The sequence below is a fragment of the Limosilactobacillus reuteri subsp. porcinus genome (assembly GCF_036621895.1).
Classification (GTDB): domain Bacteria; phylum Bacillota; class Bacilli; order Lactobacillales; family Lactobacillaceae; genus Limosilactobacillus; species Limosilactobacillus reuteri_J.
In genome coordinates this window covers 1-47,676 of record NZ_LN887493.1, presented here as the reverse complement: position 1 = coordinate 47,676, position 47,676 = coordinate 1, and the positions used below count along the sequence as shown (strand labels likewise).

Sequence of the window (47,676 nt, the reverse complement as noted above, 5' to 3'; positions counted from 1 at the left end):
CAGCTCCATCAACCAATAATCAATTGGTCAGTATTATTTATTTGAGTCCAGTGGCTAACTTATTCTTGAAATTTAGGGTGGGAGTTCCGAAACGTGGAGCTCCTTTTTATTTTGAAAGGTGGAGATAGGGATGAAACGAATTATGGGCTATATTGTTATTGGAATTGTTGTGATTGGTGGTTATTTTGGACTTTTAAGGCTTCATCAACAGACAACAAAGCCAGTGGTAGGAATTTTAACGATGATGCATCATCCAGCATTAGATCAGATTCAAAAGGGGGTCGTTGCCGGATTAGCAGAAGAAGGATACCGAAACGGCAAGAATATCAAAATTGAATACCAGAATGCAAATGGTGATCAGGGAAACTTAAATACTATGGCGAATAAATTAGTGAATGATCATGCGAAAGTAATCGTTGGTATTACCACCCCAGCTTGCCAAGCACTTGCTAATGCGACAAAGGATATTCCAATTGTAATGGGGGGAATTGGTGATCCGGTTGGTGCCGGCTTAGTAAAGAATGAAAAACACCCAGAAGGAAAAGTTACAGGGGTTCATGATGTAAATCCAAGTGAACAGCAGATTGCCTTAGTAAAGAAATTTATACCAAACATAAAGACCCTGGGAGTAATCTACACATCGAGCGATACCTCGTCTGAAAGTCAGTACCGAACAATGGTAAAAGCAGCGCATAAATTACATGTAAACTTAAAAACTTATACAATTGCGAATGCTAATGAACTTAATCAGACTTCACAAACAATGTTGAGTAAAGTAGACGCGGTTATTGTTCCTAGTGACAATACAATTGCTGGATCAATGGGAGTATTGGTGAAAAATGCAGATGCGGTCAATAAACCTGTTTTCCCGAGTGCTGATACAATGGTAAAAGATGGTGGAGTAGCTTCGATTAGTCTTAGCCAATACGGGCAAGGAAAAGCAGCCGGAAAAATGGCAGCACGTATTTTGAAAGGTGAAAAGCCAGGACAGATGGCAGTTAATAATTACCATCATGGAGAACCGGTTCTTAATTTAAAGCAGGCACGTAAGTTAGGAATAAAAGTTCCAGCAGATTTTCAACGAGAAGCAGAACAACATGGAACAGTTTTTAAGTAAGATAGTGGGAAAATTCCGAATAATAAGAAAAATTGAAGAAGCTAATATTCGCTAGGTAACATTCCGTTGTATATTTGCCACAGATTGTGTTGTAAATCGTTAGAAATACGTTAAAATAATAATGTGAAATTGCTTGTGGATAAGTCGGTGGATAACTAACAGTAAATTTAAAGTAATTTTATAAATGTTGGTATATCAATAAAATTTATTGTTCAAAAATTATCCACAAGTTGAATGTGTGTTTGTGGATAAGTGGAATTCTTTGTGTGATCTCCGTAATATCTCTTACGGGCGCAAGGGATAGCCAAGTTGTTACTGAACGATTGTTCCTGTAGATAACTGTGGATAAGTAATTTTTAAGAAAACGCTTTTTCAACAAAAAATTAACCGAACATTCGGGAAAAGAAAAAAATCAACGCAGGCCTGTGGATAACTTTGTGGATAAACTGTGGAAGGTAGTGGATATCTTGAATATAAAAATTATTGGTGTGGGTAAGTTAAAAGAAAAGTATTTTAAAGCGGGAATTGCTGAATATGCTAAACGACTTGGACGTTATTGTAAATTTGAAATTGTTGAGGTTCCTGATGAAAAAGCACCTGAATCTTTAAGCCAAGCAGAAATGGATGAAGTAATGGCAAAGGAAGGGGAACGGATTCTTGATAAAATCAAAGATCGCGAATATGTATATGCTTTAGCGATTAAAGGTAAAGAACGTTCTTCTGAAGAGTTTGCAAAAGAAATCAATAAATTAACAACTTATGGTCACAGTGATATTACTTTTGTGATCGGGGGTTCGTTAGGCTTAAGTCCAGCAGTATTAAAACGGGCAGATGCCCAAATTTCGTTTGGACGTTTTACCTTGCCTCATCAATTAATGCGTTTAGTCTTAAGCGAACAAATTTATCGAGCTTTTACCATCATCAATGGCCTCCCATATCATAAATAAAGAATTTCTTGAGTTTTGGTTAGATTATTATTTATCGTCGTTAGCGATGTTATAGTGTAGATATGAAGTGTAATGGCATAAGAATTAAAGGATTTGATTTAAAATAGGCATACGAGGTTATCAAGTAATTCTTTTAGGGGTAATGGCAGGAATATGCATTTTAGTGATGCAAGGAAAAGCAAGTGCAATGATAGTGAATGAAGCACGGCTGACATTGCCTAATGAAAAAAGAATTGAGCATGATGAATTTGAACGGTACCAGTTTCGGGCAAAACAGTTACGAACTTGGTGGCAGTTCAAGCGACCGAAATATAAAATTGATTGGTCATTTTATCATAAGAAACGAGGATACTGGGATTAGCTCAGGTCCTCGTTTTTCTTTTAACTTTTCAAAAAAGCCTTAAAATGAAGATATTAAAAGGAGGCAATGATAATGAAAAAAGTTGGGATTATTGTCGGCAGCGTTCGTCCAAATCGGCGGAGTATGCAAGTAGCAAACTGGTTAAAATTTCAATTAAAGAAAAGTACAAAGGTTCAATTTGACATCATCGACCTAAAAGAAGTTAATTTACCGATGATGGATGAACCTAAAATTCCTTATTTGGGTTTATATGTTCACGAAAAAACGCGTAAATGGAGTGAGTTAGTACAAAGCTATGATGGTTTTGTGTTTGTTTTTCCGCAATACAATTGGGGCTATCCGGCAGTTTTGAAGAATGCCATTGACTACTTAGGGAAAGAGTGGCAAGGGAAGCCAGTTAGTTTAGTAACATTCGGTGGACATGGCGGCTCGCAAGCACAAATTGCAATGAAGTTAGTCGTAACGGGCTTAAAGATGGCGGCTCTTCCTGTTGATTTACAAATTAACTTGTTGCCAGATGATTCAACTGCGACCGCTGATCGGAAGTTGAATACTTATAATACGCAAGCAGCGTTATTAATGACTGCTTTTGAAAATGAGTTAAGCTAGTTTGTGATTAAAGTAGCAAATTATTGTAGGACATTAATATAAAATTGGTTCAATTTGTGAATATTATGACAAGCATCGTGATATTGTAGCAGATTAGGCAAGATTATTATTACAAATTGGGCGATAATGAACAAAAAATCAAAATGTTTCTATTGCAAAAATAAAACGCTTGCATGATAATGGAATCGTATTCAAATGCCATGAGGAGGGTATTTTTAATGAATAGACAATTTGATTTCTTAATGCCAAGTGTGAACTTCTTTGGTCCTGGTGTTATTGCCAAGATTGGGAATCGTGCAAAGATGCTCAATATGCACAAACCATTGATTGTTACTACTGAAGGTTTATCCAAGATTGACAATGGTCCTGTAAAGCAAACCATTGCTTCATTGGAAAAGGCTGGCGTTGACTATGCCGTATTTACTGGCGCTGAACCTAACCCTAAGATCCGGAACGTTCAAGCTGGTAAAAAGATGTACCAAGATGAAAACTGTGACTCAATTATCACTGTTGGTGGGGGTTCTGCTCACGACTGTGGTAAGGGTATCGGTATTGTTTTGACTAACGGTGATGACATTTCCAAGCTTGCTGGAATTGAAACATTGAAGAATCCACTTCCACCATTGATGGCTGTTAACACTACTGCCGGAACTGGTTCTGAATTGACTCGTCATGCTGTTATTACTAACGAAAAGACTCATTTGAAGTTTGTTGTTGTTTCATGGCGTAACATTCCATTGGTATCATTCAACGATCCAATGTTGATGCTTGATATTCCAAAAGACATTACTGCTGCTACTGGTTGTGATGCGTTTGTTCAAGCTATTGAACCATACGTTTCTGTTGACCATAACCCAATTACTGATAGTCAATGTAAAGAAGCTATTCAATTAATTCAAACTGCTTTACCAGAAGTAGTTGCTAATGGTCACAATATTGAAGCACGGACTAAGATGGTTGAAGCTGAAATGCTTGCCGGAATGGCCTTCAATAATGCCAACTTAGGTTATGTTCACGCAATGGCTCACCAACTCGGTGGTCAATATGATGCTCCTCATGGTGTTTGCTGTGCCTTGCTCTTGACCACTGTTGAAGAATATAACTTAATCGCATGTCCAGAACGGTTTGCTGAATTGGCTAAGGTAATGGGCTTTGACACTACTGGTCTTACCCTTTACGAAGCAGCACAAAAGTCAATTGACGGTATGCGTGAAATGTGCCGGCTTGTTGGTATTCCATCCTCAATCAAGGAAATCGGTGCTAAGCCAGAAGACTTTGAAATGATGGCTAAGAATGCCCTCAAGGATGGTAATGCCTTCTCTAACCCACGTAAGGGTACTGTTGAAGACATTGTAAAGCTTTACCAAAAGGCTTACGATGGTATTTACTAATAAGTAAATAATTTAAAACGAAAAATCCATGAAAGGATCCAAGTGAATCTTTCCATGGATTTTTAATTTACTCTTTATCGGTTAATTCAAAACGAATTTGTCCAAGTTGGAGTTTTTCAGGTTGCTTTGCGCCGTGAAAGATAAGTTTAAATAATCGATTTTCAACGCCAGCCGTGAAGACAAGTTGCTTATTTCCAATATTGATTGTATAGGTATCACCTTCACTCACTACTTCTGCTTGTAAGAGAGCTGACCATTGCTTAGCCGCTTCTTCTGGGTCACTAACGTTAAAGATAGCTTGTTTAACAAAGAGGTCGCCAGCTGGGTGGAATTTGATTAATCCCTGTTTCTTTAGGTCTTCGCGACGTTTATCATCATCTTCACTCCATTGAATAAAGAATGGGGCAGGCAAATGATTAACAAGTTCGTCATCAACATAGAAAATCTTCCATTGAATGAGTTTGCCAGCAGGATCAACCCGTTTTCCATCAGTAATATCACCGACATTAAGGCCCAGTCCCTTTAATCGCCGGTGGGTTTCTTCGATGTTATCAGTCCGAATGGCAATTGTTGTGATTCGCTGAATGCCAGCAAAATAATCCTCAACAGCATCATGAATTGCTGAGTTGTTTTCATATGGAAATGCCTTAGCTTTTTCCTTATTGGCAACTGTTAAGAGTTCAATATAGTTAAGTCCAAAATAATCTAGTGCGTTTTTGGTTCCCCAATATTCATGATGACCACCAGGGGTAAAGGCTAAACCTTTAGAGTTGAAATAATCAATTGTATCTTGCAGATTAGTTACATCGACCATTGTATGATCCCAATTTAATGTTTCTGTCATTTTAATCACCCTTATTCTGTTTGCCTAATTCCTTTGTTCGTTTAACAGCAGCAAGGACAGCATTTTCGATTCCGGCTGAAAAAGAGCTTTTGTCTAACTCGTGCTGAGCTGTGATACCCACTCCGCCAGCAGAATTATTAATATCAAGTAATTCGGCAGGGTGTTTACCACTTTGTTCTACAAATGCAGCGGCTGCACGTAAATTTTCAAGAGCAAGTTTGTTTGCTTGATGGCGAGGCATTCCGGCAAGCACGCCTGCGTTTGTAAAACTAATTAGAAAGTTATAGATATAGTTTGGCCCGGCCACGCCATATCCAGTAAATACATCTAGCAAGGATTCATCAATGTAATCGACTTTTCCAAAACTATTTAGAAAGTCTTCAATGACAGTTTGATTAGCTCGATCGTTTTTAACGACGCCGCTATAACCCATGGCAACATCAGTCAAGGTATTGGGGATGATCCGCGTAATTGCAAAAAGATCTTCCTGTGATGAAAGTTGCGCAACTGTTACGCCAGCAATAATTGAAAGCACGTCCTTTTGGTAGTGGTGAGCGACAAGTTCTCTCATGATTTCTTGCCAGTTATCTTGTGGACGCACTCCTAGAATAACAAGGTCAGCGTTCTCAACGGCAGTCCAATCGGGGCGTTGACTTGCTTGAATATGATAAGTATCAGTCAAATAATTAACTCGATCGCTCGAAATATCTGTTACGCCGGTTGTTTCAGGAGTGATTATTCCTTTCTTCAGTGCAGCCCGCAGCATTGCTTCCATCATTTGACCACCACCAAATGAGTAAATCTTAAGTGTCATTGAAACATCATCCTTTCTATATGTACCTAACCTAATCGTAGCGTATTTCAAACCAAGACGCTAATTTAAACACTTCTTTCAAAAAAATAAATTCACAAATTGGTCTACTTGAAATTAAATTAACAAGAAAACGTTTCCTGTATAATTAAATTGTTAGTTAGAGGTAGAATAAAATAGCTTTTATTTGTTAAAAAACAAACTTTTCAATCTGAGATAATTGGATTTTGGCGGAGTAATATTAGTTGAATTGGTCTATTAAACAGTTGTAAAATGTAAGCGTTTATTTAAGGAGGAACCATAATGGCATATCAAAGTATCAATCCATTTACGAACCAAGTAGAAAAAACGTTTGAAAATACAACTGATGAAGAATTAGAACAAACATTGACTACGGCGCATCAATTATATTTAGATTGGCGGAAGTACAATGATCTTGAAGAACGGAAACGTCAAATTTTAAAGTTAGGTCAAATATTACGTGAACGACGTGTTGAATATGCGACAGTTATGAGTAAGGAAATGGGAAAATTAATTAGCGAAGCAGAAGGCGAAGTTGACCTTTGTGCTTCTTTCTGTGATTATTATGCAGCCCATGCAGATGAATTTATGCAACCAAAAATTATTGCGACGACAAGTGGACGCGCCAAAGTTTTGAAGCAATCATTAGGAATTTTAGTTGCAGTTGAACCTTGGAATTTCCCATTCTATCAAATTGCCCGGGTATTTATTCCTAACTTTATTGTAGGAAATCCCATGATCTTGAAGGATGCGTCGAATTGTCCAGCATCAGCACAAGCATTTGCCGATGCCGTTAAGGAAGCTGGTGCGCCAGCTGGCAGTTTAACTAATTTATTCCTTTCATATGACCAAGTAAATAAGGCAATTGCTGATAAGCGGGTAGCTGGTGTTTGTCTTACTGGTTCTGAACGCGGCGGTGCAACCGTTGCTAAAGAAGCTGGGGCTAATTTGAAGAAGAGCACTTTGGAACTTGGTGGTAATGATGCCTTTATTATCTTAGACGATGCAGATTGGGATCTTGTCGAAAAAGTTGCCCCGGCAGCCCGCCTATATAATGCTGGACAAGTATGTACATCATCAAAACGTTTTATTGTACTTGAAAAGGATTATGATCGTTTCTTAAAGATGATGAAAGATGCGTTTTCTAAAGTTAAAATGGGTGATCCCCTTGATCCATTAACAACGCTGGCACCACTATCATCTAAGAAGGCAAAAGAAAAGCTCCAACAGCAAGTTACTATAGCTGTAGAAAACGGAGCCAAAGTTTACTATGGTAATAAGCCGGTTGACATGGAAGGACAATTCTTTATGCCAACGATCTTAACTGATATCACCCCAGATAACCCAATATTTGATACGGAAATGTTTGGGCCAGTGGCTTCGGTTTATAAGGTTAGTTCCGAAGAGGAAGCAATCGAATTGGCCAATAATTCAAGCTATGGGTTAGGAAACACTATCTTTAGCAATGATTCCGAACATGCAGAACGAGTAGCAGCGAAGATCGAAACTGGAATGAGTTGGATTAATGCGGGCTGGGCTTCATTACCAGAATTACCATTTGGTGGTGTTAAGAGTTCAGGTTATGGTCGTGAACTCAGCAGTTACGGAATTGATGAATTTACTAACAAACATCTAATTTACGAAGCACGACAATAAAATTTGCCAAAAGTAAATAGCTGGGAAGAATTTTTTCTCCTCAGCCATTTTTTCAACTAATCAACTTTTACAAATCCATCTTGAACAAATTTCGTTCCGTAGGTCAGAGTGTTTTCCACGGGACACTTTGCGGCAACGTCAGCGAGGAACTTCTTGATGTCTTCATCAGACTCGCTGCTGCGAAGATGTGGTTGGTAACGGATCTCAGTAAACTTACGAACATTCTTGCCATCAGCAACATCTTCACGACCAAGATCACCCTCGATTGTTACCCAAAAAGCTCGTAAATCAAAGTTACGTTTTTTAGCTAATGCCTGGGCAGTAATTGCTTGGCAGGCACCAAATGACGCAAGGAGAATTTCTACTGGGTTCATCCCCGTATTAGTACTTTCAGGTTCATCAAAGGTAATTTCAAAACCACGGGTACCGGCTGAAACTTGCATCCCCGTTGTTGTCTTAGTTGCTGTTACTTTATATTTACTCATAACCGTGCCCTCCTTTAATACCCATAGTGTAATCGAGACGATACTTTTGGTCAATGAGGGTGCTCAATTATAAGGTGATTTCATGTGGTGATTTTTCGCCATTAAGGATTGTCATCACATCATCAAGTGAACTATCCACCATATTTTTGACCGCTAAATTAGTAAAGAAGGCAATGTGAGGCGTAAGAATAACATTATCCATTTCGTGTAATTCTTTAACAAGGGGCTGATCATCAAGCCCTTTTTCTTGACGATTTGTGGCCGCCACCGTTTCTTCACCTTCAAAAGTATCAAGGGCGGCAGCTGCAATTGTTCCCTTCTTTAGGGCCACAACCAAATCAGCTGTATTAACGACTGGACCACGGCTAGCATTGACCAAACCGGCAGTTGGTTTCATCATTTCAAAGTCGTTAGCAGTCAATAAACCTTTAGAAGTTGGATTTAAATCGACGTGGAGACTAACAACATCGGCTTGTTTTAGTAATTCTTCTTTAGAAACGAACTGGACAATTCCATCGAGGTCAGTGCGCGGATTCGTATCATATCCTAGAACGGTAGCACCTAATGCATGAAGAAGCTTTGCCAGGGTTCCGCCAATGCGTCCAACACCAATAATCCCAATCGTGGCACTATGAATTTCCGTTGATTGTTCGTCGCTAAACCAGCGGAAGTCATTTTCGGCGACTTGGTGGTCAAAGCGGTAAGTTTTCCGAAGCAACCGGAAAATCTGCATTAATGCAAACTCGGCGACACTCCGCGGCGAATATGCTGGTACATTGGTCACGACTAGGTCATTTTCGTTAGCCTTTTTGATGTCGACCATGTCAAATCCAGCTGTCCGCGTTGCAATTTGTTTGAGCCCATTGGTATGGAGCTTTTCATAAATATCGGCTGGAACTTTACTGCGTTGCTGAATTACGAGTCCATCAACATCGGCAGTTAATTCAACAGCATCATCAATCAATTTCGGCGTTGTGATGATTTCGATATTGTGTTCTTTTGCGTATTCGTTAATGGCGGTTTGTTCATCGTCCCGCACACTAGTCATCAAGATTTTTGTCATGTTAATTCTCCTTATTAATGAAGGATGCAATGTTATCAAGAGCTCCGGTTAGATTTTCCATACTGGTGGCGTAACTAATTCGAACGTATCCTTGGCCGCCAGCTCCAAAGAAGGAACCAGGAATCACAGCAACTTTTCCTTCATTTGCAAGATCTGTCGCAAATTTAAGGTCATCATTACCATATTGTTCAGGAATCTTGGCAAATACGTAGAAGGCTCCTTGGGGATTAATCAGCTCGAACCCTAATTTTTGGAGGTTATTAACAACAAAGTCTCGTCGTTGCTCATAAGCATCTTTCATTTCTTGAGTAGCTGTTTTTCCTTCGTCAGTACCAAATGCGGCTACTGCAGCGGCCATTGCTGGATTAGAAGCAGCAGTTACTAACATTGCGTGAATAGCACTGACTGATTTCATCAATTCTTGCGGCCCAGCGATAAAACCAATTCGGTAACCAGTCATTGCATGTGATTTTGAGGCACCATTTAAAATTAGCGTTTGTTCGGGGATGTAATTAGCGATTGAAGTATGAGTAGCTCCGTAAACAAGTTCAGAGTAAATTTCATCTGCAATTACAATCAGGTTAGTTGATTTAACCGTATCGGCTAGTGCTTTAATTTGATCTTGGGTGTAAGTAACACCAGTTGGGTTGGAAGGGTAGTTAAGAACTAGTCCTTTTGCATTAGGATGTTCTTCTAGGACGCTTTGGAGTCTTGCGGGTGTGAGAATAAAATCATCGCTGCTTGTATCAACTTCAATCGGAATCCCACCAAGAATCTTTGTGACAGCTGTATAGAAGGGGAAAGTTGGGGTTGGAATGATAATTTCGTCGCCAGGATTAATAATAGTAGAAAGAGAAGCGAAAATTCCCTCTGTTGCGCCAACTGTAACAGCAATTTCGTTTTCTGGATCGTATTCCATCTCGTAACGATCTTGCATGAAGTGAGCGATTGCTTGGCGTAGTGCTAAGGTCCCATTTCCCGGAGCATAGTGTGAATCATTGGCATTGATGCTATCGATTGCGGCCCGCTTCATTGCGGCTGGCACATTAAAGTCTGGTTCACCTAATGTTAGTTTAATGATGCCAGGGATTGCGCTGACTTGGTAGTCAAATTCGCGGATCCCGCCGGGAGTGAGTTTAGCGAAATTATTGTTAAGACGATTGAGAATTTCTTTTTTAGTAGTTGGCATGATAAATTCCTCCAATATAAATATGTAGATTTAGAAAAAAGAAGCCCTGAATGCTATAGGAAAAACATCCAGGGCTTCTTGATCAGATTGGAATGAGTATAAAAGAGGCTCTCGGATGTTTGGGGGTCATCCGGGAACATCACAATGATAAAATCACTGCTGGTTAGCGGACGGTAATCGCGCTAAACCAGAAGACATACGCTTGATTCAAGTGAATTGTCGCAGTGCTCATCATTGTGTCCTCCTTTTGATTAACTGATTATTAATAATTCTAATTATTTTTTAATTTTTGTCAAGTGTTGATTGAGAAAAACTATTAATTACAAAAACATTTATTGGTTACAAATGTAAATATAACAAAACTTGAAAATATTTATGATTATTAGTTCGCCTTTAATTTAATGTTAAAATTATATTCTACAATTTTTTTTATTTTTTTCGTGTCTTTTTTGTTGTCTTACTCCACAAATGTGATATAATATTAATCGTAAAGGAAGTGGGTAGCAATGCGGATCGATATCAAACATTATTTGGAAGTTAACCACTTGACCATTTATCAAGTTTCCAAGCGTTCCGGTTACGGCTACACGACTTTACACAAATCGTTTAACAAACCACAGTCTAGTTCGACCTCGCTTAACCTGCGTGATCTTGATGCCTTGGCTCGTGCTCAGGACAAGAGCATGTGGAAGGTCCTTAAAGAACTAGAAGAGCATTACCTCGAATGAGAATGTGGCTTTGCTGTAGCCACAGGAAGTTAAATGCGTTAACGTTTGGCTTTCAGAATACTTAGACTACGAAACTTAGAAAACAAAATATTATATTTAATTGAGGAGGGATTGCATATGGCTCAAAACCCAATGAATCCATTTGACAACGACATGAATGACATCTTCAATCAATTAATGGGTGGCATGAATGGTTTCAATTCTGATAATCGGCGTTACCTAATCAATGGTCGTGAAGTGACACCAGAAGAATTTGCTGAATATCGTAGAACTGGTCAATTGCCAGGCGGTGCAAATCCTCAACAAGGTGGGCAACCTGGCCCTCAACCTAACGCAGGTAAGGACAGTATCTTACACAAGTTAGGTCGAAACTTAACTCAAGAAGCTCGTGAACATGAACTTGACCCCGTTATTGGTCGGAACAAGGAAATCCAAGAAACAGCTGAAATTTTAAGCCGGCGGACAAAGAACAACCCTGTATTAGTTGGGGACGCTGGTGTTGGTAAGACTGCTGTTGTTGAAGGATTAGCACAAGCAATTGTTTCCGGCGATGTACCAGCTGCTATCAAGGACAAGGAAATTATCAGTATCGATATTTCTGGTCTTGAAGCAGGTACCCAATACCGTGGTAGCTTTGAAGAAAACATGCAAAAGTTGGTTGATGAAGTCAAGAAGGCTGGAAACATCATCCTCTTCTTTGATGAAATTCACCAAATTATCGGTGCCGGTTCAACTGGTGATTCTAGTGGTTCTAAGGGTATGTCTGACATTATTAAGCCAGCATTATCCCGTGGTGAACTAACAGTTATCGGTGCAACTACTCAAGATGAATACCGGAACACTATTATGAAGGATGCTGCATTAGCACGGCGGTTCAATGCTGTTACTGTTAATGCTCCAAGCAAGGCTGATACTGTAGCTATTCTTAAAGGTATCCGTGACTTGTACGAACGTCACCACAATGTAAAGTTACCAGATGACGTTCTCCAAGCTGCTGTTGATTACTCTGTTCAATACATGCCACAACGTGCATTACCTGACAAGGCTATCGACTTAATCGATATGACTGCTGCTCACTTAGCAGCAAAGCATCCTGCACGTGATGCTAAGGCAATTGAAAAAGATATCGAAGCAGAAGAAAAGAAGCAAAAAGCTGCTGCTAAGAAAGAAGATTACAAGGCTGCTCAAGATGCCAAGGAAAAGATTGCTGACTTGAAGAAGCAATTGAGCGAAAACTCTAAATCTGAAAAGGTTACTGCTACTCCAGAAGATGTTGCTAAGGCTGTAGAACAAATTACTGGAATTCCAGTTTCAAAGATTGGTGCTAGTGACGTTGAACGTCTAAAGGACATGGACAAGCGGCTTGAAGGCAAGGTTATTGGCCAAGACAAAGCTGTTGAAGCAGTTGCTCGTGCTATTCGTCGTAACCGTGCTGGATTTGACGAAGGCGATTCACCAATTGGTAGTTTCCTCTTTGTTGGACCTACTGGTGTTGGTAAGACTGAACTTGCTAAGCAATTAGCCCTTGATATGTTTGGCAGCAAAGACGATATTATTCGGTTAGATATGTCTGAATACTCTGACCGGACAGCTGTATCTAAGATGATCGGTGCTACTGCTGGTTATGTTGGTTATGAAGACAACGGTAATACCTTGACTGAAAAGGTTCGTCGTCACCCTTATTCAATTATTCTTCTTGATGAAATTGAAAAGGCTAACCCACAAGTTATCACCCTCTTGCTTCAAGTACTTGATGATGGTCGTTTAACTGATGGACAAGGTAACACTATTGACTTTAAGAATACTGTTATCATTGCTACATCAAACGCCGGCTACTCCAACGATGCTCCAGTTAAGATGGGCCGGAACGAAGATGAAGAAGACTTAATTAAGAAGTTGACTACTTACTTCCGTCCTGAATTCTTGAACCGGTTCAACGCCATTGTTGAATTCCACAGTTTGACTAAGGAAGACTTGAAGCAAATCGTTGACTTAATGCTTGCTGAAGTTGACCGGACATTGGCTAAGAAGGGCATGGATGTTAAGGTTACTGATGCTGCAAAGCAATACCTTATTGATGAAGGTTACGATGAAGCCATGGGTGCTCGTCCTCTTCGTCGGGTTATCGAACGTGAAATCCGTGATAAGGTAACTGATTACTACCTTGACCACTTCGATGCAAAGAACCTTGTTGCTGAAATGAAGGATGGCCAACTTGTAATTGTTGACGCTAAGGACGCCGCAAAAGACGATAGTAAAGAATATACCTCACCATCTGAAAAGAAGGATGAAGAAAAAGACGATAAGAAGGAAGAAGACAAGAAGTCTGACGAAGATAAGAAAGACGAAAAGTAATCTTCCTTCATTAAATTAATAAAAAACACATGAATTAACTCAATGAGGTTAGTTCGTGCGTTTTTTACATTTAAAAACTTGTTTCTTCTATAGAGTAACGGTGAATAGTGCTCCAGTTTAATTTATAGCCAATACCAGGGATAGTTGGCACATTGATTTTGCCATCGTTTAATTTAATTTCAGGATTAATAATGTCGTGAGCGAAGTAGCGCTGTGAGGCAGAAATATCATTTGGCAGGGTATAACCTGGAAGTGTAGCTGCCGCAATATCAACTGCACGCGCGACTCCTGATCCGAGCATTCCTCCGCACCAGCAGGCTATTTGATGAGCTTGCGCGAATGATTGAATTTTTTTAGCAATAGTTAGCCCACCAACCTTACTAATTTTGATATTTATTATTCGACCACTTCCTAACTGCTCCATTGCTTCCGCATCAGCAAGACTATTGATGCTCTCATCCAAACAAATAGGAGTAATTAGCTGTTGTTGGAGTTGTGCATGATGGAGGAGATCATCGGCTTCGAGAGGTTGTTCAATCATTAAGAGGTTAAGTTCATCGAGACGTTTTAAGCAGTCAATATCTCTTAAACGATAAGCTGAATTAGCATCAGCCATTAACATTAGATGAGGAAACTCATTACGGACTGATTTCAGATATTGGTAATCGGCACCAGGTTTAATTTTGACTTTTACACGCTGATAACCAGCTTTCACTGCCTGACGTACTTTAGTAACTAAAAGCTCGGGAGAAGGTTGGATTCCGATACTAATGCCTGCCAGTATCTCTTTTTTATTCCCACCAATTGCTTTTGCGAGTGATTGATGGTTTCTTTTGGCGTATAAGTCCCACATAGCAGTATCGATTGTCGCTTTTGCCATATTATTTCTCCTAATACTCGTAAAGAGATCCTTCAATTCGGCAGGAGAAGAGAGTTCCTGATTAAGGATCATTGGAATAAGAGAGTTTTTGAGTAAAAGATAAGCACTATCTCTGAATTCTTCTGTATAAAAAGGAAAACTAAATGCAGAACATTCTCCGTATCCAGAATAACCATCTTCATCATTTAATACTAATAAGGTGAAATCTTTAGTTATCATTTGGCCGAAACTCGTTATAAATGGAGTCTGGAGTGGCAGATTTATCTTATAAAGGTGAGCGGTAGTGATTCTCACTTAGAGTCAGCTCCTTAAATAGTTTTTACTCCCTAGTTTGGAGTAAAGGGTAGGAATTGTAAATAGTAATATGCATAAAATGCTCGTAAAAGTAGGTGGAGGATTTAAAGTAAAAATAGGCAAAAAAACTTCTAAAAAAGGGTTAGTGATAAAGTTGACTTATCATCTTATCTAAACATATGAAAAATGGAGTCGATTAAAGTACGCTCTTGTTAAATGTAAGTATTTTAAGTGTTGTTATATCAAAGGTTTGATAAATTACCACTTGTTAAATAATGGGACGAAAAGGACGCAAAAAGCTTAAAAATAGTTGTTGCATCTTCTTGCGAATGTCTTTTGTTGCAACGTTTGTATCAAAGTGTAAGGCGGAAATTGAAGATATTTAGGTGTTTGGGGTGATAAATAAAAGGTGATTTAATGGTCTATAATTATCACAGGAACGGTTTTAAAATTTTTTAAGTTTTTTTTTGGAACTAAACGGGGTATTTTAAATAACCGCGTAACTAAAAAAGGCTTTGATAAAATTGTTGGTTGGCTGATTGTGTGATTAGTTCATTGTCGTTGATAAATAAGGGTTTCTTCTCGATATATAATTCTATTCGAGTGATTAATGAACAGTTGTTTCGTTGATAAGCAGAGCTACTTAACGGGGGAATAGTTAAAATGTGAAAATAACCGTTTGAAATTTCAAGTCGCTTGTAATCCCTAAAAACCTTGATATAGTAGGAACTGTTAAGTCATTAAGCAATAAACCTTGCATGAATAATTTATTTTCTTTTGAATATTTTTTCATAAACGGGGGTTTATTAAAATGAGAAATTCGAATACAAATAATTGGCGTTCAACTGCTTTGATTGCGGGGGCAATCTTGACAGCAGGTGTCGTTACCACCACTTCAACGACAGATGTACACGCTGATAATAGTCAAAACAATGTACAAGTAAGTAATGACCAAGTTACTTACGACCAAGTTCGAGCAACTGCTGATCAGCAACTTGCACAATTGCAATCAGCTAATGATAGTAAAGAAGCTCAACAAGCTACGGCCAACGAGCAATCAAATGCTGCGGATCTTGCACAAACCAACGCACAAATTGATCAATTAAAAGCTAGTCATGCTGCTCTAGAACAAGAACAAGCCGGTGCTATTGCACAAGCACAAGCTTCTACTGCTGCTTCTATTGAAGCACAAACTTCAGCTGCTAATGCTGAATACCAACAACAAATTAACGCACAACAACAAAACGAAGCCACTCAACGTGCAGCAAATGATCAACAGTACGCACAAGCTGTTAGTCAAGCTGCTGAAAATCAACAAGCTGTCGCTGATATCAATGCACAATATCAACAAGCTTTAAGTGATGCAGCTAATACGCAGACAAGCCAAGCACAGGCTGCTGCCAATAATTACAACTCAGCTGTTGCTAAGGAAAATGATACTTACCAAGGTAAGTTATCTGCTCAACAAGCAACTAATGCAGAAAATGTTAAAAATGCTGAAGCATCTCTTGCAACCGCAACTGCTAATGCTAACAAGCCTTATGAAGTCGCAACTACTAATGAGGTTGCTGTTACTGGCCGAGTTGCTAAACCACAAACAGATGTTAAGGTTCCTGACTATGTAGCAAAATACGGAATTCATCTAGAAGTTCGTGGCTATAATGGTGCTATTCCTGTATCTGATTATACTTATCCTGAATTTGCTAATACTTACTATGGTGAATATCCTGATAGTGCAGTAATTACGAACAAGGCTGCTGACTCAACTCCACATGATATTTCAGAGATGCCATTAGATTTCCAACCAGGTCTATTAAGTTACGATGCTAAAAATGATCATTCAGAAAAAGTTTCTGCTGATGGATTAACAGCTGTCCAAGTTCAAGTATTACGGGCATTAGCTCTTTCATGGGAAAATGGATTCCGTAACAATGTTTTCCAAAACTACCGTGAATTTTACAATGCGGTTAATAAGAATGATGGCTTTGTAAACGTTGCTCCAGTTGATTTAGTAAGTACTGACTTTACTGATAACATTGCTAACCAAGTTGTTGCTAACCGGACAAAGTACAATGTTGATAATAATAGCCATACTGTTAAAGACAGTGGAATGCCTACCGAAGCAACTTATAGTAGCATTATTAATAATGCCACCCAAAACTTGCAAAAGAGTTTAACAAGCGAATTTAATGGTAAGACAGTTTACACTGACGTTAATGAAAACTTGACTACTATGCAAGCTGGAACGCCAACTCTTCTAAATTACGCTATTAATCTCTACAACTCAATGCAGGGTATGTACTATGGTGAATTGGTAAACCCAACACACATCGGTGGACATGCAGTTAATCTTCTTCGTGCTGGTGTTCGCACTGTGGGAATTGGCTTCCAAAAGCTAACTGATGAAATGACTGCTAAGAATGGTTCAGGTGTTTCTGATCGTAAGAATCCATCATATACTGTAACATTTGATCACATTGGATTTAACATTAACCATGATGCTAACTTAACTAAGGAAGTTCAAAATCGTAATGTATGGGGAACTTCAACTGTAGATGCACAATTAAATGCTATTAAGACTGCTCAATATCATGTTAATAAAGTACCAGGGACAAAGACAGTTACGCCAACTGCAACTGATGTGCAAAAAGCTACTGCTAGTGAACAACAAAAATTAGCTGATGTTAAGGCACAAGCACAACAATCTCTTGATGCATTAGCTAGTGCCCACCAAGCTAACTTAAATAACCTTGAACAACAATATAATGATGCAAAAGCTCAAGTAAAAGCTAACTATGATGTTGCGGTTACTAAGGCAGCTAGTGTTCGTGATGCTGCTCTTAAGGCTACTGGAGCTGTTGATCTTCAAGCTTACAAGGCTCAATTAGACAGTGCCTACCAAAACTTATTAAAGGCTGATCAAGTAGCTGCACAAAAGCTTGCTGCTGATCGTGACGCTAAGATCGCTAATATCAAGAAAACTGAAAATGCAAAGCTTGATGCTAAGATTAATGAACTTGTTCCAAGCATTGACCCACAAATCAAGCAATTGCAAGATCAACACCAAGCAGTTATTGCCCATGGTGATGCTGTTCTTGCTGAATTAAAGGCTGAAAACAAGGCTGCTTATGACAAACTTGCTGAACAATTCAATGTTCAATTAGCAGCTATTCAACGGCGTGAAGATGCTAAGAGAGCTAATGAAGTTCGTTTAGCAAATAATACTGTTGTCCTTCCTTCAGCAGTGAAAGTTGCTAATGACGGTAATGTTGATACTGTTGCCTTCCCAACAGCTTCAAACCCTCTACAAGTTGAAACTACTGGACGTGTTCAAACCGTTTCAGCACCATCAATTGTAAAGACAGCTACACAAACACCTATTGCAGTTGCACCAGTTGTCACTACAGAAAATCATGCTGCTGAAAACACTGTTAAGAGTAATGAAAGTTCAGCTCCAGTTGTAACACAAACAGCTGCAGTTGCTGCTACTACAAATAATGGTACACAAATACCGGTTGCTTCTACTGCTGATAATAAAGCCACTAAAGCAGACAACAATGAGAAGTCAGTTGTAAAAGCTGGCACTGTTGCTAAGAAGCAAACACCTGCTAAGAAGAGTGAATCATCACAAAAGGTAGATCAATCTTCTATGTCAATTGTTGCTTTAGCTGCCACTGCATTACTTGGTACACTTGGTATCACTTACAGCTCAAAGAAGCGCCATAACTAATCTAAAACGGTTAATAAATACAAAGAGGCTGGGAATTCCCCAACCTCTTTGTTGTTTTAAAATGTCATTTCTTTGTGCGTCCTATAGCTTATCAATCAATGGTTGCATAAAATTATTATTGATTCGAGTAAGCTTATGATGGCTTCCTAAGTTTAGTTCATAGGCTAATCGCTCGGGATCATTTTGGTCATTAACTTGAATGATTCCTCGCCTTTTAAAGTTGAAATTTTCGACAATGTGTTGCATCGCTTTATTGCTGCGGTGAGTATCAACCCGAAAATTCTTAATCCCTTGCATTTGACCGACTGTTAGCAAGTTAGAAAAGAGCAATTTACTAAGTCCTTGTCCGCGATAATTGCTGCTGATGGCGACCCGGTGAATGGTAGCGTAAAGTTCATCTGGTTGTTGCCACTGTCCCTGTGTAATGTTACGGTAGGTCGGTTCTGGGGTAAGCTGAAGAGTCGCAGTTGCCGCTACTTTATTACCATTAATCAATACCCAGTTTGTTTGCGTTGCAATATCTTGAGCAAAAGTTTCTCGATTTGGATAACCGTTTTGCCATTGCGGACTACCATTTTTCTTTAGAAGCTCTTTTGCATCATCAATTATTTTCATGATCGCCGGTAAATCTTGAAGCTGGGCGCGTCGTAAATATATTTCTGCCATTATTATCCTCCCCCGATTAATAATATTTCTATTGTACGACATTTAGCTTTATTCAGCGGAGAAAATAAGCGAGATTATATTTCAGAAAGAAGTGGTTTGCGTTAGAATGAAAAGCAATGAAATGAATGGAGGATAAGCGATGGCATTAACATGGACAATTATTTGGTGGTGTTTGCTACTGGTTATTCTCGTCAATGAAATTGCGGCCATTTATACTGTTTTCCGTGAAAAGCGGGATATTGCTGCAACTTGGGCATGGTTATTGGTGCTAACGCTGATTCCTGGTTTTGGCTTTATTTTATATGCATTCTTTGGACGAAAATTACCACATAAACAATTAGCCCGAATAAAATCCCAAACGCAACTAAAATTAAAACAAGCACTAGAAAGGCAGAAGCAACAATTCATCAATATGCCGAAGCCTAAAGATCAAACCGTCCAGATTTATCGGCGGACCATCATGCTTTTTCAAAGTATTGATGACTCATTTTTAACGCGGCACAATGCCGTTAATATTTTTACAAATGGTAATGTGCTTTTTAAGAAAATGTTTGATGATATTGCAGCAGCGAAAAAGAGTATCCATATTGAGTTTTATACAATTTATAATGATCAAATTGGTAATGAATTACGGACTCTGCTTGAACAAAAGGCGGCTGAGGGAGTAGAAGTGCGAGTTCTTTACGATTCATGGGGGTCGATGGGAGTCTGGCCAAGTTTCTATGATCATTTACGGGAAGTCGGTGGTTATGCAGCTCCATTCCTGATGTCCCGAAGTAATTTCTTTGATTTTCGGATAAACTACCGGGACCACCGGAAAATTGTTGTTCTTGATGGTGAGATTGGGTATGTTGGTGGTTTTAATATTGGGGACCAATACCTAGGACGCGTTCCTAAATTTGGTCCATGGCGTGATACCCACCTTCGAATTGTCGGCGGTGGCGTTTATGGCCTTCAGCGACGGTTTATCGGCGACTGGAATGCATCAATGAAAAAGGATAAAGATAAGATTGTGCATTACCATCCTTACTTCCAACCAATTAGAGTTCATGGGGATGTTGCATTGCAGACTGTCTCTAGCGGTCCTGAAGCGCCATTGGAAAAAATTAAAATGGGATATTTACGTCTAATTAATGCAGCGCAAGATCATATTTGGATTCAAACTCCCTACCTAATCCCTGACGATAGTATTTTGGATGCGTTAAAAGTGGCAGCTCATTCAGGAATCGATGTACGGATAATGATTCCTTCAATGCCTGACCATGCCTTTGTATATCGGGCAACGCAATATTATGCTCGTGAGCTTGCTAATCATGGTGTAACAATTTATTACTATCAAAAGGGTTTCCTTCACGCTAAGACAATGATGATTGACGGTCGAATGGCTTCTGTCGGCTCTGCTAACCTTGACTTTCGGAGTTTTAAATTAAACTTCGAAATTAATGCCTTTATTTACAATCAAAATACGGTAGACGATCTTGAGCGAATTTTTGTTAATGATATTCGTAACTGTCGGGTGATTACACCAGCAATGTTTACAGAGCAACCACGCTGGTTGAAGTTTAAGCAAACAGTGTCACGTCTACTATCCCCAATTTTATAATGATAGAACGAGGCTGGGAGAAAACATTTGTTTTCTCTCAGCCTCAACTGTTTTCACGAACGATAGCAAGATAACGTGGAAAATAATCACAAGGCTCGAGGCTAAGGATAGAACGCTAATCAGCCCGTGCCGTGCTAATCACCGTTCTATCCTTAGCCCACCGCCTTGTCGAGAAGATTATTTCCCACTCCCTTTTTAGCTAAAGAATATATGTTCGTTTTATGATAAAATTAGAGGAGCAATTTAAGCGATAGAAAGGATTAAAGATTATGGGAACACTGGGATTTGTTTTAGGAACAGCAGCGATGGATCATCAGCAAGTGTTGATTGATCAATTAGTTGACCAGATAAAGAATGCATCTACTGATGAGAGCTTTTATTATTTGGTGCCTAACCATATTAAGTTTGAAACTGAAATTAATGTCCTTGCTGGTCTTCGTGATCGTCAAGGATTTAGCGGAAGTGACAGATTCGCCTCTTCCCGCATACAGGTGCTTTCGTTTAGCCGGCTTGCTTGGTACCTTTTACGAGATACTCCAGCTTTTCAAAAACAACACCTTTCTAAAATTGGGATGGCGATGCTCACTTTTCAAGTTGTTCAAGAACAGGCAAGTGAGCTCCGTTTATATGCAAGCGAAGTAAAACAAGCTGGATTTATTCAAAAGATGACAGCTCAGCTTGAAGAATTAAAAAATGCCAACATAACCGCCGATGACTTAACTGATATTATTTCTCGGGTGAAGTCCGAGAATGACCCAGCAGCTAATCAGGCATGGCTCGCTAAAATGCATGATGTTGAAATTATATATCATGCTTATGAAGACCGGTTACGGGACCGGTACATTGGTAATAGTGAGTTATACCGGCAATTAGTGTCTTACCTTCAAAAATCACCAGAAGTTGCTAAGATGCACTTCTTTATTGACCGTTTTGCTCAGTTTACTGCAAATGAACAACAGGTAGTGGATGCATTAATTACGAATGCCGCATCGACAACTATTTCTTTAACTCTTGATCGTGGCTACCCAGACCAGAATCATCCAAATCCCCAGGAACTTCCTCCTAAAAATAATTTATTCTATTCCTCCGCGATGCAATTTCACCGTTTATGGAAATTTGGCCAAATGCATCAAAAAGAAGTGAAGGTTTTGCAAAATGTAGCGTTTGCGACGACTCCTCGCGTTGATGTGGAATTACAACAAGTTGATTCGTATTTTAAGCGTTATGCAAGCGAACCAATTGGCCCCGGCGAGCGGGAAGAACTTTCTCGTCCCCAAAATCTTCAATTTATGACAACCACCAATCGGATGACTGAATTGAATAATGTGGCTACCCAGATTCGCCAATTAGTTGCTAGCGGTAAATATCGTTATCGTGACTTCCTTATCCTTAGTCGCCACCTTGACGGCTATCAGACAATGATTGAACCGGTTTTTGCGGCACATAATATTCCAGTTTTTAATGACCATGAACGCTTGATGGATAATCATCTGCTAGTAACGCTTCTTACGACATTATTGGAATTGCCGCAACGAGGCTATCGAACAGCAGACATCATCCAATTGCTGAAGACATGGTTACTTGTTCCACGGACAGGCACTGGTGATCTGATGGGGCTAAGTGATTTCCAAGCAGCAGTTTTCGCTACTGAGAATTGGTGCCTTAAGCAGGCAATTGAAGGAAAAAATGCTTGGACAACTAATGATCCAGAAAAGATTAAGCAATTATGGCAGGCGCCAGGAACGAACCTAACAGATCCAAAATATGAACAGTCACGTTTAAAAAAATTAAATGACCAGTTAGCTCTTGTAAAAGATTTTGTTGCAAACCACTTACTGCCAGTTTTCGACCAGTTTAAACAAGCACAAACAGGACAAGAACTTGCGACTGCTTTATACCAATTCTTAGCTGCCATGAGAGTTACAGACCGGTTATACGCTTGGCAGCAATACCAAAGTACCCGGGATTTAGACCTCGCGCGCCAACCACAACAAGTCTGGACTACCTTTTGCCAAATTCTCCAAGAATATGTAGAAATTTTAGGCCAACAAGAACTGTGGAACGGAACTAGTGAGGTTCTTGCAGAGTTTAGTGAGTTACTCCAGGCAGGTTTTGCGGCGGCCCAGTATTCCCAGATCCCGGCAACGTTAGACCAAGTAGTAGTCTCTGAAACTGGAATTGTCCAAAGTGAAAACCGAAAAGTAGTTTTTATGATTGGGTCAACTGATGATGTGATGCCTGAGATGCAAGAAAGTGATAGTTTGCTAACGGACCAAGATAAGGATATTTTGAGTGCTTATCTTGATGAAGATTTCCAATACCTTCCTGGAACGGCAATTGACCAACTGATTGACGAGCCATTTGTTCACTATACTGGTTTTATGAACGCTAAGGAGCAGTTGATATTCTCGGCACCGCAAACTGATAGTGATGATAAGGAACTCAGTATATCGCCATATATGCACGATATGGCTCGCTACTTTGATCAACCGGTTCGTGAATATCCATTAGCTACTAGCAAGGCCGGACAAGAGAATGCTATTGATTTTGTTAGTGCCCCGCTTACAACAATAAACCGGTTAGTTGAAGTTAGCCGGCAAATTCGTGATGAGCAAGGGGTTGGTATTGATCGTCAACCGGTCATGCCCGTTGGATGGCAAACAGTTGCTGAATCGTTGGTTAAGTTAGCTAAGCAATGGCAGCAATCAGCGGATGCTAAGGTTCAAGCAGAAGGAATATCACTAGGTCAGCGTCTATCTTTAGTTGCTGCTGGCTTCCATTATCAAAATAAGATTGATTCCCTGGGAAATAAATTGGCTCAGGCGCTTTATCTCCGGGCAGCTCCAGACGATGAGCGCGGGCGGGTATTATATGCCTCGATTTCGCAGTTACAAGATTTTTATATTAATCAGTACGAATATTTCCTTAAGTATGGCTTGAGGTTGCAAAAACGAGATGAGTTAACCTTATCTAATGACCGTATCGGTACCTTCTTCCATAAAGCAATGGAGACTTTTGTTACAACAATTCGAGAAAATAATTTGTCTTTTGCAGACCTTGCCCACAAAGATAATCAGGTGCAACGTGACCAGCTGATTGACCATGCATTAGTTACAGCTCAAGAGAATCAGCCAACTTTATTGCGTCTCATAAATTCTTCAGCCCAAGCCCAATTTCAATATCAGCAATTAACCGCAATTGTTAAAACAATGTTGATTACATTATGCCGCCAAGCTGAATATACCGGCTCACAGCCAGTAAAAACCGAAGTTCAGTTTGGACGAATTGGTAACCAACAGCCAGGCAACCTTGGTTCTCTTGATTATCCGCTTAAAGATAATCATCATATTTATCTGCGGGGGCGAATTGACCGAATCGATAATCTTAAGCAAGGAAACGATAATTTCTTGACGGTCGTTGACTATAAGTCGAGTAATCATCTTTTTGACCTCACTTCGGCTTATTATGGACTCTCTCTCCAACTTTTAACCTACCTTAACGGGTTACAGGCAAACTTAACTGAATTGGAAACGAATAACCCACGACTGGCAGGGGCATTATATCTTCGTTTGAATAATCCGACAATTAAGGCTGCCGAGTTAAAGAAAAGTTCCCTCGATGATTTGAAATTAAAAGAGCACCAATACAAGGGAATCCTCTTGAATGATCCACAATTATTGCGGGAGTTAGATAAGAGCTTAGATAAACAAGCATTCTTATACCCGCTTAAGGAATATAAGAATGGAAAAATCAAAGCTAATAAAGAGGCGCTTCTCGTTACGCCGCAGCAACTTGATTGGCTGCAAAACATGAATAAGGAACTTGTAATCAATGCGGGTAATCAAATTTTGAGTGGTGACTTGAAACTAAATCCTTACCGGTTATTAACTGGAAGCAACCGCCGCACAGGACTTGATTATAGTGACTTTTTAGACGTATTTCAGTTTGATAATATGCTTGACCAGCAAAACTATCGCGACCTAAATCCTAATTTAGCAAAAGAAGCATTTGATAATGTAGTCCAAGACGATGATGAGGAGGATAAGAAGTAATGGCTGGATTTAAACCAACGCCTGCTCAATCCAAGGCGATTAATGACCGTGGCGAAAATATTCTAGTTTCAGCTTCCGCGGGATCAGGAAAAACGGCTGTGCTAGTAAATCGGACAATTGAATTAATTAAGGAAGGGCAAAGCATTGATCGAATGCTGCTCGTAACATTTACGGACGCAGCAGCAAAGAATATGCGGGATAAAATCAGGACAGCCTTGCAGAAAATAGTACAAGATTCCGCTAATCCCAAAGATTTACGTGACCGGATGAGTAATCAGATTAACCGGCTTGCGGCTGCAGATATCAGTACAATTCATGCTTTTTGTTTAAAGTTAATAAAGCGCTACTACTACTTGATTGACCTTGATCCACAATTTCGGCTCTTAACTGATGAAACGGAGCGATTGTTACTTCAAGAAGATGTCTGGCATGAAGTTAGCGAAGAACTATATAAAAATGCTGAAGAAAAAGTTCCAGGAAGAGCTTCCTTTAGCGAACTAGTCCTCAACTTTTCTAGTGACCGTGATGACCAAGGACTTGACGACTTGATTTTACGGTTATATGAAATTGCTAATGCCCAGCCTGACCCCGAAAAGTGGCTCCAAAAATTACCAGATAATTATAATTTGGGGTCTGGCTCACTATTAGAATCTAATTTTTATCAACAACAGCTAAAGCCCCTGGTCATCGAAAAACTCAATCAGTTCATTCAAGATTATCGTGAATTAGCAACAAGAGCTCGTGATAACGGACTAGACCAAGCAGCCGAGGTTATTAAGAGTGATGAAGAGTTGATGCACCAACTTCTTTCGTCCCTAGGAGGTATTACCGTCAGTGATGTTTGCCAAATGATGGCGCAGCAAAAGTTTGGTAGTTTTCGGGGACGACCAGCGGCAGATGATCCACGGATTGATGTATTTAAAGACATTCAAAAGCAGCGTAATCAATTAAAGAAGCATTGGGAACAAACCGTTAGTACTTACTTGGGAAGACAGGAAGCACAGGAACCAATCGCAAAAGAAGAATTGCTAACTGAGCTAACGACTTTCCGTGATCAATTTACAGCCTTGTTAAGCAAAGCAACTGAAAGTCAATTAGGTGCTAAAACTGTTGATTCATTGCAAAAAGACCAGCAGATGATGCAGGAACTTTTAGACTTATTGCAACCACCTACTTGGAATACTATTCGGGACTTATTTGCTAACGCTAAATTTGCACGAATGGGTGGTAAACCGAAAGATGATGAGCTAGCTGAAGAAGTATATAAATCACTGGGAAGTGCTCGCACGGGGATAAAAAAGCAATTTGATCAGTTAGTCGATCGCTTCTTTAATTACCGTGAAGACCAATTTCGATTAATTTCAACGCATGCTCAGGAACTTTTACGTGAATTGAGTGCGGTAACGATTAATTTCCGTCGGCGGTACCAACAAACTAAGCTGAATCGGCATGTCCTTGAATTTAGTGACTTGGAGCACTACGCGTACGCCATTTTAACGCCACCAGACGACCAGCCGAACTGGCAAACCCTTGTCAAAGATCTGCAAAATCATTATCAGAAAATTATGATCGATGAATATCAGGATACGAACCGCCTTCAGGAAAGTATTTTGATGAAATTGACATCTCCTGAACGCAAGAACCTATTTATGGTGGGGGATGTTAAGCAATCGATTTACCGATTCCGTGAAGCTGATCCAACATTATTTCTCGGGAAATATCAAAACTATCGTCAAGGCAACGACGGGGAGGCAATTGTTTTAGGGGAAAATTTCCGATCGATGACTAATGTGACGAGCTTTACCAATGTCCTTTTTGAACAACTGATGGATAGGGAAGTTGGTGAAATTGATTATGATGAAGATGCCCATTTAAAATATGCGGCAACTTATTACGAAGAAAATCAAGATAATAAGGTTCACCCAACAGAAGTGTTACTGTATGACGCGAATGCCCTTGATCCAGAAAAAGAAGATGTTGAACATGAGGATGATAAACTAGCTGGAGAATTTCGGATGATCGGGATGCGAATTAAGCAGATGGTCGAAAATCAAGAGTTAATTTTTCATCCAGAAGATGGACAGATGCATCCAATTCAGTACGGTGATATTGTTTTGCTTGAACGGACAAAGGCAATCAATAATTCTTTGATGGAAGAGTTTAATAAACTTAATATTCCATTGACAGTTCACGATGTTGAAAGTTATTTTCAAGCTACTGAAGTGCGAGTAATGATGTCCTTGTTGAAGATAATTGATAATCCACAACAGGATATTCCATTAGCTGCTGTTTTGCGGTCGCCGATTGTCGGGTTAACTAACCAAGAATTAGCTTTTATCCGTCTTCAGAATCGCTCTGTTGATTACTATGCTGCCCTGCAATCATTTATGGGTAATTACCAGCGAAAGGCGCTTCGCCATCAATCGCTCCTTACTTCTGAACAGGTAAGTGCCCTCTATGAAAAAGCAGATCACTTCTTAGGCTTGCTTCGTCTCTTTCGACAAACAGCCCAACAGCAAACTCTTGTTGACTTGATTTGGCAGATCTATGACCAAACAGGTTACCTTGATTATGTTGGAGCAATGCCAGGAGGCCACCAACGGCAAGCAAACCTCCATGCCCTTTATCAACGTGCGCACTCCTATGAACAAAGCAGTTTTAAGGGTCTTTATCAATTTATTCGTTTTATTGAGAAGATGCAGGAACATGATAAAGATTTAGGAGTAGCACCGACGCAGTTAACTGCAAACACGGTTAATGTTATGACGATTCACGGAAGCAAGGGGCTTCAATTCCCCGTAGTCTTTCTAATTGATGCCACACATGGCTTTAACAAAGGAGCAGCTCGTGAAAATGCAGTTGTCGATGCCGTTGCGGGGGTAGGGATTCGTTACATGGATGATCAACGGGTTATTTATGATACGCCACAACGGCAAGCAGTGATTGAAGAAATTCAGCGCGGCGAACGGGCAGAAGATCTTCGGGTTCTCTATGTTGCACTGACCCGTGCGGAACAGCGATTAGTTATTACGGGATCCTTTAATGAAGAAATGCGGACACAAAGTCTTGCTGGGTCATGGCAGCGGTGGCAAAAAGCTTATCAGAGTAAGAATTTACTAATTGGCCCGCAGCCACGGATCACTGCAAATTCATTTATGGACTGGGTTGGCCTTGCCCTGGCTCGTTATCCAGAATTCAACGCGCAACAATTGAGTCGTGGAAATGTCACGTTAGAAGAAAGCACGCTTGCTGATACTAAAGTTACTGGTTTGGCGGCTGATCCTCACTTTATTGCAAAAACATATACTGCGCTTGATGTTAGCGATGGATTAACAAAAATTGGGCAAAGTGCTAGTGCTAATGTAACGGAAAAGAACAATACAGTTGCAACTGATGCTTCTGAACAAAAGATTGAACAAATTTTGCGCTATCGTTACCCCCATCTTGTCGCTACTAAAACAACTGCTTACCAATCCGTTACAGATGTAAAACGAGTCTTTGAAGATCCTGATACACGTGATATGGCACGGTGGGATTATGATCAACAACAAAAGGTAAAGACGCAAGGGATTTACTTAAATAATAACTTTGATGTTCCGGCTTTCATCCAACAGACTACTCATGAACCAGTGGCAACAGAAATTGGAACAGCAACGCACCTTGTTTTCCAAAAACTCCCACTTGATGAAGGTCTGATTAACGTTGAATTTGTTGATCAAGAAATTCAAAAATTGGTAGGAGAAAAATTGATCAATCCAGTTGTGGCAGCACGGATCAACCGGAAAGGAATAGTGGACTTTTATCAGACTGAGATTGGTCAAAAGATCTTAAACCATCCCGCAGATTATCATCGTGAAGTGCCGTTCTCAATGATTATGAATGGTCATGAATTATTTAAAGGGGTAAATGTTAGTGATGATGAACGCATTTTAATTCACGGAATCATTGATGGTTACTTAAAAAATGACGAGGGCATTGTTCTAGTTGATTATAAAACTGATCACCTTAACAAAGATTATCGCGACTTTGATTTAGCACGGATAAAGGATCGTTACCGAGGACAATTAGAGCTCTATAAAGAAGCTTTGAACTTAATGGAAGGGATTCCAGTTGTCCAAATGGGGCTTTACCTGTTAGAATTAGGAGAGTTCGTGTTATTTACAAAAGAGGGTGATTAGTTGGTGACAATTAAGGATATTGCACAGAAAGCAGGGGTATCGGTTTCGACTGCTTCTCGAGCTTTAAACCATAATCCACGAATTAGTGAAAAAACACGACAACGAATAGCGACGATTGCTAAAGAGTTGGGTTATCAACCAAATTACAATGCACAGAACCTAACACGGGGCGAATCAAACATGGTCGGAATTATTTTTCCAGTAACCAATGATACTGCGCCTGCCAACCCGTTTCATATTGACTTATTACGGGGAATTAGCATGGCATTAAAGCCGATTCACTATGAAATGGTTGTGGCAATTGCGCCAACTACGACCGACCTTTTGCAAAGCGTAAAATCGATGGTCGAACAGTCCAAGGTGCATAATTTTTTAGTACTTTATACGGTTAAAGATGACCTCATTACTAATTACCTGCGCCAAAATAACCTTAATTTTGTGGTAATCGGTCATCCAGATAAGGCCCAAGATCGCTTTGTCGACAATGATAACGTTGCGGCAGGGCAAGCGGCGACTGATTATCTGATGGATCATCAGGAGGCCAGTCACCCCGTCTTTCTTCAATCTGCAAGTAATTGGATATTTGAACAGGATAGGCATCAAGGTTATGAGCAGAGTATGCAAAATCATCGTCTTCCTGCTCTTAGCTGGCGATATTCACCAACTGGACCTGCAGTTAAAGATTTTATTAAACAACATCCGCAAATCGATTCAATTGTTTGTGTTGATGACTTGTTGCTGGTACGATTAGTACGGCAACTACAAGAATTTAATTTACCAACTATTTGTTTTAACAATAGTCGGTTGATGGGGATGTTAATTAATCAAGAAGAAAAGGTTGACTTACAACCCCGCAAATTGGGTCAACAAGCTGTTGAATTACTTTTTAATCCAGAAGAGCAATTTCGAATCGTTGATTTTAAAATAAATAGTTGATAGAAAGGACCACGGAATTACTTGCCACGGTCCTCTCTTATTTTTACATGGAGGGAAATCGGAATGGAGAAGGTTTACATTGTTGCTGCTCAGCGAACACCGATCGGTAAGTTTAACGGTCAGTTAGCTTCAAAGTCTGCAGTTGAATTAGGAGCGATTGCAATTAAAGCGGCTGTTGAAAAGGCAAAGCTCAGCGGAAACGATATTGACCAAGTATTAATGGGGAATGTTATTCAAGCAGGAACGGGACAAAATCCAGCTCGCCAAGCATCAATGGCCGCTGGATTAGGTGAACAGGTTCCGGCAATAACAATTAATGACGTCTGTGCGTCGGGAATGTCCAGTGTTGACCTGGCAGCAAGTTTGATTCGCGCAGGACAGGCTAATGTAATTGTTGCCGGGGGGATGGAAAGTATGTCCCAAGCTCCTTATGTTCTTCCTAAGGCACGGAATGGCTATCGATTTGGGAATGGGACCTTGCTTGATGCAATGCAAAGTGATGCTTTAAATGATGTTTATGGCGGTTATCCAATGGGAATTACTGCTGAAAATATAAATGATAAGTATCAGATTACTCGTCACCAGCAAGACGAATTTGCTTTGTTGAGCCATCAACGTGCAGTAAAAGCTCAAAAAGCAGGCTATTTCGATTCAGAAATTGTGCCCGTTGAAGTTAAGCAGAAACGAACCACTGTAACTGTAAAGGTTGACGAAGCACCACGACCAGATACTTCCCTAGTGGCTTTAGCGAAATTAAAACCAGCTTTTAAATCTGACGGAAGTGTGACTGCAGGAAATGCCTCGGGAATTAATGATGGGGGAGCTGCTTTGGTTCTTGCTTCTGAAAGTGCAGTCAATCAATTAGGATTAACTCCATTGGCTGAGTGGCAAGAATCTGCGGTTGTTGGTCTTGATCCAGCATTGATGGGTCTGGGACCATATTATGCAATCAATAAGCTCTTAAAAAATCAGCAGATGGCGGCAGATGACGTGGATACTTACGAAATTAATGAAGCGTTTGCGACCCAAGCCCTTGTCTGTCAGGACTTGCTTCATCTTGATTCTAGTGCTGTCAATCCTTGGGGTGGAGCAATTGCGTTAGGCCATCCAGTTGGGTGTTCAGGCGCGCGAATTATCGTCACGATGATTAATGAAATGCATTGGGATAATCATGAACTCGGCATTGCTTCGCTGTGTGTCGGGGGCGGAATGGGTGAAGCGGTTCTGCTTAAGAAAATTTAGTACCAAGAATAACATTCATCGTAAAAGGCAAGTAATTGAGGAAAATTTAAGCTTTTCTCTATTACTTGCCTTCTTTATTTTATTAAGTTAACTATGTTTTAAATAATTAACTATAACAGGCCTGCTTTGCGGAAACTAAACAGTAATAACTTTAAATTATAAAAATCCGCAACCGTTTTCTAAAAATTTGCGCAAGCGGTTGCACAACGATTTTAAATTTGATATTATTAATATTGCAATAATATATGAAGCGCTTACAATAATCATAAGTGTCTTTTAGAACTATTTTATAAGTTAAGGAGTTGTTAGCAATGAGTCAAGAAAAGTCCCCGGGGGCTGGATTACCTACTCTATCAAAGAGTACTATCTGGATGATCAACTTTGGATTCCTTGGTGTTCAGACAGCTTTTACTCTGCAGAGTTCTCAAATGAGTCGGATTTTCCAAACTATTGGTGCCGACCCTAACAACCTTGGCTGGTTCTTCATCTTACCACCATTAGCTGGTTTGATTGTTCAACCAATCATTGGTTATTATTCAGACCGTACATGGGCACCAAAGTTAGGTGGTCGGCGGTTGCCATACTTACTATTGGGAATGATTGTAGCTGTTATCGTTATGATTTTGCTTCCTAATTCAGGAAGTTTCGGTTTCGGGTATGGTTCGCTTGCTGCCCTTTGGTTCGGTGCAATTACTGTTGCTTTACTTGACCTTTCATCAAATGTGGCAATGCAGCCATTTAAGATGATGGTTGGTGATATGGTTAACGATGACCAAAAGAGTTATGCCTATGGGATTCAAAGTTTCTTATCTAACACAGGTGCTGTGTTAGCTGCTGTTTTCCCATTTATCTTAACTGCTTGGTTTGGGGTTCGTAACACTGCAAAGCGAGGCGTTGTTCCAGATTCAGTTATTATCGCCTTCTACGTTGGAGCAGCCTTGTTAGTTGTTACTAGTTTGTTTACAGTTTTCCGGGTTCATGAATATGATCCAGCAACTTATGCAAAGTACCATGGCATTACTGAAGATGACAACAAAGAAGGTGGAAACTGGTTTACACTTTTGAAGCATGCTCCAAAAGCATTCTGGACAGTTACCCTTGTTCAATTCTTCTGCTGGTTTGCATTCCAATACCTTTGGACATACTCAGCTGGTGCTATTGCCAAAAATGTTTGGAATACTGTTGATGCTACCTCTGCTGGTTATCAGGCTGCTGGTAACTGGTACGGTGTGCTTGCGGCTGTTCAATCAATCGCTGCGGTTATTTGGTCATACGTATTAGCTAAGGTGCCAAACAAGTACCACAAGCTTGGTTACGGTGGTAGTTTACTTCTTGGTGCTCTTGGGTTCATTTCAGTGTTCTTTGTTCATGATCAATGGACGTTGATTGTTTCATACACCCTTGTCGGAATTGCTTGGGCTGCGATGAACACTTACCCATTAACAATTGTTACAAACGCATTGACTGGTAAGCACATGGGTACATACCTTGGATTATTCAACGGTTCAATTTGTTTACCACAGATTGTTGCTTCAATATTGAGTTTTGTTTTATTCCCATTATTTGGACACTCACAAGTTCACATGTTTATCCTTGCTGGTATCGTAATGGCTCTTGGAGCTCTTTCAGTTGCCACAATCAAGGAAACTTATGCTGAATAGGAGTTATTTAATAAAACAAATTAATTAAGTTATAATAAAGGCAGGTTAAAGACTAACTTTATTTCAGATGAAAGGAATTGAGATTTCAATGAAACGTACATTTGATATTGCCCCTTGGCATGTTGCTACTCACAAATGGGACCCACAAGACAAGCGTTTACAAGAATCAATGACTAGTTTAGCCAATGAAAATCTTGGTATGCGTGGCTTCTTTGAAGAAGGTTACAGTGGTGACCATATGGAAGGTATTTACCTCGGTGGAGTTTGGTTCCCTGACAAGACTCGTGTTGGTTGGTGGAAGAATGGTTATCCTAAATACTTTGGTAAGATGATCAACGCTGTCAACTTCATGAAGTTAATCATTAAGGTTAATGGTGAACAACTCGACTTAGCAAAGCAAACACCAAAAGACTTTAAGCTTGATCTTGACATGAAGCGTGGTGTCTTAGAACGGCGTTTTACTGTTGAAATTGGTGGTACTGAAATGTACTTCAATTTTGAACGTTTTGTTAGTGTTACCCAAAAAGAATTAGTTGGTCAACGTCTCCACATTAAGAACCGTGGCGATAGTGATGCTAAGGTTGAAATTACCAGCATGATTGATGCTGATGTATACAACGAAGACGCTAACTACGATGAACAATTTTGGAACGTTTTAGGCAAGTCTGCTGATGGCGAACATGCTGAATTAACTTCTATGACTAAGAAGAATGATTTTGGCACTCCACAATTCATCGTTGGAATGAAGACTACTTCAAAGACTAACCTTGACCACGTGGGTGACGGCACTGACGAAAAGCACGCTTACAACACATTTGCTGGTACTGTAGCTGCTGGTAAAGAAGTTAACTTTGAAAAGCGCAGTATCGTAATGACTTCTCGTGATTACGACTCCCAAGCAGATATTGAAAAGAACTTGGATGTATTAGGCGACCAACTTGATAATCAAAGTTTTGACGACTTACTCGATCCACATATTAAAGAATGGGCAGATCGTTGGGTTAAGTCTGATGTTGAAATTAATGGTGACGAAGGAGCTCAACAGGGTATTCGTTTCAACCTCTTCCAACTCTTCTCTACTTACTACGGTCAAGATTACCGTCTTAACATCAGTCCAAAGGGATTCACTGGTGAAAAGTACGGTGGTGCTACTTACTGGGATACTGAAGCTTACTGTATTCCTGTTTACCTTGGGGTTGCAGACCCAGAAGTTGCTCGTAACTTATTAATGTACCGTTACAAGCAATTAGATGGTGCCTTTGTTAATGCTAAGCAACAAGGACTTGCTGGTGCATTATTCCCAATGGTTACCTTCAACGGTATCGAATGTCACAACGAATGGGAAATTACCTTTGAAGAAATTCACCGTAACGGGGACATTGCCTTTGCTATTTACCTTTACACTAAGTACACTGGCGACAAGTCATACGTTCTTAACGAAGGGGCAGAAGTTCTTACTGAAATTTCTCGTTTCTGGGCTGACCGTGTTCACTACTCCCAAAACAAGAACAAGTACATGCTTCATGCCGTAACTGGTCCTGATGAATACGACAATAACGTAAACAACGACTGGTACACTAACCTCCTTTGTCGCTGGACTCTTCAATACACCCTTGACATCTTAGATCAAGTAGATGAAAAGGTAGCTAAGAAGCTTAATGTTTCAGAAGACGAAAAGCGTAAGTGGAAGGGGATTGTAGACAACATGTACCTTCCTTACGACAAGGAAAAGGACATCTTCCCAGAAAACGATGGCTTCATGGACAAGGACTTGACTCCAGTTTCTGAAATTCCAAGTGACCAATTACCACTTAACCAACACTGGTCATGGGATAAGATCTTACGTTCACCATACGTAAAACAAGGTGACGTTATCCAAGGTCTCTGGGACTTCATTGATGACTTTACTAAGGAAGAAAAGAAGAACAACTTTGACTTCTACGAACAATTTACTGTTCACGAATCAAGTCTTTCTGCTTCTGTTTACTCAATTATCGCTGCTGATATTGGTTATGAAGACAAGGCCGTTGAATTGTATGAACGTTCAGCACGTCTTGACCTTGATAACTACAACAACGATACTTCTGATGGACTTCACATCACTTCAATGACTGGTTCATGGCTTGATATTGTTCAAGGATTTGCTGGTATGCGTGTTCGTGATGGTCAATTGTACTATGCACCATTCTTACCTAAGAAGTGGGATTCATACCAATTCCGTCAAATGTTCCGTGGTCGGATCTTGAAGGTTAAGGTTGACAAGCATGGTACTAAGATCGATCTTGTATCAGGTGACCCAATTACCATCGACCTTGACGGTAAGAAGCTTGAATTAAAGTAATTCTTGGAGGCATTTGAGATGAAGTTTGAAGATTTGAAAGGTTTTGCATTTGACCTTGACGGTGTTATTGCTGACACTGCTCGTTTTCATGGTCAAGCATGGCACCAATTAGCTGACAAGGTTGGAACTGAATGGACTCCAGAATTGGCTGACGCATTAAAGGGTGTTAGTCGGATGGATTCTTTGGAATTAATCTTGAAGGCTGGCGGTCATGAAAATGACTATACTCAAGAAGAAAAAGAAGCTTTGGCAACTGAAAAGAATGATAACTATATTAAATTAGTTGAAACTCTAACACCTGCCGATATTCTTCCAGGAATGAAAGACTTCTTAGATGAATTGAAAGCTAATGGTTACCACATTGTATTAGCTTCTGCTTCTAAAAATGCGCCAAAGGTTCTTAAGTATTTGCAATTAACTGATTACTTTGAAGGAATCGTTAATCCAGCAAACTTAAGCCATGGTAAGCCAGATCCAGAAATTTACCAAGAAGCAGCTAAATTAATGGATCTTCCAGCTGACCAAGTAGCAGGACTTGAAGATGCCCAAGCCGGAATTGAATCAATTAACCGTGCTGGTGAATTATCAATTGGTTTTGGTGCTGATTTGCAGGATGCTGATGTTAAGTTCGATAAGACTGGCGATGTATCCTTAGCTGCTATTAAAGCGCAAATGAATTAAGATCCAATTTCTCTCTTTTAACAATCCGTAAAGACGTACTTAGAATAATCTAGGTGCGCCTTTTTTATGTGAAATTATGAAAAGAAAAGTAATTATAACAATCATTATTTTAATTAGTTGCTTATGGGTAGCAGTTACAATTAAATTTAATCGGCCTTCCCCTCGGCAAGTTCAGGATGAAACACAGTCAAGTCAACAACTGCGACCAAAATTTACCGACCAACAAATTGGGGTTTTGGCGGGATTGGCAATATCTCCCGACTGGTTAAAACAAAATATTGCTGCAAATCAACTCGTTTATGGAATTGTTAAGCCCTCTGATACCGTTCCAGCAGGAGTAAATGATTATAGCTATTTAGTAGCCGCTGACGACCAAGATGGAACGGCAATTTTCTTTAAAGTTGAAGGCCAGACTGTGATCATAAAATATACTTCTCAGCGAAATGCAAAATTAAAAACAAAGGACTTAACCTTGGCGCAACTAAGAAAAGAATTCTACCAAACGAGGTCACAAAAAAAGCAAGTAGATAACTATGTAGCAGGATTGCGGACCGAGTAAAATTTAAGGCATCTTAAAAATGCTATTTTCAGGGTATTCTTTAGTGATGAGTACTGTATAATATTCAAATTAAAGGAGGAAACTGTGATGTCAATTTATGGCCCATATGAGCAGATTTTGTCAAATATTCTTTCCCTCACAACCGATCGGATCAAAGAACTAAATCAGCAAACAGTGCAGGATAAGCAACCAAAACTTTATGAACATTTAATTGCCCGAGTGAAGACTTCCGAGAGTATGGCGGAAAAATGCCAACGAAAAGGCTATCCGGTCTCTACTGAATCGGCATTACGAAAATGTCGCGATGCAGTTGGAATCAGAATTGTTTGTAATTTCATCGATGATATTGACCGTTGCCTTTGCCAATTACGTCAAGCTGACTGGTGTGAGGTTATTAAGGAAAAAGATTATATTACAAATGCAAAGCCAAATGGGTATCGGAGCTATCACGTCATTATTGATGAAACAGTTCCATATCAAGATATTGAAGGAAATAACCCCGGACATTTTTATGTTGAAATTCAGTTACGGACGATCGCAATGGATTCATGGGCAAGCCTTGAACATGAGATGAAATATAAACATAATATTAAAAATCCAGAGCGAATTGGCCGTGAACTTAAACGTTGTGCTGACCAATTAGCATCATGCGACGTTCAAATGCAAACAATCCGGCAATTAATTAATTCTAGTGAGGAAGGCGAATAAAATGCGAATCCTTGTAGCGGAAGATGAACAGCAGCTATCTCATGTATTAAGTTCAGCGATGACAGCGAGTGGTTATCAAGTTGATATTGCTAATAACGGCCAAGAAGCGGTTGAGCAGGCGAAAGAAAATGCTTATGATGTCATAATTTTAGACATCATGATGCCTGTTAAATCAGGACTGGAAGCATTAAAAGAAATTAGGGCAACTGGTAACCGCACATATATTATGATGTTAACGGCAATGGGTGAAGAAGATGATAAGGTAACTGGTCTTGATACCGGTGCTGACGATTACTTAACTAAGCCATTTTCGTTAAAAGAACTACTTGCTCGGTTGCGCTCCCGTCAACGCCGAGATGATTCTTATCAAGTAGATGTTCTTGAATTTGGTGATTTGACCCTTAATGGTAACGATCAATCGCTTGAAAGCCGTAATTCGATTAGTTTAACGAATCGGGAAAATCGTTTACTTCAGTATTTTATTTTGAATGCCAATAAAGAACTATCAGTAAATGAACTTATCAGTCACGTTTGGGATGAGAATGACACCGTTGATCAAGAAGATCTCTGGATTAATATCTGTTATTTACGGCAAAAATTACAGGCAATTCAATCTCAAGTAACAATTAGTGGTGAAAAAACTGGACCATTTATGATTGCAGGCTAGGGGGTCAAGAAATGATTCAACGTTTTCGTTATAAATTTATTGCAATCTCAACTGCTGCATTATTATTTGTGATTTTGACAATTGTTGGTAGTATTTGCACCCTCACTTACTATCAATCACACCAAGAAATTGAACGAGTATTAACGATTTTGGTAAATAACGATGGCCAAATTCCCCGAAAAGGGATCCGGACTACTGACAATAGTCAACCTCAATTTTCACGTGAGGGCCTTCATCAATATCGTTATTTTGCTGTACTGGTCGATAATAAAAATCAAGTAACGGAAGTGCAAGACGATCATATTGCAACGGTTACGCCGCAGGATGCCCGAGCAATGACAGACCGTCTTGTAAGAAGAAAGGTGCATAGCGGGCAGTTGCTATATCGAGGGGTAAATTATGCTTATAAGATTCGGAATAAAGACGGCGAGAAAGTAATTGTCTTTCTTGATGAGTCACTCCTCATGGCCCGGACACAATCACTAATGCATACAGGGTTGATTTTAGGGGTAATTGTTTTAGTTCTGTACACTATTGTTTTAACCCTTTACTCGCGTCGTGCAATTCGGCCAATTATTGAGGCAGAGCAGCGGCAAAAAGAATTTATAACTAATGCTAGTCACGAATTAAAAACGCCATTGACAGTTATTTCAGCGAATAATGAAATGCAAGAGATTATCAATGGTGAGAATGAATGGACAGCAAGCACCAAGCAACAGGTTACTCGCCTGACAAAGTTAATTAATAACCTGGTGTCACTTGCGCGCATGCAAGAGCAACCGACATTAACGATGGTGCCGGTAAATGTAAGTCAAATTGCCGGGGATGTGGCTAGTAGTTTCAAGAGTGTAATTTCAACCGAGCAGAAACAATTCAATGTACAGATTGATGAAGGCTTGGTAGCAAACGCTGATGAAAATATGCTGCGGGAACTGTTGAATATTTTGCTTGATAATGCGAATAAGTATTGTGATCCTCAGGGAGAAATTGATTTTACAGTGGCCTCACCTAATCATAGTAAGAATATCGTTATTACGATTGCGAACAGCTATAAGGATGGTAAAAGCCTGGATGTTAAAAAATTCTTTAACCGCTTTTACCGGGTTGATGAATCGCATACTCAAGGCAAAAAGGCTGGTTTTGGGATTGGGCTTTCGATGGCTCAATATATTGTTAAACAATTTAAAGGGAAAATTACGGCGAAGTATACAAATGGTAAGTTAGCTTTTATCGTAACGTTAAAAGAAGTAGGAAAGTAAGAATGAAATTTTGGCGACTTAAGATTGGAATATATGCAGTTGTTTGGAGCCTAATAATTGGTATGCTGACAGCGGCGTATTTAAACTTAGTTAACTGGGTAATTGATTTGGTTTGGCATCAATACCTTGATACGACAGTTGGTGGTAAATGGTATCCGTTTTTAGTATGTATCCCATTGGGATTTTTGATTGGTTTCTTGAATGAACGATGGGGTAATTACCCGTTAACGATTGAACAAGTGCTGACGCAGGTAAGGATGAAAGGGCAATTAAATTATCATAATTGGTGGAAGTCTTTTATTCTTGGCTTATTGGCCCTCGGCGCAGGAGGAAGCATCGGGCCGGAAGCTTCTACAACAGTCTTAACTAGCAGCATGATTAATTGGCTTGGGGATCGTTTGCGTTGGGCAGCTTCAATGCGTCAGGAGTTTTCTCTTTGGCACGGTAAAATGCAAACGCAAGATTTAGCCGGTGCCCCTAGGTTCAGTCAGCTTTTTAAAAATAAATATCAACGAGTTCTTGTTATTTCAGGATTAGTTGGAATTGGAATAATAGGCGCGACGATTGTTTTTAAGCTTTTTCCTGAAGAAGGTGTTTTTGGAATTCATCATCGGATCATTGATTGGGAGTGGATCAATTTATTAACGAGTATTCCAACGCTTATCATCGGAATTGCTTTTGGGTGGCTGTTTGTTCACTTAGAAAATTGGGCTGCACTGATAATTAATGCAAAAATAAGTAAGATTTGGCAAGGTGGGATTTTTGGGCTAATTTTAGCGGTTAGCTCGTTGATCACAAGCGATATTATGTTTTCCGGTGAATTTAGAATTGTTCCTTTTACCCACGAAGCCTTCAATCATTCAATCACCTTCCTATTAGTTGTAGCACTCGTAAAAGCCGTAATGAGTAATGTGGGTTTTGCAATGGGATGGCGGGGAGGAACTATTTTCCCGGCTATCTTTTCGAGTGTCGCGGTAGGAACTGCCTGTGCGATGATGTTGCCCGGAGACGTACGAGTAAATGCAATTGTTGTAATTGCGGCAAGCCTTACCTTTATTTTAGAAAAACCATTATTAACAATTATCCTACTGTTATTATTAGTGCCGATTGAACTAGCTCCTGTAATCATTCTTGTTTGCTTTTTAGTAGGAAGAATTATTAAACTTTTTCCGGCTAGTGAACAGAAAATCTTTAATATCTTTTGTATAACAAGGAAGATCATGTACTTGCTAAGCGTGAAAAATTATTTAAATTTCGTTTTATTGATATCTAGTTGTTTATATGAGAAAAGTCATGTATCTTTATTAAAAAACAATTAGAGAATGGGGCGATAATGTGTTTAGCAGAATTGGTCAATTAATATTCGATAATGAAGCTGTTGCAAAGACTTCTGATTTTACAATGGGTCTTGAGATTGAAATGCAACGAGTAGACGAAGATGGCAACCTAAGCCTTGAGCCATATCCGTCAGCGATTGGGGATGAGAAGACTAATCCATGGATTACCAATGATTTTTTAGAAACAATGGCTGAAATGGTAACTCCTTCTGCCCAACATGCTCTTGATGCAATGCATTATTTGTATGTTATCAATAATACATTGCGATCAGCTCTTGCTCCCGGCGAGTTATTATGGCCGTTATCCATGCCCCCACGACTTCCTAAAGATAAGACTAAATTGCGGTTAGCTAAAATGGGACCGAAAAAAGAAGCTTATTTGAAGGAATGGGCAAAACGTCATGGATACTCGCAAGGAACACCTTGTGGAGCGCATATTAACTTGAGTATTGATCAACACATTATTGAGCTAGTCCTTAACGCTTTCCCAGAACGCTTTAATAGTGAGCGTGAAGTGCGGAATTATTTATATACTATCTTGGCACAAGGTTTTGTTCGATATCGATGGCTTCTTACATATCTTTATGGTGCAAGCCCAATTGTTGAAGAAAATTATTTTGAACCAGGAAAAGAGTTGCCTCATCCGATTCGGAGCGTGCGGCAAAGTCAATACGGTTTTGGGACCAAATTTACCGGTGATTTTACTAATCTCGATCGTTACATTGCACGGATTGAAGAAGGAGTTAAAGCAGGGATCTTAACATCGGATTACGAATTTCATGGTCCGGTGAGGTTCAAAGGAAACACGGATTTAAAAAAGTTGCCTGAACATGGAATTGAGTATTTAGAATTACGAATGCTCGATTTAGATCCTAGCAGTTCAGTAGGAGTTCGAACTGGTACACTAAGATTTATTCGTTTATTAGCAAGTTACTTGATCATGCAGCCGCCATTAAAAGAAAACGAAGTAGAGGAAATGTTGGTGACTGCCGATAAAATGAATGAAGTTGTAGCAGAGGAAAATCCCCAAGCAACTTGTAGATATCAGGCCAAAGCTCGTGCTGTCCTCAAAAGTTTAGAGCGGTATGCCAATCAAATCCAACTCGGTCCAGAATATTCCGAAGTTCTGGAAGACTTAGAAGATCGGGTCGAAAATCCGCTAACTACCCCGAGTGCTAAACTCTTAAACTATGTAAAGAATGGTTCACTCACCGAGTATGCGTTGCGTCGTGCCAAACGTTACCAACAAGCGGCACAGGAAACAATCCATCCTTTCAAAGGGTTTGAAGATGGACGAATCTATACTGCTGATGAGCTTCGAAAAGAATTAATATTGTAACCTTTTCAAGGAGAAGCTAGCTCCAGTAAGTAATAATAGGCCTCCAACGTTCGATTTTACCGGGCGTTGGAGGCCTATTATTCTATGTTTTTTTCTGAAAGTAACTTAGCTTATGTCACAGCCCCTCCACTATTTATTTAGCCGCTTTTTTCGCTCTAGTAATTAAGTCAGCAAAAATAGCGCGCGAATAATCGTAATGTTTAAACATGTTTTCTGGATGCCATTGAACTGCTAAAATTTGATCAGAGTTAATGGTTTCCACGGCTTCTGGTACCTGATCATCAGCCCATGCCGTTACATGAAGTGGTTCAGCAATCTGATTTAGTGATTGATGATGACGTGAATTAACATATGGTCTGGGTCCTACTAAGTTAAATAATCGACTTGCCTTGTCTGTATTAACGTGGTGGGAAGGAAAATTTCCTGGGGCATCTTGGGAATGCTTAAGGGTTTGATGGGGATTTTCCGAAAGGTCTTGGTATAAAGTCCCGCCAAGCGCAACATTTAATACCTGCATTCCACGACAGATCCCCATCATTGGTTTTCCAGCATTAAATGCAGCTGTAGCAAGACTAATTTCAAATTGATCTCGTTTAAGATATGTGGGACCTAATTTTTGATGCGGCTCTTCGTTGAAAAAGGTTGGATCGACATCACTTCCTCCAGCAAAGATAATCCCATCGAAAAGATCAAGGTAGGATGGTGCTAGTGAAGCAGTAACACTAGGAAGAATAACGGGTAATCCTCCTGACTTGATAATGGCTTCGATTAATGGGCGAGGTGCGAAGGCAGCATTTCGCTCGTTAATGATGTTTGTAGCTTCAGTTAATGTATCTGCAGGAATAGCAATTCGTGGATGCATATAACCCCTCCTCATTTATTTCTCATGATATTATAATCAAAGCATAATTTATTTGGAATAGCAATCAATATTTTTAATAAAAAAAGATATAATAGAAGATGAAAGAAGGAATGTAAAGATGCTTGAATTAACTAATATTAACTCAACGTTCAACTTAAATAATGGGATCAAGATTCCCTGTGTGGGATATGGTACATTTAGGACTCCGGCAGATGTAGCTGAACAGGCCGTGAAAGAAGCAATTGAAACTGGTTATCGACACATTGATACTGCGGCTGTTTACGGAAACGAAGAAGCAGTAGGTAAGGGGATTAAGGATTCGGGAATTAAGCGTGAAGACCTTTTTGTGACTAGCAAGTTATGGAATACTAATCGTGGCTATGAACAAACGAAGAAGGCTTTTCAAGAGACGCTTGATCGTTTGCAGATGGATTATTTAGACCTTTACTTAATTCACTGGCCCGCCAATGAAAAGCAGTTTGGAGATGATGCTGCCAAGATTAATGCTGAAACGTGGCGCGCAATGGAAGACCTTTACAATGAAGGTAAAATTCGGGCAATTGGGGTAAGCAATTTTATGCCTCACCATATTGCGGAATTAATGAAAACGGCCAAAGTAGCGCCAGCAGTTGATCAAATTGAGGTTCATCCGGGTTGGCCACATACGGAAGAAATTAAATACTTACAAGCACACAATATCTTAGTTGAGGCATGGGCTCCTTTAGGTGGTCAAGGTGCTAAAGTATTAACTAATCCAACAATGATTCAAATCGCTGATAAGTATCAAAAGACGCCTGCACAAGTCTGTTTACGTTGGATTCTCCAACAGGGGATTCTTCCATTACCGAAGTCTGTCCATAAAGAACGGATGATAAGTAACCAAAATATATTTGATTTCGAATTAACTGATGAGGATATGCGCAAGATTAGTTTATTGCCAAATCTTGGCGGTCAATGTGCTGATCCAGATGAAGTTGATTTTTAATGCTAAGAAATATGAAATTGATGCAGTAGTATTGGGTATCCTGTTAAATTTATGCTAAAAAGTCTCGAACCTTCACGGAAGAGGCTTTTTTGATATAATTTCTTTTAGCTAATAACGAGGAGAATTTGAAAATGAAAAATGCTTATCGCGCTTTTCGCCAATACTCTTGCCAGTTCAGGAAAAATTGGCTTGAATATTTAATCTTATTTGGCGGTCTTGATATTGTAAACCAGTTTCTGGTAATTCCCTTTTTTCGCTGGATAACTACCTTTGTCCTGCAGGCAGGAGAAATTCCGTTTATTTCATATCAAAATATTGTAATTATTCTGACCCACCATCCATTAGTTGTAGTGAGCCTTTTAATTGAATTAATATGCCTAATGGTAATCATTTATGGCGAATTTATGTTTTTGTTGACGGGCTTTCGTGAAATTGGCTTGCCGGAGTTTAGCTGGCGGCGAATGTTTAGGCAAACACAAGAAACTTTATCATTGTTAAATTTTGGATCGTTAATTTTATTATTAGGTTATTTCTTGCTTATTATTCCATTTGCGGATATTATCTTTCGGACTCCTTTACTGGCGAAAATTCAAGTTCCCCAGTTTATTGTTGATTATCTTACCCGTAATGCATGGCTTATTGGTGGATTGACCTTGTTCTATCTTTTGATGACAATGATCGGTATTCGTTTAATATTGACAATGCCGTTAATGGCTTACCAACACTTACGATTAAGAGCTGCTATGTCTCAGAGCTGGCAAATGACAAGTAAGCTAAGATGGTTGAAGTTTTTAATTCAAATTGTGCTGATGACAATAATTGTAGGTAGTATAACGGTTGTTTTTTACCTCATGATTTACATTCTCCAGGTTGTTTTGGATTTATTACCCGGGAAATTATCTTTGATTACTGCTATCTTTAACTTGTCGATCTTACAGCTTGGTGGGGAAGTACTAGCGGTATGGGCAGGAACAATTATCTTACTGGTAGTCGTTAACCCGTTAACTAGCATTAGTGAGCTGGCGACAAGTCCTGAACACCCATCACGAGGTTTGCTTACTTCCTTTATGCTTGTCTTCCTTGTAATCGGCTTGGCGACTCTTGCAAATAATACTTTTTACATGATGGGGACGGGGATTAAACGCCCAATAACTATCTCTCATCGGGGAGTTGCTGAAAAAAACGGGGTGCAAAATACTATTCCAGCAATGGAAAAAACAAGTAAACTTAAGCCTGATTATATTGAAATGGATTTACATGAAACAAAGGATCACCAGTTTGTTGTGATGCACGATGAGAATCTTAAAGACCTAACAGGAGTAAATAAAACACCTCATGAACTAACATTGAAGCAATTAACACGACTAACAACACGCGAAAATGGCTATCATGCTAAGGTTGCGAGTTTTGATCAATATTTAGCAGCGGCTGAGAAATATCATCAGAAACTTCTGATTGAGATAAAAACAACACCACATGATTCAAAACAGATGCTCCAGAACTTTAATCGCCGGTATGGGAAAAGGATTTTGCAAGATCATGACCAAGTCCACTCGCTCGATTACAGTGCTGTGACTAAACTAAAAAAGATTAATCCGCGGTTAACAGTTTTGTATATTCAACCCTATAATTTGGGTAATCCCCAGGGAGTTGCTGACGGTTTTTCGATGGAATATTCAACATTAAATCAGGACTTTATTACTCAAGCCCAGTGGCAACATAAACCGGTATATGCATGGACAGTTAATGACACAGATTTAATGAAACAGACTATGTATAACCACGCTAATGGGATAATTACCGATAATTTAGGAGAATTAAATGCGGCAATAAAAGATTTTACTGGTAAGCAAAGTTATGCTAATCGAATTCTAAACTATATTATTGTCGTTCCCACAAGTGGGGGAATTGAACCGTAAAAAAATACTCGAGAACAGATAAGCTGTTAAAGCGATCAGTTCTCGAGTATTTTTATCCAATATGATGCTTCTTCAATTGCCTAATAACAATTAACGCCACTATTCCACCGATCATTCCTTGGATAAAGTTTGAACCTAAACTTAAAAAACCAGTAATTACATGGTACATAACAGTATTGCAGATAAAGTAGATTGCAATCATTACGATTGTTCCGGCTAAGATTGCGGTCCATTTGCCCCAGGTGGTGTTGCCATATTTTTTATAAATCTAGCCACTGATAAATCCTTCTAAACCATGAGCAGCAAAGGAAAATAAGGCATCTTGGGGGAAGCCGGAAATAAGGTCAAGGAACATTCCGCCAAAGCCACCAACAATTGTCCCTGCTCTTGGTCCTAAAAGCATGGCAGCAATGAATACACCAGCATCACATAAGTTGACGTTACCATGTGTCCATGGAATAGGGATAAGAAAGAAGCGACCGAGGACAAGAGTTAGTGCTAATAACATTGCAGCAATAATTGAGCGGCGTAACCGAAAAGTAGATTCCATATTAAGACTCCTAACATAATCAATTGTAAGTAATTTTACAATAATTTTTTAAAAAATTTCAGAGAAAAAATGTGTTGTTATTTATCTATCGATACAAATAAAAATTAACTTAACATCTTGTGTCATAGTAATTGTATTGGAATGTTATGTAATAAAGCTGATAATTGATTTTCGACTGATAATCAATATTCCTATTTTATATATTGATTAAATGAAAATAATGCGTATAATAAATTGTGAAAATCAGAACATGATATGAGGTGTGTGTTATGAAGGTTATTATTGTTGGTTGTACACATGCGGGAACAATTACTGCCACTCAAATTTTACAGAATCATCCAGAAACAGAAGTCACAATTTATGAACGGAATGATAACGTTTCATTCCTCTCATGTGGGATTGCGGTTTACTTGAGCGGTGATGTTGGTGATCCAGATGCGATGTTTTATTCAAGCCCTGAACAACTTGCTGCCATGGGTGCAACAGTTCATATGCAACATAATGTAACTGATATTGACCCTAAGACTAAGACGGTCACAGTGACAGATCTTGTGACAGGTGAAACAAAGACCGACCATTATGATAAGCTAGTTGATACTACAGGTTCTTGGCCAGTAATTCCACCAATTGAAGGTGTAGATGGTCCGCATGTTTATTTATGCAAGAATTACCACCATGCTAAAGAATTATTCAACGTTGCTAAAGATGCGCAACGGATTGTTGTAATTGGTGGAGGCTATATTGGGGTTGAATTGGTAGAAGCTTACACTCGTCAAAACAAGGATGTTACATTGATTGATGGTTCACCACGGATGCTTCATAAATACTTTGACCGCGAGTACACTGATCGGATTCAACAAGAATTTGTAGATCACGGAGCTAGTTTTGCCTTTGACCAACGAGTAACCGGATTTGAAAATCATGAAAATGGGGTAACCGTTAAGACAAATAAGGGCAACTACGAGGCAGATATTGCTATTCTCTGTGTTGGCTTCCGTCCGAATACTGACCTCTTAAAGGGTAAAGTGAAGATGCATGATAATGGGGCAATCATTACGAATGAATATATGCAATCATCTGACCCAGATATTTATGCTGCCGGTGATTCAACAGCTGTTCACTATAACCCAACTGGTAAGGATGCGTATATTCCATTAGCTACTAACGCTATTCGACAAGGAACAATTGTTGGAACAAATCTCTTTGGCAATACGATGCGCGATATGGGAACCCAATCTAGTTCTGGATTAAACTTATACGGGACAACGATGGTATCATCTGGATTGACTTTGGAGAATGCCAAGGAAGCGGGCTTTGATGCCGCCGCGGTAACAATTGAGGATAACTACCGTCCCGAATTTATGCCGACAACAACTCCTGTATTAATGACATTAGTTTGGGATAAGAAGACTCGGCAAATTCTTGGTGGACAGTTTATGAGTAAGCATGATGTTTCTCAATCTGCTAACATTATTTCCTTATGTATCCAGGATAAGCACACGATTGATTATTTAGCATTTGTTGATATGCTTTTCCAACCACACTTTGATCGTCCATTTAACTATGTAAATATTCTTGGCCAAGCGGCGGTAAAGAAACAAGCTGAATTAGAAAAATAATAACTAAAAAGGTTGAGGCTGGGAAAAAACT

34 protein-coding genes and 1 pseudogene are annotated in these 47,676 nt (G+C 39.5%); 26 read left to right on the top strand and 9 right to left on the bottom strand.

All coding sequences use genetic code 11. The features are described 5' to 3' along the window. The first annotated feature begins 130 nt into the window (after window positions 1-130). The 5 genes from trpX (at window position 131) to AACL61_RS09345 (ending at window position 4,425) form a co-directional block, all read left to right on the top strand. A complete protein-coding gene (gene trpX, locus AACL61_RS09365; protein ID WP_339111301.1) occupies window positions 131-1,117 on the top strand; it encodes a tryptophan ABC transporter substrate-binding protein in 987 nt (328 codons plus the stop codon). Window positions 1,118-1,584: 467 nt separating this feature from the next. Further along, window positions 1,585-2,064, top strand: a complete 480-nt coding sequence (gene rlmH, locus AACL61_RS09360) for a 23S rRNA (pseudouridine(1915)-N(3))-methyltransferase RlmH (RefSeq protein ID WP_011953354.1) — start codon at window positions 1,585-1,587, stop codon at window positions 2,062-2,064. Between the two features lie 142 nt (window positions 2,065-2,206). Beyond that, on the top strand, window positions 2,207-2,425 hold the full coding sequence (locus AACL61_RS09355) for a hypothetical protein (RefSeq protein WP_339111300.1): 219 nt from the start codon (window positions 2,207-2,209) through the stop codon (window positions 2,423-2,425). A gap of 66 nt (window positions 2,426-2,491) precedes the next feature. Continuing rightward, on the top strand, window positions 2,492-3,034 hold the full coding sequence (locus AACL61_RS09350; RefSeq protein WP_339111299.1) for an NADPH-dependent FMN reductase: 543 nt from the start codon (window positions 2,492-2,494) through the stop codon (window positions 3,032-3,034). A 218-nt stretch (window positions 3,035-3,252) separates the two neighbouring features. Further along, a complete protein-coding gene (locus AACL61_RS09345) occupies window positions 3,253-4,425 on the top strand; it encodes an iron-containing alcohol dehydrogenase (protein WP_339111298.1) in 1,173 nt (390 codons plus the stop codon). Between the two features lie 67 nt (window positions 4,426-4,492). Here AACL61_RS09345 and AACL61_RS09340 read toward each other — a convergent pair whose 3' ends face one another. Together AACL61_RS09340 and AACL61_RS09335 are read right to left on the bottom strand one after the other, a co-directional pair. Then, window positions 4,493-5,269, bottom strand: a complete 777-nt coding sequence (locus AACL61_RS09340) for a VOC family protein (protein ID WP_339111297.1) — start codon at window positions 5,267-5,269, stop codon at window positions 4,493-4,495. A 1-nt stretch (window position 5,270) separates the two neighbouring features. Further along, window positions 5,271-6,083 carry a pyrroline-5-carboxylate reductase family protein gene (locus AACL61_RS09335; RefSeq protein ID WP_339111296.1) on the bottom strand — a complete coding sequence of 271 codons (813 nt, stop codon included), beginning with the start codon at window positions 6,081-6,083 and terminating at the stop codon, window positions 5,271-5,273. Between the two features lie 300 nt (window positions 6,084-6,383). Here AACL61_RS09335 and AACL61_RS09330 point away from each other — a divergent pair, with 300 nt between their 5' ends. Then, the gene (locus AACL61_RS09330) at window positions 6,384-7,757 is read left to right on the top strand and encodes an NAD-dependent succinate-semialdehyde dehydrogenase (protein ID WP_339111295.1); all 1,374 of its coding nucleotides are present in this window, start codon (window positions 6,384-6,386) and stop codon (window positions 7,755-7,757) included. A 56-nt stretch (window positions 7,758-7,813) separates the two neighbouring features. Here AACL61_RS09330 and AACL61_RS09325 read toward each other — a convergent pair whose 3' ends face one another. From AACL61_RS09325 to AACL61_RS09315, 3 genes are all read right to left on the bottom strand, one after another. After that, window positions 7,814-8,242, bottom strand: a complete 429-nt coding sequence (locus AACL61_RS09325; protein WP_003669548.1) for an OsmC family protein — start codon at window positions 8,240-8,242, stop codon at window positions 7,814-7,816. Between the two features lie 67 nt (window positions 8,243-8,309). After that, window positions 8,310-9,305 (bottom strand): D-2-hydroxyacid dehydrogenase, encoded by a 996-nt coding sequence (locus AACL61_RS09320; protein WP_339111294.1) that lies wholly within the window; start codon window positions 9,303-9,305, stop codon window positions 8,310-8,312. Window position 9,306: 1 nt separating this feature from the next. Further along, window positions 9,307-10,494 carry an aminotransferase class I/II-fold pyridoxal phosphate-dependent enzyme gene (locus AACL61_RS09315; RefSeq protein ID WP_339111293.1) on the bottom strand — a complete coding sequence of 396 codons (1,188 nt, stop codon included), beginning with the start codon at window positions 10,492-10,494 and terminating at the stop codon, window positions 9,307-9,309. A 506-nt stretch (window positions 10,495-11,000) separates the two neighbouring features. Here AACL61_RS09315 and AACL61_RS09310 point away from each other — a divergent pair. Then, entirely contained in the window at window positions 11,001-11,222 is a 222-nt protein-coding gene (locus AACL61_RS09310; RefSeq protein ID WP_003670244.1) for a hypothetical protein, read from the top strand. Between the two features lie 117 nt (window positions 11,223-11,339). Beyond that, window positions 11,340-13,577 (top strand): ATP-dependent Clp protease ATP-binding subunit, encoded by a 2,238-nt coding sequence (locus AACL61_RS09305; RefSeq protein WP_102816085.1) that lies wholly within the window; start codon window positions 11,340-11,342, stop codon window positions 13,575-13,577. Window positions 13,578-13,647: 70 nt separating this feature from the next. Here AACL61_RS09305 and menC read toward each other — a convergent pair whose 3' ends face one another. Beyond that, window positions 13,648-14,751, bottom strand: coding sequence for an o-succinylbenzoate synthase (gene menC / locus AACL61_RS09300; protein ID WP_102816086.1), 1,104 nt, complete (start codon window positions 14,749-14,751; stop codon window positions 13,648-13,650). 811 nt (window positions 14,752-15,562) lie between these two features. Here menC and AACL61_RS09295 point away from each other — a divergent pair. Then, window positions 15,563-18,481 carry a hypothetical protein gene (locus tag AACL61_RS09295; RefSeq protein WP_339111292.1) on the top strand — a complete coding sequence of 973 codons (2,919 nt, stop codon included), beginning with the start codon at window positions 15,563-15,565 and terminating at the stop codon, window positions 18,479-18,481. A gap of 81 nt (window positions 18,482-18,562) precedes the next feature. Here AACL61_RS09295 and AACL61_RS09290 read toward each other — a convergent pair whose 3' ends face one another. After that, complete coding sequence (locus AACL61_RS09290; RefSeq protein ID WP_231125352.1) at window positions 18,563-19,147, bottom strand: GNAT family N-acetyltransferase; 585 nt, start codon at window positions 19,145-19,147, stop codon at window positions 18,563-18,565. Window positions 19,148-19,286: 139 nt separating this feature from the next. Here AACL61_RS09290 and cls point away from each other — a divergent pair, with 139 nt between their 5' ends. The 14 genes from cls (at window position 19,287) to AACL61_RS09220 (ending at window position 41,710) form a co-directional block, all read left to right on the top strand. Next, a complete protein-coding gene (cls, locus tag AACL61_RS09285) occupies window positions 19,287-20,750 on the top strand; it encodes a cardiolipin synthase (protein ID WP_339111291.1) in 1,464 nt (487 codons plus the stop codon). 269 nt (window positions 20,751-21,019) lie between these two features. Continuing rightward, entirely contained in the window at window positions 21,020-24,802 is a 3,783-nt protein-coding gene (locus tag AACL61_RS09280; RefSeq protein ID WP_339111290.1) for a PD-(D/E)XK nuclease family protein, read from the top strand. After that, window positions 24,802-28,980, top strand: a complete 4,179-nt coding sequence (gene addA, locus AACL61_RS09275) for a helicase-exonuclease AddAB subunit AddA (RefSeq protein ID WP_339111289.1) — start codon at window positions 24,802-24,804, stop codon at window positions 28,978-28,980. The genes AACL61_RS09280 and addA overlap by 1 nt, the downstream gene beginning before the upstream one ends. Beyond that, complete coding sequence (locus AACL61_RS09270; protein WP_339111288.1) at window positions 28,981-29,916, top strand: LacI family DNA-binding transcriptional regulator; 936 nt, start codon at window positions 28,981-28,983, stop codon at window positions 29,914-29,916. 63 nt (window positions 29,917-29,979) lie between these two features. Next, window positions 29,980-31,158: an acetyl-CoA C-acetyltransferase gene (locus tag AACL61_RS09265; RefSeq protein WP_339111287.1), complete on the top strand. Its 1,179-nt coding sequence runs from the start codon at window positions 29,980-29,982 to the stop codon at window positions 31,156-31,158. 311 nt (window positions 31,159-31,469) lie between these two features. Continuing rightward, entirely contained in the window at window positions 31,470-32,819 is a 1,350-nt protein-coding gene (locus AACL61_RS09260; RefSeq protein WP_102816094.1) for an SLC45 family MFS transporter, read from the top strand. A gap of 88 nt (window positions 32,820-32,907) precedes the next feature. Beyond that, complete coding sequence (locus AACL61_RS09255; RefSeq protein ID WP_339111286.1) at window positions 32,908-35,160, top strand: glycoside hydrolase family 65 protein; 2,253 nt, start codon at window positions 32,908-32,910, stop codon at window positions 35,158-35,160. A gap of 18 nt (window positions 35,161-35,178) precedes the next feature. Then, window positions 35,179-35,841 (top strand): beta-phosphoglucomutase, encoded by a 663-nt coding sequence (gene pgmB, locus AACL61_RS09250; protein ID WP_003670263.1) that lies wholly within the window; start codon window positions 35,179-35,181, stop codon window positions 35,839-35,841. A 76-nt stretch (window positions 35,842-35,917) separates the two neighbouring features. Then, window positions 35,918-36,400, top strand: coding sequence for an Lreu_0056 family protein (locus AACL61_RS09245; RefSeq protein WP_339111285.1), 483 nt, complete (start codon window positions 35,918-35,920; stop codon window positions 36,398-36,400). Window positions 36,401-36,487: 87 nt separating this feature from the next. Continuing rightward, window positions 36,488-37,108 carry a GTP pyrophosphokinase gene (locus tag AACL61_RS09240; RefSeq protein WP_086132019.1) on the top strand — a complete coding sequence of 207 codons (621 nt, stop codon included), beginning with the start codon at window positions 36,488-36,490 and terminating at the stop codon, window positions 37,106-37,108. Window position 37,109: 1 nt separating this feature from the next. After that, a complete protein-coding gene (locus AACL61_RS09235) occupies window positions 37,110-37,775 on the top strand; it encodes a response regulator transcription factor (protein WP_339111284.1) in 666 nt (221 codons plus the stop codon). Window positions 37,776-37,786: 11 nt separating this feature from the next. Beyond that, window positions 37,787-39,034 carry a sensor histidine kinase gene (locus AACL61_RS09230; protein ID WP_339111283.1) on the top strand — a complete coding sequence of 416 codons (1,248 nt, stop codon included), beginning with the start codon at window positions 37,787-37,789 and terminating at the stop codon, window positions 39,032-39,034. A 2-nt stretch (window positions 39,035-39,036) separates the two neighbouring features. After that, window positions 39,037-40,353 (top strand): chloride channel protein, encoded by a 1,317-nt coding sequence (locus AACL61_RS09225; protein ID WP_339111282.1) that lies wholly within the window; start codon window positions 39,037-39,039, stop codon window positions 40,351-40,353. A 16-nt stretch (window positions 40,354-40,369) separates the two neighbouring features. Beyond that, a complete protein-coding gene (locus AACL61_RS09220) occupies window positions 40,370-41,710 on the top strand; it encodes a glutamate--cysteine ligase (protein WP_102816100.1) in 1,341 nt (446 codons plus the stop codon). Window positions 41,711-41,843: 133 nt separating this feature from the next. Here the strand turns inward: AACL61_RS09220 and AACL61_RS09215 are convergent, their stop codons facing one another. Next, window positions 41,844-42,572, bottom strand: coding sequence for a gamma-glutamyl-gamma-aminobutyrate hydrolase family protein (locus AACL61_RS09215; protein ID WP_085679790.1), 729 nt, complete (start codon window positions 42,570-42,572; stop codon window positions 41,844-41,846). A gap of 118 nt (window positions 42,573-42,690) precedes the next feature. On the opposite strand from AACL61_RS09215, the gene AACL61_RS09210 reads away from it, so the two are divergent. Together AACL61_RS09210 and AACL61_RS09205 are read left to right on the top strand one after the other, a co-directional pair. Next, window positions 42,691-43,557: an aldo/keto reductase gene (locus tag AACL61_RS09210; protein ID WP_078009686.1), complete on the top strand. Its 867-nt coding sequence runs from the start codon at window positions 42,691-42,693 to the stop codon at window positions 43,555-43,557. Window positions 43,558-43,688: 131 nt separating this feature from the next. Then, entirely contained in the window at window positions 43,689-45,476 is a 1,788-nt protein-coding gene (locus AACL61_RS09205) for a glycerophosphoryl diester phosphodiesterase membrane domain-containing protein (RefSeq protein ID WP_102816101.1), read from the top strand. 52 nt (window positions 45,477-45,528) lie between these two features. Here AACL61_RS09205 and AACL61_RS09200 read toward each other — a convergent pair. Further along, window positions 45,529-46,026: pseudogene (locus tag AACL61_RS09200) on the bottom strand (ECF transporter S component). A 269-nt stretch (window positions 46,027-46,295) separates the two neighbouring features. Here AACL61_RS09200 and AACL61_RS09195 point away from each other — a divergent pair. Next, window positions 46,296-47,645, top strand: a complete 1,350-nt coding sequence (locus AACL61_RS09195; protein ID WP_019253721.1) for an FAD-dependent oxidoreductase — start codon at window positions 46,296-46,298, stop codon at window positions 47,643-47,645. Window positions 47,646-47,676: the final 31 nt, after the last annotated feature.

Coding starts and splice junctions, on each gene's coding strand:
- trpX (WP_339111301.1), top strand. CDS start 131: ATGAAACGAATTATGGGCTATATTGTTATTGGAATTGTTGTGATTGGT.
- AACL61_RS09355 (WP_339111300.1), top strand. CDS start 2,207: ATGGCAGGAATATGCATTTTAGTGATGCAAGGAAAAGCAAGTGCAATG.
- AACL61_RS09350 (WP_339111299.1), top strand. CDS start 2,492: ATGATAATGAAAAAAGTTGGGATTATTGTCGGCAGCGTTCGTCCAAAT.
- AACL61_RS09345 (WP_339111298.1), top strand. CDS start 3,253: ATGAATAGACAATTTGATTTCTTAATGCCAAGTGTGAACTTCTTTGGT.
- AACL61_RS09340 (WP_339111297.1), bottom strand. CDS start 5,269: ATGACAGAAACATTAAATTGGGATCATACAATGGTCGATGTAACTAAT.
- AACL61_RS09335 (WP_339111296.1), bottom strand. CDS start 6,083: ATGACACTTAAGATTTACTCATTTGGTGGTGGTCAAATGATGGAAGCA.
- AACL61_RS09330 (WP_339111295.1), top strand. CDS start 6,384: ATGGCATATCAAAGTATCAATCCATTTACGAACCAAGTAGAAAAAACG.
- AACL61_RS09325 (WP_003669548.1), bottom strand. CDS start 8,242: ATGAGTAAATATAAAGTAACAGCAACTAAGACAACAACGGGGATGCAA.
- AACL61_RS09320 (WP_339111294.1), bottom strand. CDS start 9,305: ATGACAAAAATCTTGATGACTAGTGTGCGGGACGATGAACAAACCGCC.
- AACL61_RS09315 (WP_339111293.1), bottom strand. CDS start 10,494: ATGCCAACTACTAAAAAAGAAATTCTCAATCGTCTTAACAATAATTTC.
- AACL61_RS09310 (WP_003670244.1), top strand. CDS start 11,001: ATGCGGATCGATATCAAACATTATTTGGAAGTTAACCACTTGACCATT.
- AACL61_RS09305 (WP_102816085.1), top strand. CDS start 11,340: ATGGCTCAAAACCCAATGAATCCATTTGACAACGACATGAATGACATC.
- AACL61_RS09295 (WP_339111292.1), top strand. CDS start 15,563: ATGAGAAATTCGAATACAAATAATTGGCGTTCAACTGCTTTGATTGCG.
- AACL61_RS09290 (WP_231125352.1), bottom strand. CDS start 19,147: ATGGCAGAAATATATTTACGACGCGCCCAGCTTCAAGATTTACCGGCG.
- cls (WP_339111291.1), top strand. CDS start 19,287: ATGGCATTAACATGGACAATTATTTGGTGGTGTTTGCTACTGGTTATT.
- AACL61_RS09280 (WP_339111290.1), top strand. CDS start 21,020: ATGGGAACACTGGGATTTGTTTTAGGAACAGCAGCGATGGATCATCAG.
- addA (WP_339111289.1), top strand. CDS start 24,802: ATGGCTGGATTTAAACCAACGCCTGCTCAATCCAAGGCGATTAATGAC.
- AACL61_RS09265 (WP_339111287.1), top strand. CDS start 29,980: ATGGAGAAGGTTTACATTGTTGCTGCTCAGCGAACACCGATCGGTAAG.
- AACL61_RS09260 (WP_102816094.1), top strand. CDS start 31,470: ATGAGTCAAGAAAAGTCCCCGGGGGCTGGATTACCTACTCTATCAAAG.
- AACL61_RS09255 (WP_339111286.1), top strand. CDS start 32,908: ATGAAACGTACATTTGATATTGCCCCTTGGCATGTTGCTACTCACAAA.
- pgmB (WP_003670263.1), top strand. CDS start 35,179: ATGAAGTTTGAAGATTTGAAAGGTTTTGCATTTGACCTTGACGGTGTT.
- AACL61_RS09245 (WP_339111285.1), top strand. CDS start 35,918: ATGAAAAGAAAAGTAATTATAACAATCATTATTTTAATTAGTTGCTTA.
- AACL61_RS09240 (WP_086132019.1), top strand. CDS start 36,488: ATGTCAATTTATGGCCCATATGAGCAGATTTTGTCAAATATTCTTTCC.
- AACL61_RS09235 (WP_339111284.1), top strand. CDS start 37,110: ATGCGAATCCTTGTAGCGGAAGATGAACAGCAGCTATCTCATGTATTA.
- AACL61_RS09230 (WP_339111283.1), top strand. CDS start 37,787: ATGATTCAACGTTTTCGTTATAAATTTATTGCAATCTCAACTGCTGCA.
- AACL61_RS09225 (WP_339111282.1), top strand. CDS start 39,037: ATGAAATTTTGGCGACTTAAGATTGGAATATATGCAGTTGTTTGGAGC.
- AACL61_RS09215 (WP_085679790.1), bottom strand. CDS start 42,572: ATGCATCCACGAATTGCTATTCCTGCAGATACATTAACTGAAGCTACA.
- AACL61_RS09210 (WP_078009686.1), top strand. CDS start 42,691: ATGCTTGAATTAACTAATATTAACTCAACGTTCAACTTAAATAATGGG.
- AACL61_RS09205 (WP_102816101.1), top strand. CDS start 43,689: ATGAAAAATGCTTATCGCGCTTTTCGCCAATACTCTTGCCAGTTCAGG.
- AACL61_RS09195 (WP_019253721.1), top strand. CDS start 46,296: ATGAAGGTTATTATTGTTGGTTGTACACATGCGGGAACAATTACTGCC.